Origin of the sequence: Corynebacterium sp. LK2537 (genome assembly GCF_040946485.1) — a bacterium.
Taxonomy (GTDB): Bacteria; Actinomycetota; Actinomycetes; order Mycobacteriales; family Mycobacteriaceae; genus Corynebacterium.
The window spans coordinates 338486-394767 of sequence record NZ_JAYWLQ010000001.1; the positions used below are offsets into that span (position 1 = coordinate 338486).

The 56282-nt window shown below is 67.0% G+C and carries 54 protein-coding genes (1 of these 54 cut by a window edge); 11 read left to right on the plus strand and 43 right to left on the minus strand.

Going from position 1 to position 56282, the window contains the following annotated elements; all coding sequences use genetic code 11:
* Together VVS03_RS01615 and dxr are read right to left on the minus strand one after the other, a co-directional pair.
* Positions 1-1168, minus strand: partial view of an RIP metalloprotease gene (locus VVS03_RS01615; protein ID WP_368533883.1) — the 5' portion only. The gene continues 41 nt to the left of window position 1, outside the view; the window shows 1168 of its 1209 coding nt (coding positions 1-1168); the start codon lies at positions 1166-1168; its stop codon lies off the left edge, out of view.
* A gap of 23 nt (positions 1169-1191) precedes the next feature.
* On the minus strand, positions 1192-2358 hold the full coding sequence (gene dxr, locus VVS03_RS01620; protein ID WP_368519122.1) for a 1-deoxy-D-xylulose-5-phosphate reductoisomerase: 1167 nt from the start codon (positions 2356-2358) through the stop codon (positions 1192-1194).
* Positions 2359-2521: 163 nt separating this feature from the next.
* Between dxr and VVS03_RS01625 the strand changes: the two genes are divergently transcribed.
* Positions 2522-2986 (plus strand): DUF2631 domain-containing protein, encoded by a 465-nt coding sequence (locus VVS03_RS01625; protein ID WP_368519121.1) that lies wholly within the window; start codon positions 2522-2524, stop codon positions 2984-2986.
* 91 nt (positions 2987-3077) lie between these two features.
* On the opposite strand, the gene VVS03_RS01630 is transcribed toward VVS03_RS01625, so the two are convergent.
* The 3 genes from VVS03_RS01630 to rlmN are packed head-to-tail and all read right to left on the minus strand — an operon-like array spanning position 3078 to position 6676.
* The gene (locus VVS03_RS01630) at positions 3078-4697 is read right to left on the minus strand and encodes a hypothetical protein (protein ID WP_368519120.1); all 1620 of its coding nucleotides are present in this window, start codon (positions 4695-4697) and stop codon (positions 3078-3080) included.
* Positions 4690-5496, minus strand: coding sequence for an ABC transporter ATP-binding protein (locus VVS03_RS01635; protein ID WP_368533882.1), 807 nt, complete (start codon positions 5494-5496; stop codon positions 4690-4692). The genes VVS03_RS01630 and VVS03_RS01635 overlap by 8 nt, the downstream gene beginning before the upstream one ends.
* 43 nt (positions 5497-5539) lie before the next feature.
* Positions 5540-6676 (minus strand): 23S rRNA (adenine(2503)-C(2))-methyltransferase RlmN, encoded by a 1137-nt coding sequence (rlmN, locus tag VVS03_RS01640; protein WP_368519118.1) that lies wholly within the window; start codon positions 6674-6676, stop codon positions 5540-5542.
* A 104-nt stretch (positions 6677-6780) separates the two neighbouring features.
* On the opposite strand from rlmN, the gene VVS03_RS01645 reads away from it, so the two are divergent.
* Positions 6781-7188 carry a lipopolysaccharide assembly LapA domain-containing protein gene (locus VVS03_RS01645; protein ID WP_368533881.1) on the plus strand — a complete coding sequence of 136 codons (408 nt, stop codon included), beginning with the start codon at positions 6781-6783 and terminating at the stop codon, positions 7186-7188.
* Here VVS03_RS01645 and VVS03_RS01650 read toward each other — a convergent pair.
* From VVS03_RS01650 to rpsB, 5 genes are all read right to left on the minus strand, one after another.
* On the minus strand, positions 7185-8096 hold the full coding sequence (locus tag VVS03_RS01650) for a phosphatidate cytidylyltransferase (protein WP_409338161.1): 912 nt from the start codon (positions 8094-8096) through the stop codon (positions 7185-7187). The genes VVS03_RS01645 and VVS03_RS01650 overlap by 4 nt on opposite strands.
* 104 nt (positions 8097-8200) lie before the next feature.
* Positions 8201-8758, minus strand: coding sequence for a ribosome recycling factor (gene frr, locus VVS03_RS01655; RefSeq protein WP_368519115.1), 558 nt, complete (start codon positions 8756-8758; stop codon positions 8201-8203).
* Between the two features lie 74 nt (positions 8759-8832).
* A complete protein-coding gene (gene pyrH, locus VVS03_RS01660; RefSeq protein ID WP_290222259.1) occupies positions 8833-9570 on the minus strand; it encodes a UMP kinase in 738 nt (245 codons plus the stop codon).
* Between the two features lie 231 nt (positions 9571-9801).
* Positions 9802-10614: a translation elongation factor Ts gene (tsf, locus tag VVS03_RS01665; RefSeq protein ID WP_368533880.1), complete on the minus strand. Its 813-nt coding sequence runs from the start codon at positions 10612-10614 to the stop codon at positions 9802-9804.
* A gap of 287 nt (positions 10615-10901) precedes the next feature.
* Positions 10902-11780: a 30S ribosomal protein S2 gene (gene rpsB / locus VVS03_RS01670; protein ID WP_368519113.1), complete on the minus strand. Its 879-nt coding sequence runs from the start codon at positions 11778-11780 to the stop codon at positions 10902-10904.
* A gap of 399 nt (positions 11781-12179) precedes the next feature.
* Here rpsB and VVS03_RS01675 point away from each other — a divergent pair, with 399 nt between their 5' ends.
* The gene (locus VVS03_RS01675) at positions 12180-12692 is read left to right on the plus strand and encodes a M23 family metallopeptidase (protein WP_368533879.1); all 513 of its coding nucleotides are present in this window, start codon (positions 12180-12182) and stop codon (positions 12690-12692) included.
* Between the two features lie 9 nt (positions 12693-12701).
* Here VVS03_RS01675 and VVS03_RS01680 read toward each other — a convergent pair whose 3' ends face one another.
* The 9 genes from VVS03_RS01680 to rplS form a co-directional block, all read right to left on the minus strand.
* The gene (locus VVS03_RS01680; RefSeq protein WP_368521234.1) at positions 12702-13598 is read right to left on the minus strand and encodes a tyrosine recombinase XerC; all 897 of its coding nucleotides are present in this window, start codon (positions 13596-13598) and stop codon (positions 12702-12704) included.
* A 44-nt stretch (positions 13599-13642) separates the two neighbouring features.
* A complete protein-coding gene (gene dprA / locus VVS03_RS01685) occupies positions 13643-14839 on the minus strand; it encodes a DNA-processing protein DprA (RefSeq protein ID WP_368533878.1) in 1197 nt (398 codons plus the stop codon).
* Positions 14840-14877: 38 nt separating this feature from the next.
* A complete protein-coding gene (locus VVS03_RS01690; protein WP_368534056.1) occupies positions 14878-16431 on the minus strand; it encodes a YifB family Mg chelatase-like AAA ATPase in 1554 nt (517 codons plus the stop codon).
* A complete protein-coding gene (locus VVS03_RS01695; RefSeq protein ID WP_368519109.1) occupies positions 16418-16786 on the minus strand; it encodes a YraN family protein in 369 nt (122 codons plus the stop codon). The genes VVS03_RS01690 and VVS03_RS01695 overlap by 14 nt, the downstream gene beginning before the upstream one ends.
* Positions 16787-16991: 205 nt before the next feature.
* Positions 16992-17297 carry a DUF2469 domain-containing protein gene (locus tag VVS03_RS01700; RefSeq protein WP_070768865.1) on the minus strand — a complete coding sequence of 102 codons (306 nt, stop codon included), beginning with the start codon at positions 17295-17297 and terminating at the stop codon, positions 16992-16994.
* 69 nt (positions 17298-17366) lie between these two features.
* Complete coding sequence (locus VVS03_RS01705; RefSeq protein WP_368533877.1) at positions 17367-18008, minus strand: ribonuclease HII; 642 nt, start codon at positions 18006-18008, stop codon at positions 17367-17369.
* A gap of 6 nt (positions 18009-18014) precedes the next feature.
* Positions 18015-18842, minus strand: coding sequence for a signal peptidase I (gene lepB / locus VVS03_RS01710; RefSeq protein WP_409338344.1), 828 nt, complete (start codon positions 18840-18842; stop codon positions 18015-18017).
* Positions 18820-19536 carry a signal peptidase I gene (gene lepB / locus VVS03_RS01715; protein WP_368519414.1) on the minus strand — a complete coding sequence of 239 codons (717 nt, stop codon included), beginning with the start codon at positions 19534-19536 and terminating at the stop codon, positions 18820-18822. Before lepB (VVS03_RS01715) ends, lepB (VVS03_RS01710) begins: the two co-directional genes overlap by 23 nt.
* A gap of 226 nt (positions 19537-19762) precedes the next feature.
* Positions 19763-20107: a 50S ribosomal protein L19 gene (gene rplS / locus VVS03_RS01720; protein WP_290222280.1), complete on the minus strand. Its 345-nt coding sequence runs from the start codon at positions 20105-20107 to the stop codon at positions 19763-19765.
* 137 nt (positions 20108-20244) lie between these two features.
* On the opposite strand from rplS, the gene VVS03_RS01725 reads away from it, so the two are divergent.
* On the plus strand, positions 20245-20916 hold the full coding sequence (locus VVS03_RS01725; protein ID WP_368533876.1) for an LppP/LprE family lipoprotein: 672 nt from the start codon (positions 20245-20247) through the stop codon (positions 20914-20916).
* On the opposite strand, the gene VVS03_RS01730 is transcribed toward VVS03_RS01725, so the two are convergent.
* Genes VVS03_RS01730 through rimM form a run of 4 tightly spaced genes read right to left on the minus strand, consistent with a single transcriptional unit; the run spans position 20913 to position 24988 of the window.
* Positions 20913-23216 (minus strand): Tex family protein, encoded by a 2304-nt coding sequence (locus VVS03_RS01730; protein WP_368533875.1) that lies wholly within the window; start codon positions 23214-23216, stop codon positions 20913-20915. The genes VVS03_RS01725 and VVS03_RS01730 overlap by 4 nt on opposite strands.
* 28 nt (positions 23217-23244) lie before the next feature.
* The gene (locus VVS03_RS01735; protein WP_368519105.1) at positions 23245-23613 is read right to left on the minus strand and encodes a hypothetical protein; all 369 of its coding nucleotides are present in this window, start codon (positions 23611-23613) and stop codon (positions 23245-23247) included.
* A 2-nt stretch (positions 23614-23615) separates the two neighbouring features.
* Positions 23616-24491, minus strand: coding sequence for a tRNA (guanosine(37)-N1)-methyltransferase TrmD (gene trmD / locus VVS03_RS01740; protein ID WP_368533874.1), 876 nt, complete (start codon positions 24489-24491; stop codon positions 23616-23618).
* A complete protein-coding gene (rimM, locus tag VVS03_RS01745) occupies positions 24488-24988 on the minus strand; it encodes a ribosome maturation factor RimM (protein WP_368533873.1) in 501 nt (166 codons plus the stop codon). Before rimM ends, trmD begins: the two co-directional genes overlap by 4 nt.
* A gap of 41 nt (positions 24989-25029) precedes the next feature.
* On the opposite strand from rimM, the gene VVS03_RS01750 reads away from it, so the two are divergent.
* The 3 genes from VVS03_RS01750 to VVS03_RS01760 all read left to right on the plus strand — a co-directional run bounded on the left by VVS03_RS01750 (position 25030) and on the right by VVS03_RS01760 (position 27494).
* Entirely contained in the window at positions 25030-25443 is a 414-nt protein-coding gene (locus VVS03_RS01750) for a cupin domain-containing protein (RefSeq protein WP_368519102.1), read from the plus strand.
* A gap of 83 nt (positions 25444-25526) precedes the next feature.
* Positions 25527-26207 carry a TetR/AcrR family transcriptional regulator gene (locus VVS03_RS01755; RefSeq protein WP_368533872.1) on the plus strand — a complete coding sequence of 227 codons (681 nt, stop codon included), beginning with the start codon at positions 25527-25529 and terminating at the stop codon, positions 26205-26207.
* 282 nt (positions 26208-26489) lie between these two features.
* Positions 26490-27494, plus strand: coding sequence for an HNH endonuclease signature motif containing protein (locus VVS03_RS01760; protein WP_368533871.1), 1005 nt, complete (start codon positions 26490-26492; stop codon positions 27492-27494).
* A gap of 202 nt (positions 27495-27696) precedes the next feature.
* On the opposite strand, the gene rpsP is transcribed toward VVS03_RS01760, so the two are convergent.
* Entirely contained in the window at positions 27697-28221 is a 525-nt protein-coding gene (gene rpsP / locus VVS03_RS01765) for a 30S ribosomal protein S16 (protein ID WP_368519099.1), read from the minus strand.
* Positions 28222-28516: 295 nt separating this feature from the next.
* Between rpsP and VVS03_RS01770 the strand changes: the two genes are divergently transcribed.
* The gene (locus VVS03_RS01770; protein ID WP_368533870.1) at positions 28517-30688 is read left to right on the plus strand and encodes an acyltransferase family protein; all 2172 of its coding nucleotides are present in this window, start codon (positions 28517-28519) and stop codon (positions 30686-30688) included.
* On the opposite strand, the gene ffh is transcribed toward VVS03_RS01770, so the two are convergent.
* The 11 genes from ffh to smc form a co-directional block, all read right to left on the minus strand.
* Complete coding sequence (ffh, locus tag VVS03_RS01775) at positions 30689-32311, minus strand: signal recognition particle protein (RefSeq protein ID WP_368533869.1); 1623 nt, start codon at positions 32309-32311, stop codon at positions 30689-30691. It abuts the gene before it with no gap.
* Between the two features lie 48 nt (positions 32312-32359).
* Complete coding sequence (locus VVS03_RS01780) at positions 32360-34462, minus strand: [protein-PII] uridylyltransferase (RefSeq protein ID WP_409338169.1); 2103 nt, start codon at positions 34460-34462, stop codon at positions 32360-32362.
* Positions 34450-34788: a P-II family nitrogen regulator gene (locus VVS03_RS01785; protein WP_368521680.1), complete on the minus strand. Its 339-nt coding sequence runs from the start codon at positions 34786-34788 to the stop codon at positions 34450-34452. The genes VVS03_RS01780 and VVS03_RS01785 overlap by 13 nt, the downstream gene beginning before the upstream one ends.
* Before the next feature lie 21 nt (positions 34789-34809).
* Positions 34810-35157: a Na+/H+ antiporter subunit G gene (locus tag VVS03_RS01790; protein ID WP_368519095.1), complete on the minus strand. Its 348-nt coding sequence runs from the start codon at positions 35155-35157 to the stop codon at positions 34810-34812.
* 4 nt (positions 35158-35161) lie between these two features.
* The gene (locus VVS03_RS01795; RefSeq protein WP_409338163.1) at positions 35162-35452 is read right to left on the minus strand and encodes a cation:proton antiporter; all 291 of its coding nucleotides are present in this window, start codon (positions 35450-35452) and stop codon (positions 35162-35164) included.
* Positions 35453-35971 carry a monovalent cation/H+ antiporter subunit E gene (locus tag VVS03_RS01800; RefSeq protein WP_368519094.1) on the minus strand — a complete coding sequence of 173 codons (519 nt, stop codon included), beginning with the start codon at positions 35969-35971 and terminating at the stop codon, positions 35453-35455.
* Entirely contained in the window at positions 35972-37513 is a 1542-nt protein-coding gene (locus VVS03_RS01805; protein WP_368533868.1) for a monovalent cation/H+ antiporter subunit D family protein, read from the minus strand.
* A gap of 6 nt (positions 37514-37519) precedes the next feature.
* Positions 37520-38005 (minus strand): sodium:proton antiporter, encoded by a 486-nt coding sequence (locus VVS03_RS01810; RefSeq protein ID WP_368519092.1) that lies wholly within the window; start codon positions 38003-38005, stop codon positions 37520-37522.
* Complete coding sequence (locus VVS03_RS01815; RefSeq protein WP_368533867.1) at positions 38006-40951, minus strand: DUF4040 family protein; 2946 nt, start codon at positions 40949-40951, stop codon at positions 38006-38008. It lies immediately after the preceding gene.
* A gap of 194 nt (positions 40952-41145) precedes the next feature.
* Positions 41146-42984 carry a signal recognition particle-docking protein FtsY gene (gene ftsY / locus VVS03_RS01820; RefSeq protein WP_368533866.1) on the minus strand — a complete coding sequence of 613 codons (1839 nt, stop codon included), beginning with the start codon at positions 42982-42984 and terminating at the stop codon, positions 41146-41148.
* A 50-nt stretch (positions 42985-43034) separates the two neighbouring features.
* A complete protein-coding gene (smc, locus tag VVS03_RS01825) occupies positions 43035-46541 on the minus strand; it encodes a chromosome segregation protein SMC (protein ID WP_368533865.1) in 3507 nt (1168 codons plus the stop codon).
* Positions 46542-46774: 233 nt separating this feature from the next.
* On the opposite strand from smc, the gene VVS03_RS01830 reads away from it, so the two are divergent.
* The gene (locus VVS03_RS01830; RefSeq protein WP_368533864.1) at positions 46775-47338 is read left to right on the plus strand and encodes a TetR/AcrR family transcriptional regulator; all 564 of its coding nucleotides are present in this window, start codon (positions 46775-46777) and stop codon (positions 47336-47338) included.
* Positions 47339-47369: 31 nt separating this feature from the next.
* Here VVS03_RS01830 and VVS03_RS01835 read toward each other — a convergent pair whose 3' ends face one another.
* Genes VVS03_RS01835 through VVS03_RS01855 form a run of 5 tightly spaced genes read right to left on the minus strand, consistent with a single transcriptional unit; the run spans position 47370 to position 51401 of the window.
* The gene (locus VVS03_RS01835; protein WP_368519087.1) at positions 47370-47651 is read right to left on the minus strand and encodes an acylphosphatase; all 282 of its coding nucleotides are present in this window, start codon (positions 47649-47651) and stop codon (positions 47370-47372) included.
* Between the two features lie 52 nt (positions 47652-47703).
* Positions 47704-49203: an alanine/glycine:cation symporter family protein gene (locus tag VVS03_RS01840; protein WP_368533863.1), complete on the minus strand. Its 1500-nt coding sequence runs from the start codon at positions 49201-49203 to the stop codon at positions 47704-47706.
* A 34-nt stretch (positions 49204-49237) separates the two neighbouring features.
* The gene (mutM, locus tag VVS03_RS01845; protein WP_368533862.1) at positions 49238-50062 is read right to left on the minus strand and encodes a bifunctional DNA-formamidopyrimidine glycosylase/DNA-(apurinic or apyrimidinic site) lyase; all 825 of its coding nucleotides are present in this window, start codon (positions 50060-50062) and stop codon (positions 49238-49240) included.
* A gap of 14 nt (positions 50063-50076) precedes the next feature.
* Positions 50077-50856: a ribonuclease III gene (gene rnc / locus VVS03_RS01850; RefSeq protein ID WP_368519084.1), complete on the minus strand. Its 780-nt coding sequence runs from the start codon at positions 50854-50856 to the stop codon at positions 50077-50079.
* Complete coding sequence (locus VVS03_RS01855) at positions 50853-51401, minus strand: DUF177 domain-containing protein (RefSeq protein ID WP_368533861.1); 549 nt, start codon at positions 51399-51401, stop codon at positions 50853-50855. The genes rnc and VVS03_RS01855 overlap by 4 nt, the downstream gene beginning before the upstream one ends.
* A gap of 173 nt (positions 51402-51574) precedes the next feature.
* Between VVS03_RS01855 and VVS03_RS01860 the strand changes: the two genes are divergently transcribed.
* Complete coding sequence (locus VVS03_RS01860) at positions 51575-52135, plus strand: hypothetical protein (RefSeq protein WP_368533860.1); 561 nt, start codon at positions 51575-51577, stop codon at positions 52133-52135.
* Between the two features lie 63 nt (positions 52136-52198).
* On the opposite strand, the gene VVS03_RS01865 is transcribed toward VVS03_RS01860, so the two are convergent.
* Positions 52199-52951 (minus strand): DivIVA domain-containing protein, encoded by a 753-nt coding sequence (locus VVS03_RS01865; RefSeq protein ID WP_368533859.1) that lies wholly within the window; start codon positions 52949-52951, stop codon positions 52199-52201.
* Between the two features lie 179 nt (positions 52952-53130).
* A complete protein-coding gene (gene gdhA / locus VVS03_RS01870; protein ID WP_368519080.1) occupies positions 53131-54477 on the minus strand; it encodes an NADP-specific glutamate dehydrogenase in 1347 nt (448 codons plus the stop codon).
* Positions 54478-54731: 254 nt separating this feature from the next.
* On the opposite strand from gdhA, the gene VVS03_RS01875 reads away from it, so the two are divergent.
* Positions 54732-55856, plus strand: coding sequence for a glycerate kinase (locus VVS03_RS01875; RefSeq protein ID WP_368533858.1), 1125 nt, complete (start codon positions 54732-54734; stop codon positions 55854-55856).
* Here VVS03_RS01875 and VVS03_RS01880 read toward each other — a convergent pair.
* Positions 55853-56251 (minus strand): hypothetical protein, encoded by a 399-nt coding sequence (locus tag VVS03_RS01880; protein ID WP_368519078.1) that lies wholly within the window; start codon positions 56249-56251, stop codon positions 55853-55855. The genes VVS03_RS01875 and VVS03_RS01880 overlap by 4 nt on opposite strands.
* Between the last annotated feature and the right edge of the window lie 31 nt (positions 56252-56282).

The window sequence follows — 56282 nt, forward strand, 5'->3', positions numbered from 1 at the left end:
TAATGACCAGACCCACGGCGAGCAGCGCCGCCGCGATCGCATAAGTCACGGGCATGAGCTTGGTGTAGTCCGCCGGGCCAGCGGGTTGCTTGCCGGCCAAACGCCGGAAGAAGTCGCGGATCTTTTCGTAGATGACGACCGCGATGTGGCCGCCGTCAAACGGCGGGAGCGGTATGAGATTGAACAAGGCCAGGAAGAAGTTCAGCGTCGCCAGCATCATGAAAAACGCCGCCCACAGGTCGTTTTCCACCAGCTCACCGCCCACGCGGGAGGCGCCCACGACCGACATCGGGCCCTGCTCGTCGCGCTCGGCGCCGAAGATGGAGGCCACCACTCCCGGGATTTTCGCCGGGAATTGCTTGATGCCCTCGACGGTCGCCTCCAGCATGTTCCAGGAGTAGTGCCAGGTGGCCGGCCACGCCTCCCAGAAGCCGTACTGCCGGACCGTGTCCAGCGGCTGGTTGACCAGCCCGATAGACCCGGCCTCGACCAGCTCGCCCTGCGGGTTCGGGCGCAGGACGGTGTCGAGTGCCACCTCGACGGTGCGGGCCTGGCCGTCGCGCTCGATGCCCAGCTCGACGGTCTCGCCCGGCAGCTGGAGGACCTCGTCGCGCAGGGCCGTGAAATCCGGTACCTCTTCCCCGTTCAGGGTCAGGATGACGTCGCCCGGGCGCACCCCGGCCGCGGCCGCGGGGCCATCCCCCTGGCACGGCTGGATATTCCCGGCGGCATCCGCGTCCGCACTACAGACGGTCTCGCCCACGCGCGGGCGGTAGTCCGCCTTCGGATCCGGCAGGCCCGCGGTCTGGGCGACGATGAAGAGGATCAAAAAGCCCAGGACCAGGTTCACGGCCACGCCGCCGCTGAGCACCGCGATGCGCTGCCACCACGGCTTGGTGTACATTGCATGGGGCTTTTCCTCCTCGGTGAGGAATTCGTCCTGCGGGGTCATGCCCGCAATATCGCAGAAACCGCCGACCGGCAGGACGGCCAGCCCGTATTCGGTATGCCCGCGGGTAAAGCCCACAATCTTGGGCCCGAAGCCGATGAAATAGCGCCGCACCCGCATCCCGAAGGCGCGGGCGGTGAGCATATGCCCCGCCTCGTGCAGGGCGATGGTAATCCCGATGCCCAAGGCGAACAGGACTATCCCCAAGATGTTGGCCATTAACAGTACTGCTTTCTAGCTGGCTAGCGGGCGTAGTAATCCACGCGCTCGTTCGCGCGGGCGCGGGCCTCACGCTCGACCGCGAGGACGTCGTCGACGCTTGAGGGTACACCAGCATAACCCGCGCAGTCACCTACCACTTCGCCCACGATGTCCACGATGCGCGGGAAGTGAATCCGCCCGGCCAAGAAGGCCGCGGCCGCTTCCTCGTTCGCCGCGTTATATACCGCCGGGTGGCTGCCGCCGGTGGTCGCCACTTGGCGGGCCAGCTGCACCGCGGGGAAGGACTCGTCGTCGAGCGGCTCGAATTCCCACGTGTAGGCGTTGCTAAAGTCCAGCGCCGGGGCCGCATCCGGCACGCGGTTCGGCCAGTCGAGGGCGAGGGAGATCGGCAGCTTCATCGACGGCGGGGAGGCCTGCGCCATGGTGCAGCCGTCGACGAAGGTGGCCATCGAGTGCACGATGGACTGCGGGTGCACGGTCACCTCGATGTCGGCGGCGGGCACGTCGAAGAGCAACGTCGCCTCGATAAGCTCCAGCCCCTTGTTGATGAGCGTGGCCGAGTTCAGGGTGTTCATCTGCCCCATCGACCACGTCGGGTGCTGGGCGGCCTGCTGCGGGGTCACCTCCCACATCTGCTCGCGGGTCCAGCCCCGGAACGGCCCGCCCGAGGCGGTCAGCACCAGCGAGCGCAGCTCGCCGCGCCGACCCGCCAGCAGCGCCTGGGCCATGGCGGAGTGCTCCGAATCCACCGGCACGATTTGCCCCTCGCGGGCGGCGTTGGTGACCAGGGCGCCGCCGGCGACCAGGGACTCCTTGTTGGCCAGCGCGAGGTAAGCGCCGGTCTCAATGGCAGCCAGGGTGGCCTTGAGCCCGAGCGAACCGACCAAGGCGTTGAGCACCGTATCCGCGGCGACTGCCCGGGTGAGCTCCTCCGCGGAGTCCGGGCCGGCGATGACCTGCCCGCCCAGCGCCGCCGAGACCTCCGCGGCCGCTTCGGTGTTGGCCACCGCGACGTGGTTAGCCGAAAGGTTGAGTTGCCGGGCCTGTTCGATGATGGCTTGCGGGTCACGGCCTCCGGCGGCGATGCCCACGACCGCGAATTTCTCGGGGTTGGCCCGGATGACTTCCACTGCTTGGGTACCGATAGAGCCGGTAGATCCCAGGATCAGAACGCGCTTAATACTCACCCGTCCTAGAGTAGTAGCTTCCCCGCCCCCGCGCGGCGGGGGTGTTCGATCGCACGGGCCCGCGTCAATGTTCTAAAATAGGGCCCAGATAGTTGGCCTATAGCGCCGTGCCGCGCCCCGGCCTGGGGCGTGGGCTTAAGGCGCACACGCAAAAGGAGTGCACGTGTCTTCCCACAAGTTGGTTCCTGAGGTCCACGGCGGAGTTTCCACCGATGACGTCCCCTCGGCAGAGTTCGGCTGGTCCCGGACCCCGCATACCGGTGTTCAGGTCGCCGGCTGGATCACCGTCCTGATCCTGCTGGGCTACAACTTCGGTAACCACCACGGCCACGTGGAGACCATCTACCTCTTCCTCTTCGCCGCGCTGATCGCCATCGGCCTCATCATCGACCTCTTCCAGCCGAAGATGAAGCAGGTGCGCACCATCACCGCCCGCAACCAGCCGGAGGGCTACCAGGAGCTGGACTGGACCTACGAGCAAAAGACCCTCGGCGGCCCCTACGCCGAGCTGACCGACTCCCAGCTGCGCGCCCTGAACATCGAGCCCTCTCGCGTGTCCCACCTGCGCGTCGGCGAGGCCGTCGAGGCCACCGGCAAGGCCGTTCCGACCGCCCAGGTTGAGCGCTAAAAAGCACTTAACCGCGCAAGACTAAAGCCGCCAGTCCCCTTCCCGGGGCCGGCGGCTTTTTCGTATCCACGGCAGGTGGCCCTTCGCCGCGCTACTTCACGTAGGTGCCAACCTTGGCGTAGATCTCCGGCATCTGCTTATCCACGCGCTTGCCGCAGAGTACCCAGGCCGTCGCGTAAATCGCCGCGGGCAGGGCCACGGTAACCAGCACGCCCAGGCCGGTGAGCAGGGCCGAGGACTGGCTCACCCCGATGGTCATCAGGACGGCGCCGGGGGCGATCGGCAGCCAGCCGGCCAGCAGTACGACGAAGGCGCTAATAAACGCCGCGGCCTGCATGCCGGACTTGTCCGTCCAGGGGTTCGCCCCGGGCGCGGACATGGGATACGGGTTGAAGGTGGTCATCACCATGGACAGCCCGCAGGCCGACAGCAGCAGGCCGAGGGTGGCCACGCCCACGAGCGCGGTCAGCGAAGGATCGGGCTGAATGATAAGCAAGATGACGAAGAGGACGACCGCCGCGATAACGCCCGGGGTGATCATGGCCAGGTGGCGGGCGTAGAGGAAGACCCGCGGGCGCAGCGGCGTCATCATGGTCACCCAGTTGCTGGGCCCGGCGTAGCCGAAATCGTTGGAGGCGCTGATCCCGCCCAAGACCCCCGTAAAGGCCAGGAAGAACAACCCTTCCACCCCGCGGCCGCCGAGGCTCATCACGACGGCGAAGATGATCATTACCGGCAGGAGCAGAAGCGTGGACGACAGCCGCGTATCGCGGATAAAGTACCGGAGCACGCGCTTGTATTCCATCGCCGCCGGGCTGGCATAGGGCAGGCCCGGAAGCCGCAGGGCGCCCACGCCCTGGGCCCGCGTGCCTTCCGAGGCCTGGGGTGCCGACTCGTAGGCCTGGCGGACGCCGCGGGCGGTCTGCCGGCGCCACAGCCACAGCCCCAAGGCCAAAAAGGCCACGGCGGCCAGCAGCTGGCCTAAAGCCTGCGCCCACTGCCCGTTGGCTATCGATGCCGCCCAGCCCATGCCGGCGCCCAACGGCGTCCAGGCGGCGACCTCGCCGAAGCCGACGATGGGCAGGCCGTCGACGCTCAGGTTTTGGACGGCGACGAAGCCGAAAATAACCAGCACGAAGCCGAGTCCGGAAATCATCGACGTCCGCGACTTGCTGGCCCCCATCTCCTTGACCACCAGCTGCGCTGCGCCCGCGATGACCTCGGTCCACACCACCGCCAGCGCGAGCGAGAAGACCTGGCCCAGGACGAAGACCACGATCATCGAGGCGGCGCCGTTTGCCGCCAGGATGAGGGATCCGGCCGCCGCGAAGATGAGCGTGACCGCAGCGGCGATGAAGACGCGGCTGGACCACAGCGCCACCCGCGCGAGCCCGCGCTCGGCCGTGGCGGCGTCGATGGGCAGGCCGCGCAGATCCAGCGGACCGACCTGCCGCTCCCCGGCGGGCATGAAGATGCTGATGACGATCAGCGCCGCCGTGCCCAGGGCGACGGCACCGGTCAGGGCGTGGAAACGCCCCGGCCCTTCGGAGACCTCCAGGCCGACGTTCAGGGTCACGCTGGCCAGGCCAATGAGCGCGTAGAGGGCGAAAAGCGCCACCAGCCAGGTCTGGGACGGGTTGGACTTAAAGCTGCGCGTCCACAGCGTGCGGTGCAGGGAAAACAGCGTGGCGGGCACCGATTTCTTAGTCATCGCGGCCACCCCGCAGCCAGCCCAGGGAGCCCTCGGCCAGGGAGCCGCCGCCGGTCAGCTCGATGAACAGGTCGGTCAGGCTGCGGCCCTGGCGCACGTTATCGACGTGGCCGCAGGTGGCCACCCGCCCGCGGTGGATCACCGCGACGTGATCGCAGAGCCCCTCGACCAGCTCCATCACGTGGGAGGACAAAATCACGGTCTTGCCGCCGGCGACGAACTCCCCCAGGATCGACTGGATAAGCCGGCCGGAGACCGGATCCACCGCCTCCAGGGGCTCGTCTAGCACCAGCACGTCCGGGGCGTGCAGCAGGGCGCCGGCCAGCAGGATCTTCTTGGTCATGCCGGCCGAATAGTCCGCGATGTACTTGGAGCCGGCATCGGCAAGCTGCAGCGCCGCTAGCAGCTCCTCGGAGCGGCTGGCCACCACGGATTCGTCCATCCCCCGCAGCGCGCCCAGGTAGTAGAGGTACTCCGGACCGCTCAGGCGATCAAAAACCGGGGCGCCGTCCATGAGCAGCCCGACGCGGGCGACCGCTTGGTTGTGCTCGGTCCACACGTCGTGGCCGGCCAGGTAGGCCTGCCCGGCGTCGGGCCGCACGAGCCCGCAGGCCATGGTCAGCATGGTGGTCTTGCCGGCGCCGTTGGGGCCCACGATGCCGTAAAGCGAACCGCGCGGGATGTCCAGGCTGAGGTTGTCCACGGCCGGGGTGCCGGAAAAAGCTTTACTCAGGCCCCGCACCGCGAAGGCCTGAGTGGTCGGATCAGCGGCGAGCTGGGGAAAGTTGGGCTGCGTCATGCCCGCCAGATTATCAGCTGGCTATCCCGCCCGCCGGCTAAAACTAAACGCCGGCGGGCTCCTTGGCGTCGGCGGAATCCTCGTCCCGCTCCTCGGCGGCCAGCTGGCCGCAGGCCGCGGCGATTTCCTGGCCCTTGGTGTCGCGCACCGTGCACGGCACGCCCTGGGCCTGGACGCGGCGGACGAACTCGTCCTGGCGCGCCTTCGGGGCCGCGTCCCACTCCGAGCCCGGCGTCGGATTCAGCGGGATGACGTTGACGTGGACCTTGGAGCCCAACGCCTGGTGCAGCTTGCGCCCCAGCATGTCGGCGCGGAAGTCCTGGTCGTTCTTGTCGCGGATGAGCGCGTACTCGATGGACACGCGCCGCGAGGTCTTTTCCACGTAGTAGCGCGCGGCGTCCAAGACTTCCTCGACCGACCAGCGGTTGTTGATCGGCACCAGGGTGTCGCGCAGCTCGTCGTCCGGGGTGTGCAGGGAGACGGCCAGGGTGCAGGAGAGGTCCTCGTCCGCCAGCTTGCGGATGGCCGGGGCCACGCCGACGGTGGAGACGGTCACGTTGCGCATGGACATGCCGAAGCCGAAGGGCGCGGGCGCGGTGATCTGGCGCACCGCCTGCACGACGCGCTTGTAGTTGGCCAGCGGCTCCCCCATGCCCATAAAGACGATGTTGGACAGGCGGCCACCCTCCGCGGCCATCTCCTTCGCCGCGTTACGGACCTGCTCGACGATCTCCGCGGTGGACAGGTTGCGGTCCAGCCCGCCCTGGCCGGTCGCGCAGAACGGGCAGGCCATGCCGCAGCCGGCTTGGGAGGAGATGCACAGGGTCGCGCGCCCCGGGTAGCGCATCAGTACCGACTCCAGCAGGGTCCCGTCGTGCAGGCGCCACAGGGACTTGGTGGTCTCCCCGTCGTCCGTGCCCGAGTGCTTGATCGGGGTCATCAGCTCCGGGAAGAGCGCGTCCTGGATGTCCTGGCGGGCGCTAGCCGGGACGTCGGTCATGTCCTCGACGTTGTTGGTGTAGTGGACGTAGTAGTGCTGGGCCAGCTGCTTCGCGCGGAACTTCGGCAGGCCGAGTTCCGCGAGCTTGGCTACGCGTTCTTCGTGGGAAAGGTCGGCGAAGTGCTTCGGCGGCAGACCACGCCGCGGGGCCGAGAAGTTAAGTTTCACAGACTGTGCCATAATGCCTCCCATTTTGGCACGTCTGCGGGCCAAGTGCCCAATCTAACGGCGCCCACGCGGCCCAGAAGTGGCGCAACCAACCCGCGACACGTTTAAATATTTATATGACACATTCCCGAAACGCAGAACCGGATTACACCGACGCCTACGATGGCGCCGGCTCGACGCACCCCCAGTCCCCCGCCACCACCGGAGGAGGTGCCGACTCCGGCGCCCTGGAGACCACCCCGGCCACCGACGAGAAGCCGCAGGGCAAGGGCAAGGTCTCCGGTTCCTTCGCCGCCTCCACCTGGGTGGCTCTCATCATCGGCTTCCTGTTGCTTATCCTGCTCATCGTCTTCATCATGCAGAACCAGCAGTCCGTGCCGGTCAACTTCCTGGGCTGGAGCGGTGACTTCCCCGCCGGCATCGCCTTCTTGTTGTTTGCTATCGCCGGCGCGCTGATTATGGCGTGCGTCGGCGGCTGGCGCATGTTCGAGCTGCGCCGCCAGGTCAAGCGCGCCGGCCGCTAGGTCGCCAGGTAGGACATCGCGACCCAGGTGACCATGGCGGACGGCAGCATGCCGTCGAGCCGGTCCATCAGGCCGCCGTGGCCGGGCAGGATGGCGGACATGTCCTTGATGCCCAGCTCGCGCTTGAACTGGGACTCCACCAGGTCGCCCAGGGTCGCGCAGAAGACCAGCCCCACGCCCATGATCGCGCCGATCCAGGCGTCGGTGTGGAGCAAGAATTTCACGCTCAGGGCACCGGCGACGGTGCCGAACAGGATGGAACCGGCGAATCCTTCCCAGGACTTTTTGGGGCTTACGGCCGGGGCCATCGGGTGCGAACCGAACATCACGCCCGCGATATAGCCGCCGGTATCCGAGGCCACCACGCACAACATGAAGGTCAAAATGGAGGCCGAGCCGCTGGCCAGCGGGGTTTCCACCCGCGAGAGCATGGCGGCAAAGGTGCCGAAGAGGGGGATCCAGGTCAGCACGAAGATGCCGACCGACATGTCCCGCATGTAGTGGATCGGCGGTCGGTGCCGACCGTTGTGAAACAGACGGCCGAACATCAGCGCCAGCACCGCGGTCACGTAGACCGCCACCAAACCGCCGGCCTCCGCGAGCCAGGAAATCCAGACCATGGCCTGCCCGCCGATGATCATCAGCGTGCGCGGCAGGTGGTAGGAATGCTCCCGCAGGCGGGTAAGCACCTCCCACATGGCCACGCCGACGGCGACGGAGACCACCGGGTACCACGCGAGCGGGCCAACCCACACCGCGAAGATAACCAACGCCCCGAGGGCGACCCCCACGCCGATGGCGGCCGAGAGGTTGCGTCCCGCGCCGTTCTTCGGCTTCGGCAGGTGGCGCCGAGCAGGCGCCGCCTGGGCGGGCGCGGGATCGGACGAAGCGGGATTGGTCACTGGCATTCCTTCAATCGGCAAAGAAGTATCGAAAGGGCAATAAAACTTGGCCCCCGCGGCAGGCTATTGCGTGACGCGGCGGCACCCTACTCATCTCGTTCGAGCGGAGGCTAGACCTCCATCAACTCGTTTTCCTTGTTGTCGACGAGCTGATCGACCTGCTCGATGTAGCCGGAGGTGATCTTTTCCATCTCCTTCTCGGCGGCCACGACCTCGTCCTCGCCGGCGTCGCCGTCCTTCTGCAGCTTCTTCAGCGACTCCATGGCCTTCCGGCGGATGTTACGGATGGCGATCTTGCCGTCCTCACCCTTGGACTTGGCCAGCTTGACCATTTCCTTACGACGCTCCTCGGTCAGCTGCGGCACGGTAACGCGCAGCACGTGGCCGTCGTTAGTGGGGTTAACGCCCAGGTCGGAGTTGCGGATGGCGTTTTCGATCTCGCCAATCATGGACTGCTCGTAGGGCTTGATGAGCAGCATGCGCGGCTCCGGGACCGACACGGTAGCCATCTGGGTGATGGGCGTCGGGGCGCCGTAGTACTCCGCGACCAGACCGTTAAACATGGCCGGGTTAGCGCGGCCGGTTCGGATGGTCACCAGCTGCTCGCGGGTGTGCTCCACCGAGGCGGCCATGTGCTCTTCCGCACTGAGTTGAATATCGTCGATCATGAGTTAACGTTTCTCCCTTGAAATATCGAAACTAGCTGGGAAAAACCCTAGCAGGTTTAGCGCTTCTTTTGCTATTAGGACTGGACCAGAGTGCCGATCTGTTCGCCCGCCACGGCGCGGGCGATGTTGCCCTCCTCTAGCAGGTTGAAGACCAGGATCGGCATGTTGTTGTCCATGCACAGGCTGAAGGCGGTCGCGTCCGCGACCTTGAGGCCCTTTTCGATGACTTCCTTCGGGGTGATCTCGCTGTAGAGCTCCGCGTCGGGGTTGGTGCGCGGGTCGTCGGAGTAGACGCCGTCGACAGCCTTAGCGAGGAAGAGGACCTCCGCGCCAATCTCCAGCGCGCGCTGCGCCGCCGTGGTGTCCGTGGAGAAGTATGGCATGCCCATGCCGGCGCCGAAGATGACCACGCGGCCCTTTTCCAGGTGGCGCTCGGCGCGCAGCGGCAGGTAGGGCTCCGCGATCTGCGCCATGTTGATGGAGGTCTGCACGCGGCAGTCGACACCCAGCTGCTTCAGGAAGTCCTGCAGCGCCAGCGAGTTCATCACGGTGCCCAGCATGCCCATGTAGTCGGAGCGGGCGCGGTCCATACCGCGCTGGGACAGCTCGGCGCCGCGGAAGAAGTTGCCGCCGCCGATGACGACGGCGATCTCCGTGCCGTTGTTCGCCACCTCAGCGATCTGCCGGGCCACGTTTTCGACCACGTCCGGGTCGATGCCCACTTTGCCGCCGCCGAACATCTCGCCGCCGAGCTTGAGCATTACGCGCTTGTAGCCGGTCCTGTTTGTGCCTTCTGGGGTGGTTTCAGGCATGTCGTCTCCTTTGCCATGGAACGTAAAACAAGGTTTCTTTCGTTTCGACTTATCGTCTAAACGCGAGTCGAATTCATTCTACCCACTCCAGTGGCCTGCTTCCCCATGCCCCGCCCCGCCGCGCACGGGCCTGCCCGAAGATACGACAAACCCCAGGCAAGCTCTCCCGGGTGGGAGGAGCTTGCCTGGGGCAAAAGCGCGCGCACCTAGTGCGCTAGGGCTGGGGCCTTATTAGGCGCCGACCTCGTAGCGGACGAAGCCGGTGATGGTGGTGCCGGCTTCCTCAGCGACCTGCTTGACGGTCTTCTTGTTGTCGGAGACCGAAGCCTGCTCCAGCAGGACAACGGACTTGAAGAAGCCGTTCAGGCGGCCTTCCACGATCTTCGGCAGGGCAGCCTCCGGCTTGCCCTCCTCACGGGTGGTGGCCTCCGCGATGGAGCGCTCCTTCTCCACGATCTCGGAAGGAACTTCCTCGCGGGTCAGGTACTCAGCGTTCATAGCGGCGATCTGCAGAGCGACGGCGTGTGCGCCCTCGGCGTTGCCCTCGTAGGCAACCAGCACGCCCACTGCCGGCGGCAGGTCGGCGGAGCGCTGGTGCAGGTAGGTAGCGACGTTGTCGCCCTCGATGGTCACGGCGCGACGAGCCTGCAGCTTCTCACCGATCTTGGCGGACTCTTCGTCGATCAGGGTGGAGACAGCCTTGCCGTCGATCTCGACAGCGTTGAGCTCCTCGGTGGAGTTAGCCTTTGCGGCAGCGGCAGCCTCGGCGATCTTGGCGGCGAAAGCCTTGAAGTCCTCGTTCTTCGCCACGAAGTCGGTCTCGCAGTTAATCTCGACCATGGTGTTGCCGGACACGGCCACGAGGCCCTCAGTAGCTTCGCGGTCTGCGCGCTTGGAGACGGACTTAGCGCCCTTGATGCGCAGCAGCTCGACGGCCTTGTCGTAGTCGCCGCCAGCTTCCTCGAGTGCCTTCTTGCAGTCGAGCATGCCGGAACCGGTTGCCTCGCGCAGTGCCTTAACGTCTGCAGCAGTGTAGTTCGCCATAATTCGGGCGATCCTCCTTGTGTAAAAAACGATGTTCGATGCACAAGCGTAGCCGATTAGCTCAGGTGCCGCCGGCGTAGGGTGGCCTTTTACACTCCCCAAGCCGGACTAGGGCCCGCTTGTCCTAAAGCTTCAGTGCTCATGCCGCTTGCCTCGACGCTCACCGCGCGCACGGCGGGTGGTGTTTTAGCCAAGGCAAGCGTCCACCAGCATACGCTACAGCAAACCCCCGAGCCCACCGTTTCCGCGGGGCGCGGGGGTAACTGTTGGATTAGCCTTTTAGGGGCTTAGTTGCCGGCCGGCTGCTGGCCTTCCGGCTTCTGGACCTCGCCCTCAACCTTGAGTGCGTCGTCCGGGGACTGCTCAGCCTCGGTAGCCGAAGCCGGGTCGGAAGCGGCGGCGGCCTCAGCGGCGTCGCGCTGCTCCTTGGAGGCGGAGTCACCGGCGGCTTCCTTAGCGGCGGCCAGCTGGCGCTCTTCGCGAGCCTTGCGGCCCTCCTCAACTGCGGTGGCAACGATGCCGGTCAGCAGCTTGGTGGAGCGGATGGCGTCGTCGTTGCCCGGGATCGGGTAGTCGACGTCGTCCGGGTCGCAGTTGGTATCCAGGATGGCAACCACCGGGATGTTGAGCTTGTGAGCTTCCTTGACTGCGATGTGCTCCTTGTTGGTGTCCACGATCCACAGTGCGGACGGAGCCTTGGTCATGTCGGAGATGCCGCCCAGGACGCGCTCCAGCTTGGTGCGCTCGCGGTTGAGCATCAGGACTTCCTTCTTGGTGCGGCCCTTGTAGCCGTCCTCAGCCGCGTCCATGGCCTGAAGCTCCTTCATGCGCTTCAGACGCTTGGCAACGGTCTGGAAGTTGGTGAGCATGCCGCCCAGCCAGCGGTGGTTGACGTACGGCATACCAACGCGCTCGGCCTCTTCGGCGACAGCTTCCTGAGCCTGCTTCTTGGTGCCCACGAAAAGAATGGTGCCGCCGTGTGCGACGGTCTCCTTGACGAACTCGAAGGCCTCATCGATGTAGGTCAGGGTCTGCTGCAGGTCAATGATGTAGATGCCGTTACGGTCGGTGAAGATGTGACGGCGCATTTTCGGATTCCAGCGACGGGTCTGGTGGCCGAAGTGCACACCAGCGTCGAGGAGCTCGCGCATGGTTACGACTGCCATGTTTCGCTCGCTTTCCTAGTTCGGTTTTGGTTTTGGACAAAATATTCGTGCGGGTTTTTATCCCGCACCCTGGCTACGAAGGCCGTGGCCAACACCTCGCTTTAACCGCGGGGACCGCGTTGGCCGCGACTGCTGCGCACCTTCTAGCAGGAGGCAGCGGCTTCGCCGCGCGTAGTCAGCACGCCGCGCGCGTGGAAAAGATGAAAAAGCTCAGGCACGCACACAAGACATACTGCTGCGCTCAATAATAGCCGCAAAACCTGGTCGCGCCAAAACATAAGCGTGCCTGTGGATAACCCCGTGTTGACGAGTCAACCACTTCGGCCGATTTCGGCGAGTTATCCACAGGCGGCGCTGCGGCCCCTTTCCCCACGGCGACCACCCGGTCACAGTGAAGGCATGACTTTAAAACGAATTGTTCCCCGTATCCTGTCCGCCTGCTGTTCGACCACCCTGTTCCTGTTCTTGCTCGCTCCCCCGGCCGCCGTGGCCTACGTCGATCCCGTCTCCGGTTCCCCCACCCCGGGCCAAGTTCTGCGCGGCTTCGATCCGCCGGCGCAGCGCTGGCTCGCCGGCCACCGCGGCGTGGACTTGGCGCTCACGGTTGGCTCCCCGGTCCGCGCGGCCGACGACGGCCACGTCGCCTTCGCCGGGGTGGTTGCCGGAAAACCGGTGGTCTCCATCGATCACGCGAATGGCATCCGCACCACCTACGAGCCCGTCCACGCCCGGGTCAGCCGCGGCGAGGCCGTCGCCGCCGGCCAGGTCATCGGCACGCTGGGCCACCCGCACGACGACAAGCCCGGCCTGCACTGGGGTGCCCGGCGCGGCGCGGAAGACTACCTCGACCCACTCAGCCTGTTGGGCAGCCCGGTCATCCGCCTCAAGCCGCTGGCATCCGCGACCTCCTAGGCCGGTTTTCTACGCCCGCGGGTGCGCCTGGCGGTAGACCTCCTGCAGGCGCTGCGCGGAGACGTGCGTGTAGACCTGCGTGGTCTGCAGCGAGGAGTGCCCTAAAAGTTCCTGGACCACGCGCAGATCCGCCCCGCCCTCGAGCAAGTGCGTCGCCGCCGAGTGCCGCAGCCCGTGCGGGGAGAGATCCGGCGTGCCGGTCACGGCCCCGGCGCGCTCGACGATGCGCCGGACCTGCCGCACATCAATCCGCTTGCCCCGCACACCGACGAACAGGGCGTCTTCGACGGCGGCCATGCGGGGGCGGGCATCGTCGAGCCAGTGCGCCAGGGCATCGGCGGCCGCGTGCCCGAAGGGCACCACCCGCTGCTTGTTGCCCTTACCCGTGACCCGGGCGGTGCCCCGGGCGAGATCGACGTCGTCGCAGTCGAGCCCGGCCAGCTCCGCCACGCGCATGCCGGTCGCGTACAAAAGCTCCAGGATGGCGCTGTCGCGGGCGAATTCCTCCTCGTTGTGGGAGACCGCGTTGCCGACCAGCTCGCCGGCCTGGGTCGTGCCCAGCACGGTCGGCAGGTGCTTGTCCACCTTGGGGCTGACCAGCCGGGCGGCCACGTCGGCGTCCAGGTAGCCCTGGCGCTGCGCCCACGTGGAAAAGGCGCGCACCGCCGCGGTGCGCCGCGCCAGGGTGGAGCGGGCCTTGCCCTGGCTGACCGCCTCCGCCAGCCACGCGCGCAGCGCGTTGAGGCGAAACTCCGCGAAGGTGCCCACCGTCCGGGACAGGTCAAGCAAGTCGGAACGGTAGCCGCGCACGGTCGCCGCCGACTTGCCCTCGACCAGCCGCTGGTGCTCGGCGAAGTCCTCGATCGCCTCGGCCAGCTGGCCGGCGGGGCGGGGCGTGGTAGTCATGCCCCACAGTCTAGTCCGCGGGTGGTCAGGCCTGCGGGAAGCTCCTAATACCCGTCTGCCAGACCGTCGCGGACCCACAGGTTGCCCTGGCGGCGCACCAGCTGCTGCTTTTCCAGCGCGACCAGCAGGTGGATGGCCAGCGGCAGCCGCATCCCAGCCTCGCGGGCGATGTCCTGGGCGCGGGCTCCCTCGGCCCGGTCGCTGGGCGGGACGGCGTCATAGACGCGCAGCTCGTTGCGCGACAGGCGCTGGGTGGGGCTGGCCGCGAAGTCCAGCTCGAACTGCTCGCCCGCGTCCACCTGGCCCACCGGGCTGATAAGCTCCCGGATCTGCTCCGCGTTCGCCACCAGCTGGGCGCGTTGTTCCTGGATGCGCAGGTGGCAGCCCACGGATCCGCGCCCGGTAATCGGCCCCGGTACGGCCATGACGACCTTGCCAAGCGCCTCCGCCCAGTTGGCGGTGTTGAGCGCCCCGGAGCGAAACGATGCCTCCACCACCACGGTCCCCGCGGTCAGCGCGGCCACCAGGCGGTTACGCGTGAGGAAGCGGTGGCGCTGCGGCGTGGTGCCCGGCGGGTATTCGCTGACCATGACGCCGCGCGCGGCGATGGCGTTAAACAGCGGCTCGTTGCGCGCCGGGTACGGGTAATCGATGCCGCACGCGGCCACCGCCACCGTCAATCCGCCGCTGTCGAGGGCCTGCTGGTGGGCGGTGGTATCGATGCCGAGCGCCCCGCCGGAGACCACCGTGACGTGGTGCTGGCACAGGTCGCGGGCCAAAAGCTGCGTCGCCTCGTAGCCATACCGGCTCATCGCCCGGGTGCCAACTAAGGCCACGGATTCTTGCACGGCCTGCCGCAGGCTGCCGCCGCGTACCCACAGCGAGTGCGGAGCCACAGCCTCCGCGTCGAAGCTGGCCGGGGCCTCCCCCGCCGCTTGGCCGAAAAAGCCGAAGGCTCTCGCGAACTCATCGCGGGGCCATTCCGGGTCCCCGGGTGTTATCAGCCGGGCGCCGACGCTACGGGCGGCCGCTAGGTCCTCGTCCTGGCGCAGCCAATCGCGCCGGCTGGCGGTCTGGCGCAGCAGCGGGCCTACCCAGTCCCGGGCGTGGTAGACGCCGTGGGCGACCTCGTCGACCGGGTACTCGGCCAGCAGCGCGGCCAGGTGCCACGACGGGCCCTCTACCACCCGGTTCAGGTAAACCCAGGCGTCGAGCTCGGTGCGCAAGTGAAATTCGGACATAAAAGTTTTCCTCCCCCTGTAGTTGTTCCGTTTCTGGATTAGAGCGTCGAGTCCTGCCGCAGTTCCAGCGCCTGCGAGACCAAGTCCAGGTCCGGCTGCTTGAGGCCTGCCAGGTCCGCGAGCGTCCAGGCCACCTTCAGCGCCCTATCGATGCCGCGCTGCGTGATATCCCCCATCAGCAGCAGGGCCTTGAGCGTTTCCATCGCGTCTTCGGTCGCCGGGTATTCCCGCCGCATCCAAAACGTCGGCACCGCGGCGTTGGTGCGGGCATCCAGGCCGGCGCTTCGCCACCGGGCCGCGGAACGCTCCCGGGCCGCGGCCACCCGCTCAGCAATGACGGCCGAGGGCTCCTCGTCCGCGCTGCCGATGACCGCCCCCTGGGCGCTCAGGCTCAGGATGATATCCAGTCGGTCGCGCAGCGGGCCGGAGATGTTGCGCAGGTAGTTCTGCCGGTCGGCGGAGCGGCACCGGCAGCGGGAGGCCTGGTCGGCCCCGCAGCGGCACGGGTTGGCGGCCATGACCAGCTGGAAGCGCGCGGGGAAGCTGACCTCCCGGCGCGCCCGGGCCACGCGCACGATGCCCTCCTCCAGCGGCGCGCGCAGCCCGTCCAGGAAGGCGGCGGGGATTTCGGAGACCTCGTCGAGGAAGAGCACCCCGTTGTGGGCCAGGCTGACCGCGCCCGGCCGCACGCGTGCTCCCCCGCCGCCGAGCAGGCCCGCCCGCGTAATCGACGAGTGCGGGGCGATAAACGGCGCGTGCCCGATGACCGTGCCCGCCGAGCCCGCCAGCGAGTGGACGGCGGTGGTCTCGACGGATTCGTCGGTGCTGAGCGCCGGCAGGATGCTGGGCAGGCGCGCCGCAATCATGGACTTTCCGGAGCCGGGCGGGCCGACCATCATCAGGTGGTGGCCGCCGGCCGCCGCGATCTCCGCGGCCTTCTTCGCCGGCGCCTGGCCGGCCACGTCCCGGAAATCCAGCGGCGTGCGCGGCGCCTGTGCGTGCGCGCCCGGCCCGGCCGCCGCGGCGGCCGACTGCAGCGGCGTCGCCCCGCAGACCCACGCCAGCGCCCGCTCGAGCGTCGGCGCTACCAGCACGTTCATGTCGGAAATCAGCGCGGCCTCCGCGGCGTTGTCCGGCGGGATGAGCACCGTGCGGTAGCCGTGCTTGCGCGCCGACAGCAGCGCCGGGATGACCCCGGGCACCCCGCGCACGGTCCCGTCCAGGCCCAGCTCGCCCAGCACCAGGCAGCTGGCCAGGCGCCCCGCGGGGCTGGCGCCGTCGATGCCCGTTTCCAGGTCCGCCTCCGGGCCCATCGCCGCGACCAGGATGGCCAGCGCCATGGGCAGGTCGAAGTGGGAGCCGGACTTCGGCATGGACGCCGGCGACATGGAGATGATGATCTTCGTTTTGGGCCAGCGCAGCTGCGAGTTGGTCACCGCGGTGCGCATGCGCTCGCGCGATTCCGTGATGGCGGCATCCGCCAGGCCCACCACGTGGGTGCCCGGCAGCCCGGCCCCGATATTGGCCTCGACGGTGACCACGTTGGCCAAGACCCCGTCCAGGGCGGTGGTATAGCATTTACCGAGCGCCATCATCGACCCCCGGGTAGTGCTCGAGCTCGAAGCCTGCGCCGCAGGTCACCAGCGCCACGACGTCGAAGCGCACCTGCGTGAAAGGCTTGTCCTTCAGCCAGAGCCGCGCCGCCTTGCGCAGGCGCGCCAGCTTGCGCGGGCTCACGGCCTCGGCGACGCCGAAGTCGCGCCGGCTGCGGGTTTTGACCTCAACGAAGATGACGGTATCGCCCGCCAGCACGACAAGGTCGATCTCCCCGACCGCGTAGTGGACGTTGTGGGCCAGGACTTGGCCGCCGCGGCGGCGGTAAAACTGCGCCGCGTAAGCTTCCCCGCGGCGGGCTAAGGCATGGTTGCGTGTATAGGCGGTGTGCATGTAGAAATTCCCCCAAAAATCTGTGGCTTAAAACGCGTGCCGACCGGCACACCCACATCACACCGCCACAGTCAACCCCCGCACAAGGGCAGTTGGGCCCGCGCGGGCCGAAATTGTGGATAACTGCTTTCCACCCCGAGTTATCCACAGGCGCCGCGCGCTCCAAGTTGCGCGCCGCCCCGCCAGTGCCTATAATGCCGCAGCCCTAGTCGGGCAGGACGAAATCGGGCTTATCGAGCTCCTCGATGTTGACGTCCTTGTAGGTGATCACCCGGACGTAGCGCACGAAGCGGGCCGCGCGGTACATGTCCCAGACCCAGGCGTCCGACATGCGCACCTCGTAGTAGACGTCCGCACCGGAGGTGTGCGGGATGAGCTCTACCGCGTTCGCCAGGTAGAAGCGTCGCTCCGTCTCGACCACGTAGGAAAACTGGCTGACCACGTCGCGGTACTCGCGGTAGAGCGACAGCTCGACTTCAGCCTCGTAGTTGTCCAGGTCCTCGGCACTCACGTTGGTCTTCCTCCTTAGCGCGTGGGCAGGTAATAACGCCCAGCATATTCTGCCCACGGCCCGCACACGTCAAGGCGCGCCCAGGTATTTTCGCTGCGCGGCGGCGACGTTCGCATAGCTCAGGCGGTGCTGCGGGTTCACCCCCAGCTCTTCGATGGCGCGCGTGTGCGCCGCCGTCCCGTAGCCCTTGTGCCCGGCCAGGCCGTAGCCCGGGTAGCGCTCGTCGAGTTCGGCCATCAGCCGGTCCCTAGAGACCTTGGCCAGCACGCTCGCCGCCGCGATGCACCGAGCCGCCGCGTCGCCGCCGGTCATCGGCAGCTGCGGGCAGGGCATGCCGGGCACCTTCAGGGCATCGGTAAGCACATAGCCCGGCCGCAGGTCCAGGCGCGCGACCGCCCGCCGCATCCCGGAGACATTGGCGTGCTGGATGCCGCGGCGGTCGATGTCGGCGGGCCCGATGTGCACGACGGCGAAGGCCCGGGCGCAGTCTTGGATGATGGGATAGAGCCGCTCACGCGCCCGCGGCGTGAGCTTCTTGGAATCAGTCAGGGTGGCAAGCTCCGGGATGATTTTGTCGGGCAGCACGCAGGCGGCGATGGAAATCGGCCCGCAGCACGCCCCGCGGCCGGCCTCGTCCACGCCCGCGACCGGCCCCAGGCCCGCCTTGGAAAGCGCGACCTCGTAGGTCCGCAACTGTTTCAGCGCCCGCACGTCCGGCTACCCCAGGATGTCCGGGTGCTCGACGATGCCGCCGCGCCCCAGCGGCAGGACCACCGCGCGCACCTTGCCGCGGACGTTGTCGACCGGGATGGTCCCCTGCCGGTTATCGCCCAGGTGGGCGCGGGAGTCGAGCGAATTCGTCCGCGAATCCCCCATCACCCACAGGCTGTCCTCCGGCACGGTCACCGGCCCGAAGTGGTCCCCGCCGCAGGCCTCCGAGCCGGTCAGCGGGTTGATCTCGTTGACCGGCGGGCTCAGCACGAAGGACTGATCCGTCGGCCGACCGTCGACCATCACGGCCGGGTCACCGGCCTGGCAGGACACGGTCTGCCCGCCGGTGGCGATGACGCGCTTGGTCAGGATGTTGTCCGCGTTGGGCACCAGCCCGACCAGGGAGAACAGGTTCTGGAGGCCGCGCGCCAGCACGTTGTTCGAGCGCTCCACGGTGAACTCGCCGTCCCAGGAGGGCGTGGAGGCGAAGACGATGACGTCGCCGGGCTGCGGGTCCTGGAAATAATACGAGACCCGCTCCACCGCGATGCGGTCGTTCTCGCAGCCGGCGCAGCCGTGGAAGGTCGGCTCCATCGAACCGGACGGGACCACGTAGAGCCGGCCGATGAAGGTCTGGATGAGGCTCAGCAGCACGACGGTCGCCACGACGGCCAGGGCCATGCCGCGCCACCAGCTGGCGCCGTCGTCCTCGTAGCGGGGCGCCTGGGCCGGCCGCTGCCCCGCCCGGCGGGTATCCGGGCGGGGATCCCCCGCGCGCCGGAAATCACGCCGGGGTGAACGCGCAGGCTGGCTACTGCTGGATGTCCGGGTCATCGACACCGCCGAGCCGGTCGAACGGGAAGAAGACGAAGGCTACCTTGCCGCGCACGTTTTCGTCCGGGATGGTGCCGTGGTAGGGGTCGTCGAGGTGGTAGCGCGAATCCGCCGAGTTGGTGCGGTTATCGCCCATCATGAAGTAGTTGCCCTCCGGCACGGTCACCGGGCCGAAGTACGGACCGCCGCAGGCCTCGGAGCCGGAGTTCTCGTCAACTGGGTAGGTCGGCGGATCCATCACGTAATCCTGGTTGACGGGCTTGCCGTCCACCATGACGGACGGGTCGCCAGCCTGGCAGGACACGGTCTGCCCACCGGTCGCGATGACGCGCTTGACCAGCGTGTTCTCGTCCGGCGGGGCGAGGGAGACGAAGCTCAGCGCCTCCTGGATGGCCGCGATGACCGAGTTATCCGAGCGCGGCGACTGGTAGTTGGTATTCCAAGAGTCGGTTCCCTCGAAGACGATGACGTCGCCCGGCTCGGGGTGGTTGTCGCCGTAGTAGCTGATCTTCTCGGTGAAAATCCGGTCGTTGGTGCAGCCCTCGCAGCCGTGCAGGGTCGGTTCCATGGACGCCGACGGGATGACGTACTGGCGGCCGATGAAGGTCTGCACGACGCCAACAACCAGCAGCACGCCCACGACGATCAGAGCCGTTTCCACCAGCCACGGCAGCTGCTTCTTTTCCTGCTCCACCGGTTGCGCCGGGGACTGCTCGGGCTCATCCGGGGTCGGGGTTGATGCTGTGTTGTCGTAATTCACGCAGTAGATCCTATCAACAATGCCGACCGCGGCGGCGAGCACCTCGCGGGCAGCCGCCGAAACGGCCCCGACATGACAAAACGCCGCCGGCCCGGACTTAGTGGTCCGAGGAACCGGCGGCGTGGAGCGCACCCACGAGCTTTGGGTGCGCGGGGAGCGACTAGCGGCGCTCCTTGATGCGGGCCTTCTTACCGCGCAGGTCGCGCAGGTAGTACAGCTTGGCGCGGCGGACGCGGCCACGGCGGGAGACCTTGATGGAGGCCAGGTTCGGGGAGTGCACCGGGAAGGTACGCTCGACACCAATACCGAAGGAGACCTTGCGGACGGTGAAGGTCTCGCGGATGCCGGAGCCCTGGCGGCGGATGCAGACGCCCTTGAACAGCTGGGTACGCTCGGTGCTGCCCTCGATGACCTTGACGTCAACCTCGAGGGTGTCGCCCGGGCGGAAGGCCGGGATGTCGTCGCGCATCTGCGCGGCATCGATCTTGTCGATGATGTTGCTCATTGTTTGAATCCTTTTCAGTTTAAGACAGAGGACCCTAGCGCCAAGGCGCCGGTTCGTGCCTGTTACATACAGCAGTTGTCTATTTTGACACAACCATAAAGGCCACGCCAAATCCCGGCGTGCGGTACTTTGGCCCTATGAAGAACCGTGTCACCGCCACCGTAACCGCTGCGATTGCCACCGCGTGCGTGGGCCTGCTGGCCGCGTGCAGCAATCCCGACTCCGTCGACACTGCCAGCGAGCCTGCTAGCGATACTGCCAGCGCTCCGGCCAGCTCTACCAGTTCCGCGACCGCCCCGACCTCGACCGCGGAGGAGACAGCTCAAGAGACTTCGACGACGTCGGCTCCGGCGTCAACGGCGGCACCGGATTCCTCGGCCGTGGAGGCTGCGCCTCACGACGCCGATTGCGCCGTCGATACTCAGGCCGCCGAGATTTACGACAACCTCGACAAGCTTCCCGCCAACAGCTACGGGTGGGAATACCTGGGCGAGACCAACTACAACCCCTGCCAGACGCTGACCTGGGCTACGGTCCTCCAGGCCGAGCGCGGCAACGCGCAGTACGGGACCCAGCTCATGCTCTTCCACAACGGCGAGTTCTTGGGTGTCGGCAGCGACCCGCCCCAGCAGCACACCGTCATCGACAGCACCGAGGACTCCGTGACGGTCCGCTTCAAGGACTACGAGGCCCTCGATGCCGCCGGCGGCGGCTTCGCCGACTCCCCGAACTACACCGAGGACGTCACCTTCCAGTGGGATGGCACCCGGGTCGTTCCCATCGGGCGCATCCCGGGCAGCGCTTCTTAGCGCCCGAAGCCGGCCTTGCGCAGCGCGTCGGCCATGGAGCCGCCCTGCGGGGCTGCCGCCTGGCCGCGTTTGCCGCCGCGCGGCTTGTTCGGCTTCTTGCCGCCGCCCTTCGGGCCCCGACCGCCCTTGGCTTCCTTAGCAGGCTTGCCGTCCTGGCCGGGCTCGTCGTCCAGGCGCAGGCTCAAGCTGATGCGCTGGCGCTGCACGTCGACGTCCATGACCTTGACCTTGACGGCCTCGCCGGAGCGGACCACCTCGTGCGGGTCGGAGACGAATTTGTGGCTCATCGCGGACACGTGAACCAGCCCGTCCTGGTGGACCCCCACGTCCACGAAGGCGCCGAAGGCGGCAACGTTGGTGACCGTGCCCTCCAGGATCATGCCAGGGGTCAAGTCGGAGACCTTGTTTACTCCCTCGCGGAAGGTGGCGGTCTTGAACTCCGGGCGGGGGTCGCGGCCCGGCTTGTCCAGCTCCGCGATGATGTCGGTCACCGTCGGCACACCGAAGGTCTCGTCGGCGAAGTCCTGCGGGTTCAGCGCGCTCAACACCCGGCTGTTGCCAATCAGCTCGCCGATGCCCAGCCCCGTCGACTTCGCAATCGCCGCCACGATTGGGTAGGCCTCCGGGTGCACCGCGGAAGCATCCAGCGGGTCGGTGCCGCCGGTGATGCGCAGGAAGCCGGCGGACTGCTCGAAGGCCTTAGGCCCTAGCCGCGGAACCTTCTTGAGCTCCTTGCGGCTGGCGAAGCTGCCGTGCTCGTTGCGGTAGGCCACGATGTTACCGGCGATGGTGGAGTTCACCCCGGCGACGCGCTCCAGCAGCGGGACCGAGGCGGTATTCAGGTCCACCCCTACCCCGTTGACGGCGTCCTCGACGACCGCGTCCAGGGTGCGCGCCAGCTGGGTCTGGTTGACGTCGTGCTGGTACTGGCCCACGCCGATGGCCTTCGGGTCGATCTTGACCAGCTCGGCCAGCGGATCCTGGAGGCGGCGGGCAATCGAGACCGCCCCGCGCAGGGAGACGTCCATGTCCGGGAATTCCTCCGCCGCCAGCGGGGAGGCCGAGTAGACCGAGGCCCCCGACTCGGAGACCACCACGGGTGTGGGCCGCGCCCCGCCGGCCTGGGCGACCAGGTCAGCGACCTCGCCGGCCAGCTTCTCGGTCTCGCGGGAGGCGGTACCGTTGCCGATGGCCATCAGGTCCACCGAGTGCTGCGCGCACCAGGTGGCCAGCGCCTTAACCGCCTGCGACCACTGATTCTGCGGCTGGTGCGGGTAGATGATGGTGGTATCTAACACCTTGCCGGTCGCGTCCACGACCGCGCATTTCACACCATTGCGGTAGCCCGGGTCTAGGCCCAGGGTGGCGCGCTGGCCGGCCGGGGCGGCCAGCAGCACGTCGCGCAGGTTCGTGGCGAATACCTGCAACGCGCCCTCCTCGGCCCGCTCCTTCAGCCGCATGCGCACGTCCAGGCTGGAGGAGACGTAAAGCTTGGTCCGCCAGCCCCAGTGCACCGCGTTGGCCAGCCAGGCCGAGGAGGTATCCAGGTCGAAGCGATCCGCGATGATCCCCTCGTAAGCCGCGTCCTCGCCGGCGTCCAGGTTCAGGTGCAGCACGCCCTCGGACTCGCCGCGCAGCAGCGCCAGGATGCGGTGCGACGGCAGCGAGTCGAAAGGCTCCGAGAAGTCGAAGTAGTCCGTAAACTTCGCTCCCTCGGCCTCCTTACCCTCGACGACCTGGGCGCCCAGCGCGCCGTCGTCGAAGAACTTCTCGCGCACCTGGCCGACCAGGTCGGCATCGAGGGCGAAGCGGTCCACCAGGATGGCCCGAGCGCCCTCCAGCGCCTTCTTCGGCTCGGCAAAGCCCTCGGTCACGAACTGCTCAGCCAGCTTGTCCGGGTCCGTCGCCGGGTTCTCGATGAGCTTATCGGTCAGCGGCTCCAGGCCGGCCTCGCGGGCGATGTCCGCCTTCGTCTTGCGCCGCTTCTTGTAGGGCAGGTACAGGTCCTCCAGGCGGGCCTTCGACTCGCAGGCCACAATCTGGGCGCGCAGATTGTCGGTCAGCTTGCCCTGCTCCTCGATGGCCGCCAGCACCGTTTCCTTGCGCTCTTCCAGCTCGCGCAGGTAGGTGGCGCGCTCCTCGATGGTGCGCAGCTGGGCATCGTCGAGCCCGCCGGTCGCCTCCTTGCGGTAGCGGGCGATGAAGGGCACGGTGTTGCCCTCCGCCATGAGCTTGAGCGCGACCTCGACTTGGTCGACGCGCACGTTCAATTCCGCAGCAATCGTGGCTGCAATATTCACAAAACACCTCTTCTACTAAGAATCTAAATTACCGGGACGACGAGTACGCCAGGGTCGTGCCCAGGCCAAACTCGGTGTGTCCGATTTCGCTTGTGCCGTAGCTTAGCGCCGCGGCGGGCAGCGTCTCCGCGACCGCCTGGGTCACCTTCGGCAGCGCCAGCGTGGTCTCCGCGTTGACGATGACCCGCCACACCACCAGCCCGACCGGCTCCTGGCCGTGCTTCCAGACGTACTCGCGGACCAGGACGTTGTCCGCCGCGCACTCGGCGTCGACGACCTCGACCGCGATGTCGCTGACGGTGACGCGGCGCTCGGCCAGGGCGGCGGGCATCGCGGGCACGCATGCGCGCAGCTCCTCCTCGCCCACCAGGACGGACAGATCGGTAGATACCTCCATGCCTACTGGGCCTCCCCATCCGCGTCGAGGCCTGCCAGGAAGGCGCGGTCGGCTTCGCTGAGTTCGGCACCTTCCAAAAGCTCCGGGCGGCGGGCCCGGGTGCGGCGCAGCGACTCCTCCCGGCGCCAGCGGTCCACCTTCGCGTGATCGCCCGAGGCCAGCACCTCCGGCACCGGAAGCTCCCGCCACACGCGCGGCTTGGTGTAGCTGGGGCCTTCCAGCAACCCGTCGGAGAAGGAATCCTCCTCGTGCGAGCGCTGGTTGCCCAGCACGCCCGGCACCAGCCGGACCACGGCCTCCGCGATCACCAGCACCGCGACCTCGCCGCCGATAAGCACGTAGTCGCCGATGGAGACCTCGCGTACCCGGTAGCGGCGCTGGGCGTCGTCGATGACGCGCTGGTCGATGCCCTCGTAGCGCCCGCAGGCAAAAACAATGTGGTCCTCGCGGGAAAACTCCCGCGCGTGCGCCTGCGTGAACGGCTCGCCCGCCGGCGTCGGCACGATAAGCAGCGGGCGGTCGTCCTCCTCGCCGGGGGCGCCGTCGCCCGCATACGGGCGCGCCTCGATGCCCTCCAGCTCGTCGTGGCGGGCCCGGTTCAGGTGCGGCAGCGAGGACTCCAAGCGCGCGGCGGTGGCGGCCGGACCGGTGCCGGCGGCAACATCGTCCAGCGCCGGGCCCCAGACCGTAGGCTTCATGACCATGCCCGGACCGCCGCCGAACGGGGAATCATCCACCGACTTGTGCCGGTCCGTGGCCCACTGGCGCAGGTCGTGGACGCCGACCTGCAGCAGGTCCTGCTCGATGGCCTTACCCAGCAGCGCGTGGCGCAGCGGCTCCAGATACTCCGGGAAGATCGTGACTACGTCGAGCCTCATAGATCCAGCAGCCCCTCCGGCGGGGTGACCGTCACGGTCCCCGCCTCCAGGTCAACCTCCGGGACCATTTCCTCCACGAACGGGATAAGTCCCGTGCGCCCCTCGGCGCCGCTAAACTCCAGCAGCGAGTGCGCGACCCCGGGCTGCAGGGCGGTGACCTCGCCGATGTCCGCGCCGTCGTGGATGACGCGCAGGCCCAACAGTTCGTGTTCGTAGAAGCCGTCGTCGTCGGCATCGTCAAGCGGGGGCGCGAAGAACTTGGTGCCCCGCAGGGAATCTGCGGCGGTGCGGTCCGGGATCTCCTCGAAGCGCACCAACAGGCGCGCCTGGTGCGGGCGCACCGACGCGATAGTCAGCGTGTGCTCCTTGTTTCCCTGCTTGCCCTGCAGCACCTCACCCACCGCAAAGCGGGCGTCTGGGTCGTCCGTGGTCACGTCCACCGCGACCTCACCTTTCACCCCGTGCGACTTCACGACGCGGCCAATCATCAAATCCATACGCACCATACTAATTGGCGCGCTCGCTAGACTGGACACCGATGGACCACCTACCGATTAACCGCCCCGAGACCTTCGGCGAAGCCACCCCGGCCGAGGGCACACTGACCCACCTCAACCTGCTCGAGCTCGCCCCGCCCAGCGATGCCTCCCGGCCCCGCCCCGGAGTCCGCCGCGTACTGACCGCCGACGGCGTCAACCTCATCCTATTCAGCTTCCTGCCCGGCCAGTCCCTGCCCGATCACAAGGCCGCCCACCCCATTACGGTGCAGTGCTTGGCCGGAGAAGTCACTTTTGGATTCGAGGGTCAGTCCGCTGCCGTCACCCCCGGCACTGTGATCCACCTCCCTGCCTACGCGCCGCACCGGGTCGATTGCCCCGCGGAGAAAAACAAAGGTGACGCCCCTGCCGTCATGCTACTCATGATGCACACGGGAGAAAATCCGCGCCAATAAATAAAGACTTTTCACCCCCATGCGCCGCCTTCTCACTACGCGAGACAGTTCTTGGATAAAAATTCAGTGATACCGTGGCGAGGGTGGAACAGCGATCGAAGCCTTACCATCACGGTGACCTGTACAACGAGTTGCTACGCATTGCAACCAAGTACGGCAAGCGCGGAGGCCCCTCTGCCGTGACCATCCGGGCGGTCACCCGCGAGGCCGACGTTTCCCCGACGTCCGCCTACCGCCACTTCAAGAACCAGGGCGAGCTCCAGCACGCCGTCGCCAAGGCCGCCATCAGCGAGCTAGTCCGCCGCATCCAAGGCGCGCTCGACAGCTTTGGCGCCGGCACCACCACCGCCAGCCAAGCGCTTCACGATGCCGCCTGGGCCTACTTCAATTTCTCCCGCGAGGAGCCCAATTTCTTTCGCTGCATGCTCAACATCGCGGACACGACCTTCGCCACCGCCTTCAGCGCCACGCTCAGCAACGCCGAGGCGCTGTCCCCCGCGGAGCTAGCCAACCGCCACCAGCTGCCGCACTCGCACGTCGAGGCCTTCCTCGCCTACCGCAGCGCCATGACCGCCTACGCCTCCGAGGCCGGCACCGCGCTGTCCGAGGAGCGGCTCCTCCACAACACCATCAGCGCCTGGTCCACTCTGCACGGCTTCACGCATCTGTGCCTCGAAAGCCACCTGTCCACGCTCGAGGAGTCGACACAACTGCAGCTAGCCGATCACGTCTTCGCAACAGTACACAAAGCCTTGCTGGACTAGTAGATACTACTAGCGCTTCCTCCTGTTCGCGTGCCCGCGCCTCGGTGGGCATTATCCACAGCCCCCGCCCGGTGCGGGGGCCATTTTTGTGCCTAACGATGCCTCCCTGCGGCTACCTGGTTACGTTGCTCTATTTTGCGGCCCTTAGGCAGGTGGCGCCGTAAAAACGGGCGTTTTCGGCTGTTTCGGGGTCCGTGCAGGATGGTTACTTTGGCCTGAGTTATCCACAGATCGGGTTTCCGGGCCTTGTAGGGGTTGACGTGTGCTTCTAGCGTGTGGGGCATGACGACGACAGCCATGGACACTTTGAAAGCAGCGCACGCAATCTTCGCGGACGGGATCCAGTATCTGGGCCTGTGCCGCGAGCTGAGCCTGCCTGCCCTGAAGGCTGTCATGTCGGATGTTGCCGCCGCAGCGCACCATCGCGCGTGCCAGACGTTCTTCGGGCACACGACGTATACGCGCAAGCAAGCCGCCGCGAGAAAGGCGGCCGCCGCCCAGGGACACCATCTAGATACTTTGCTGGTGTTGGACAACGCCTTCCGCCGGGTGCGCAACCAGGGCGAGGCCTGGGCAATGCTCATAGAACTGTGCAACACCCCCGGCACCACCAAGCAGCTGCGCCGGTTGGCCAACCAGAAAGTCCTGGAGCTTAACCGCCCGGCACCGCCGACCGAAGGCGTGCGCGTGACCCGCCGCAAAGACGGCCCCAGCACTTTTTCTGTTACCGGTGATCCGGAGTTGGTGGAAAACCTCTGGGCGTCGATTAAGACCATCCCCGACGTGGAAGCCTTGTTCAGCGGCGGGCTGAACAAGCAGCCGAAGGCCACGCACGTGGTCATCTCCCTGCCGGACTGGGTTCGTATCCTGTCCGGCGATGGGGACGAAATCACCCTGCAGCTGACCAACGGGACCACCATGACGGGTGCCGAGTACGTCCGCCAATGCCTGTGGGACGCGGGCCTGGCCACCCTGGTGGACCCTAGGCGGGGTCCGGTCAACCAATACCGCTACCAACGCCACGCCTCACCCAAACAAAAAGACATGGCGAAGGCGGAGACCACCACCTGTGCCTGGCCGAACTGTAGGAAACCGGCGGATGAGTGCCAGGTCCACCACATCCACCCGTGGGTCGATGGTGGTGAAACCAACCAAGAGAACCTCACCTTGTTGTGCGAGTTCCATAATTCCTGGAACGATGACGACCCCACCTACCCCAGACACGGCAGGGTCAACCGAAGAAACGGCAAGGTGACATGGGACCCGCCCTGGGGCGGCGGCACCTAACGGCTGACGGTTGACGGCTGGCACGGGGTCAGCCGAAGGAGCAGAGCCGCGAGACCAAGCTGCGAGGAGACATCACCGGGAGCACGCCCAGCCGAAACACGCGAAAAGGCGCCACGGACCACGTCCGTAGCGCCTACTCGGCGTGCCAAAACGAAAAATCCCGCCAACCTCGCGGGGTTGGCGGGATGAAAGCTACTGAGGATTACTCAGCGGACTCCTCGGAGGAAGCCTCGCCCTCGGCCTCAGACTCGGAGGCAGCCTCGGCGGCTTCGGCAGCCTCAGCGGCGGCCTTCTCTTCTGCTTCCTTCTCGGCAGCAGCCTTAGCCTCGGCCTCTTCCTTGGCCTTCTTCTTCTTTTCGGTGATGGCCTCGATGGTCGGGCCGTTGTTGGCCTCAGCCAGAGCAGCGTTGAACAGGTCCAGCTTGGACGGCTTCTCCTCGGCCACCTTCAGGGTGCCCTCGGCGCCCGGCAGGCCCTTGTGCTTCTGCCAGTCGCCGGTAACCTTCAGCAGTGCCAGAACCGGCTCGGTCGGCTGGGCGCCGACGGACAGCCAGTACTGAACGCGCTCGGAATCGATGTCGATCAGGGACGGCTCCTGCTTCGGCTGGTAGATACCGATGTTCTCGATAACCTTGCCGTTGCGGCGGGTGCGGGAATCCGCGATGACAACGCGGTAGTGAGCGGTGCGGATCTTGCCCAACCGCTGCAGCTTAATCTTGACAGCCATGTGAGGCTCCTTTACTTAAGTCACTGGGCAGTTCAGACACCCGCCGCTTGCCGGCGGGCCGGTTCAACCCTTGGGTTTTTAGCTGCGCGTGACTACCGGCCGACCGTAGACGGGAACGGGTTTACGCAGCAACCCTAGACACATTACTGGATAAACCCCCGAAAAACGAAATCCCAACGCGCCGTAGGGCACGTTGATGTGGACTCTAGGCTGGGACAGAGTAACCTACTAAGCGTCCGTGCCCGCAGACTCGGGCCAAAGTCGCACGTCAAAGAATGAAACGCGAATAGAGTTTATGTCACAGGATTCCCCACGCAGTTTTCAGTACCGGTACGACCTCGACGGTCTCCGCGGTATTGCCATCGGTCTGGTGGTTATCTACCACGTGTTCGTCGGTCGTGTCTCCGGCGGCGTGGACGTCTTCTTGCTGCTCTCCGGCTATTTCTTCCTCGGCTCCCAGTTGCGCTATGTGACAAAGCCGAACGCCACCTTTAACCCCTGGTGGCCCATCTGGCGTACCTTGCGCCGCCTCGTGCCGGCCCTCGCACTGGTCATTGCGGTGACCTACCTGCTGGTGTATTTCTGGACGCCGCAGCTGATGCGCATCGAGCTGACCCAGCAGATCACAGCCACGATGCTCTACTACCAGAACTGGGAGCTAGCCTCCCAGAACGCCGACTACGCGGCCGCCGCGGCGGACACCTCCCCGCTGCAGCACATGTGGTCGATGTCGGTGCAGGGCCAGTTTTACCTGCTGGGTATCGCTTTCGCCCTGATTCTGGGCGCCGTTATGCGCTGGCGGGGCCGGTCCAGCAAGGTCAACGCGGTGGCGGGCCCGATCCTCATCGTGGTCACCATCGCCTCCTTCGCCTACGCCAGCCGCTTCGGCTTCTTTGGCACCCCGGAAAACTACTACTCGACCTTCTCCCGCGCCTGGGAGCTGACCTTGGGCGCGGTGCTCGCCATCTACGGCCATCGCATCCGCATCCCGCAGCGCCTGTCCGACGTCGTCACCGGCTTGGGCCTGCTGCTGCTGATGTTCACCGGCGCGGCCATCGCGGATTCCACCGCCTACCCGGGCCCGCTGTCCCTGATTCCGCTGGGCGGCGCCGTCCTCATCATCATCGGCGGGGGCGGCCGCATCTCCCGCGCGATGGCGTCCAAGCCGGCCCGCTGGCTCGGCGATGTCGCCTATTCCCTCTACCTGTGGCACTGGCCGCTGCTCATCCTGTCCACCTCGGCGCTCGGCATGGATCGCCCGGCCTGGTGGCTGGGCGCCATCATCATCGCCCTGTCCCTCGTGCTTGCCGATGCCACCCACCGCTTCATCGAGGCCCCCTTGCGGCAGCATCGCAAGCGCCCGCTGGCCGACGACATGCCCGTCAACAAGGCCCTGGCGACCATGCGGGAAAAGGTCGGCGCCCTGCGCGCGGCCGGCGGCGTGGCGGCGACCGCCCTGGTCATCGCCCTGCTGTCCGTGCACCCGTGGTTCAAGTCGACCCTCGACAGCGAGGAGGCCGAGTACTTGGACCCGGCCCTCTACCCCGGCGTGATGGCCCTGATGGGCCAGGACGTGCCGGATAACCAGCCGGTCAAGCCCGACCCGGTGCGCGTGGGCAGCATGGTCCCGCCGGTGGCCTACCAGCACTGCTTCGTCCCAGACACCGAGCCCGGCGACTCCTTCTTCGAGATCGACAAGGACGGCAACCCGTGTATTTTCGGCGACCCGGATTCCGACGTCGAGGTCTACCTGGTGGGCGGCTCCCACGCGGAGCAATACGCCTCCGCCATCGACTCACTGGGCAAGGAGATGAACTTCAAAGTCGTGCCGCTGCTGCGCCAGGACTGCCCCATTGAGCTGGGCGACGAGCTCACCGTCACCCCGGACTGCGCCCAGTGGTCCGAGCTGGCCACCGAGCGCATCCTCGATGCCGACCCCGACCTGGTCATCTCGAATACCACGCGCCCGATGGGCGAGCACGGCACCGGCCCGGACGTCGTGCCGGCCGGCTACGAGCGCTTCTGGGAAGTCCTGGCCGACAACGAGATCCCGTTCCTGGGCCTGCGCGAGAACCCGTGGGGCTTTGACGAGAACTTCAACCCCATCGAGTTCGATGAGTGCTACGTGGCCAACGAAGACGCCATCGGCTGCGGTACGACCCGCGAGCAGAACTACCAGCCGGTCGACCCTTCGGCGGGCATCCTGGCGCAGTGGCCGAACATGATCGCGGTGGATACCTCCGACTGGTACTGCGACGAAGAAAAGTGCCCGGTCGTTATCGGCAACGTCATGGTCTACCGCGACATGCACCACATCTCCAACGCCTACGCGATGTCCATGAAGCCGCTGCTGGAGGACCTCATCGCGCCCTTCCTGGCGGGCGAGCCGCAGCAGCAAGAAGCTCCGGCCCCGCTCGTCCCAGAGGTCGAAGCGGAGCCGGAGCCGGCGGAGGAAATCTACTACTAGTTACTTCTTCTTGCCTTGGCCGAAGTCAAGGTTGTTGAGGTCGATGTTTTCCATGCCCTTGGGCATGCCCGGCATCCCGGACATACCCGGCATGCCACCGCCGCCCATCTGGTTCTGCATCTTCTGCAGCTCCTCCATGGAGGGCATACCGCCCGGCATGCCCGGCATCCCACCGGGCATCCCGGAGCGCTGGCGGCCGCCGCCCTTGCCCTTCTTGCGCTTGTCGTTTTTGCCCTTGCGGCCCTTGGGCTTCTTCTTCGTCGCGGAGCGCGAGCCGCCGCCCATGCCGAACTGGCCGGCCATCTTCGTCATCATCTTCTTGGCCTGCTCGAAGCGTTCGATGAGCTGGTTGATGTCGGAGACCTTCACGCCGGAGCCGTTGGCGATACGCTTGCGACGCGACGCGTTGAGGATCTTTGGATCCTCGCGCTCGGCCGGGGTCATGCCGCGGATGATGGCCTGGATGCGGTCGAGCTGCTTCTCGTCGACCATGTCGGCCATCTCGTTCATCTGCTTGCCGCCGGGCATCATCTTCAGCAGGTTGCCGATGGGCCCCATCTTGCGGATCATCAGCAGCTGATCCAAGAAGTCGTTCAGGGTCAGCTCGCCGCTGCCCATCTTGGCCGCGGCCTCCTCGGCCTTCTGCTGGTCGAGGGTGGACTCCGCCTGCTCGATGAGCGAGAGCATGTCGCCCATGCCCAGGATGCGGCTGGCCATGCGCTCTGGGTGGAAGACGTCGAAATCGGCGAGCTTCTCGCCCGTGGAGGCGTACAGGATGGGCTTGCCGGTGACCTCGCGGATGGACAGGGCGGCGCCACCGCGGGCGTCGCCGTCCAGCTTGGTCAGCACGACGCCGGTGAAGTCGACGCCGTCGCGGAAGGCCTCGGCGGTCTGGACGGCGTCCTGACCAATCATCGAGTCGATGACAAACAGGACCTCGTCCGGGTTGACGGCGTCGCGGATGTTGCGCGCCTGGGTCATCAGGGTCTCGTCGATGCCCAGTCGGCCGGCGGTATCGATAATCACCACGTCGTGCTGCGCGCGCTGCGCCTCCGCGATGCCGTCGCGCGCGACCTGCACCGGGTCCCCGTGGGAGGTGCCCATCTCGTGGTCGTGGGAGTCCAGGGACGTGCCCGGGTCCGGGGCGAAGGTCTTCACGCCGGCGCGCTCACCGACGATCTGCAGCTGCTGGACCGCGCCCGGGCGCTGGAGGTCACAGGCCACCAGCATGGGAGTGTGGCCGTCCTTTTCCAGGTGCTTGGCGAGCTTGCCGGCCAGGGTGGTCTTACCGGCACCCTGCAGGCCGGCGAGCATAATGACCGTCGGCGGGTTCTTCGCCAGGTTCAACCGGCGAGTCTCGCCGCCCAGGATCTCAACCAGCTCTTCGTTGACGATCTTGATGACCTGCTGGGCCGGGTTGAGTGCCTCGGAGACTTCCGCACCGGCCGCGCGCGCCTTGATTCGCTTGATGAACCCGCGGACTACCGTCAGGGAGACGTCCGCCTCCAGCAGCGCGAGGCGAATTTCGCGCGCGGTGGCGTTGATGTCTGCCTCGGTCAGCTTGCCTTTGCCACGCAGCCCTTTAAGGGCTGATTGCAAGCGATCGGACAATGACTCAAACACGTTTCTTGGCTCTCCATTATCTAGGGGTTATCTATTAACTCCCCCAGCTTAGTCGCTCGACAGGGCCGCGGTCACATTCGCGACCACCGCGGCCCGGCTCAGGCCCGAATAGGGATTGCCGCGCAGGCAGATGGTCACGATCATCGTCGCGCCCAACGCCGCGTGCTCCATCCATTCGATCTCGGGTAGCTGGGCAATCAGCGTGCCCAGCGCCGCCCGCCGCTCGACGGTGCGCACCTCCAGCAGGCCTTCCGCGTTGAACATCGCCGTCGTGTGCCCGCCGGCAACCTGGGGCAGGCGCGAGTGCACGCCGGACTTGTAAGCCTGCAAGAAGCGGTCGATATCGCTGGCGTCCTCCCAGGACTCCTGCACCGTGCGCGCGGAAAACTCCGCGGCCAGCGCCCCGCCCGTGTATTCCATGCGCGAGGTCACCACCGTCCACCCCAGGGCGGCCAGCAGGGCCAGGGCCTCGACGATGCCTGCCTGGTCCGCGTGCAACGACACCGTCAGCAGCTGGTTGTCGCTGTCCCGGGTGACCGTCAACTCGCTGGGAGCGGGCACCCGCGGGCGCACGTGCGGCTGCGGCACCAGGGCCTCGCGGGCGCGGCGGCTCAGCAGTCCGGCGGCGGACTCCAGGCGGGTGTTCCAGACGCCGGGGCCGGTGGACTCGGCATCGGCGCGCGTGAGCACCGCCAACAAGGAAACGGTGAGCTGATCGTAGTGGCAGGCGGCCAGGAGCGCGTCGCGGGCCGCGTCCGAGGTCGGGTCCATGGTGCGGGCCAGCCGCGACAAGGTGGTGTGCTCGGCGACCAGCGTCTGCGCCCGCGACCTATCGGCCAGGTTCAGCCGCAGGCGCGCAGCTATGCGCGTTACCATCTCCGCCCCGACCAGCGCGTGCGGGCGGTCATAACCCTTGCCGATGTCGTGGTAGAGCGCCGCCAGCAGCAAGATGTCCGGCCGCGCGACCGTCGTCCGGTCCTCGGCGCAGCGGGCCACCGTCGCCAGGCTGTGGTAGTCGATGCTGTGCGTATGGACCCGTTCGCGCGGCATCAGCCCCCGGATGTGCGACCACTCCGGCACGATCCTCTCCCACAGCCCGTGCGCGTCCATCTGGCGGATGACCCGCGGCGTGTTGGCCGGCGAGGACAACAAGGCGAAGAAGTCATCGGTGGCCGCGGCGGTGAAACGCTCCGGCAGGTCCGGCAGTTCGCGCAGCGTGTGCCAGACCCCCGCGGCGACCGGGCGCCCCGTGCGGGCCGCGGCCGCCCCGACCCGCAGGACCAGGGCCGGGTCTTCCAGGTTGGGGTGGCGCGACAGCGTGATATAGCCGCCGTTATCGATGACGTCGAGGTCCAGCGGCCGCCGCGGCGAGTGCGCTCCCCGCTTGCCCACCAGCCCCCGGGCCGTGGCGAGGCCGCGTTCCACCGCGCGGTCGACGCGCGTGGCGGTATCCACCAGGGTCGCGGACAGTTCGTAGCGGTCCGCATACCCCAGCTCCGCGGCTACCGATGCCGCGAACTCCGGATCCAGCACATCGCGGCGCCGGCGCGCATGCTCGTGCAGCAGGGTGCGCACGTCGAGCAGTAGGCGGGTCTCAGCGCTCAGGTCCGGCGCGTCGCAGAGGTTACCCAACGCGAGCGCACGCAAAAGCTGGATATCGCGCAGGCCGCCGCGCCCGTTCTTCACGTCGGGCTTGGTCATCGTCGCCACGGAGCCGGAGCGGTGCCAGCGGCGGATGGCTAGGTCGATAAAGGCGTCGAAGTTGCGCTGGAGCTGGCGCCGCCAGGAGGAATAGAGGCGGGCGCGGGCGGCATCGACAAGCATTTTGGAGCCGGAAACGTGGGTGAGTTCCAGCTGGGACAGGCCGGCGGCGGTGTCTTGGGCGGCGATCTCGCCGCACTCGCGCGGGGTGCGCACCGCAAAATCCAGGTGGTAGCCCGCGTCCCAGATGGGGTTCCAGATATCGGTGGCGTCCGGGATGGGCGCGTCATCCGGACACATCAGCATAAGATCCAGGTCGGAGCGCGGGGTCATCTCCCGGCGGGCGAAAGAACCCGTGGCGGCCAGCGCACAGCCCGGCGGGACGGGCAGGCTGCGCAGGAGCTCGACCGCGCGCTGATAGGCGTTGTCCCGCAGTTCTAGAGGGCGGATTCTCCCCGCTCCCCCGTGCGCACGCGGACGACCTCTTCGACCGGGCTGACCCAGATCTTTCCGTCGCCGATCTTGCCGGTGTAGGCGGCGTCGACGACGGCGTCGATGACCTCGGCGGCGGCATCGTCAGCCACGACCATCTCGAGCTTGACCTTCGGCACGAAGTCCGTGGCGTATTCCGCCCCGCGATAGACCTCGCTGTGGCCGCGCTGGCGGCCGAAACCCTGCACCTCGGTCACGGTCAGGCCGTGGACCTCCAGCTGGCCTAGGGCCTCGCGGATCTCCGGCAGGGTAAACGGCTTCACGATGGCGGTCACGAGTTTCATGGGTTCAAACCTTCCTGTGCTCTACTGCTGCTTCTGCTGCTGTTGGGTGCGGAGGGCGTGCTTGACGTCGGTGATGGTCACGCCGTAGATCGAGCGGCCCATGTAGTAGGAGCCGATGGCACCGATGATCCAGACGCCGAAGCAGGCGGCGAGCGCCTTGATGAGCGACATGAAGTCGAAGCCCTCCGTGGAAAAGTCCACCACCAGTTTAGCCACGAGCAGCAGCGGGATGGCCAGACAGATGGTCGGGCCGAGCAGGTTGACCCGCGTCAGCGCGTCCGGCGCGCGCCAGACCGCCACGGTGGTGGCCACAACCAGCACCGTGGCGACGACAACGAGTACGGACGCCACAATTTCGTAGATAGCCATGGGGTTAGCGCCTTCCCTTCGAGATGATGCGGGCCATCGACAGCGTCGGCAGCACGCCGCCGGCGATGGCGGCCAGCAGCGCGATGTCGTAGGCGATGGACGAGTAGACGATGGTCGAGCGGGCCAGGAAGATGGCGAGCATGCCGTAGAAGATGAGGTCGGCGACCACCGCGCGGGTGAGCTCGTCGCGCGTGCGCAGGGTCAGCACCAGCGCGGCGAAAACGCACAGGCCCATGATGAACACGCAGGCGGCAACCAACCAGTCGAAAGCGGTAAAAGCGGATACGTCAAACATTTACACGTCCTTGCCTTTCTGCTGGCGACGCCAGCTGCGGGTGGCCAGGGTCTCGTCTTCGGAGATGGGCTGGTCCTCCGTCTCCGCCAGCTCCGGCGCGCGCAGGTAGCGGCCCACGGACTCGAGCGGGTACTCGTAGAACGCCGGGTCGGCCTCGGTGGCGCTGCCCTGCCCGGGCACGCCGTAGTCGAGTTCCTTGACGTGCGGGGCCAGGCGCTCTTCCATCTCGGCGATGCCGGCCAGGACCTCCGCGGGGTCATCGCCGAGGACGGCCTGGACGATGACGATGCGCGGCAGGCCCTCCCGCGGGGGTTCGCGCAGGCCGAGCGACAGGGTGCCCGGCGTGGCGGTGATCGAGGAGGTCAGCCAGAACAGCTCCCAGCCGCTGGTTACGCGCAGCGGGTAGCGGACGATGACCGGGTGGTAGCCCGTGTCGGCCTTGAACGAGCAGGCCGCGAGCTGGAAACCGGAGACGAAGATCTCCTTAATGAACCAGAGGATATACGTTACGACGTGCATTTATGCTCCTCCCTCCAGAACGGACGGGTTAGGCAACGCGACGGCATCATCGCCCAGCACCGCGTGGATGTAGCTGCCGGTATCCAGCAGGTCGCCCGCGGCCGCCATGGTGAAGTCGATGACGGGGCCGGCCAGGATGAACATCGTCAGCGAGCCCAGGATGAGCGCCGCCGACGGCGCCATGAGCTTCTTGCGGATGACCAACTCGTCCGGGACCTCGTCCTGGGAGAGCTGGCGGCCCCAAAAGACCTTACGCCACACGCGCAGCATGGCCAGGAAGGCGGCGAAGGACGCCACCACGATGGCCGTGATCGCGGCCCACGCCCAGCCGTTGCCGTTGCGGGCGATCTCCACGACCAACATGACCTTGCCCCACATGCCGGAAAACGGCGGGAAGCCGACCACCGAGAAGGCACCGGCGGCAAAGATCCAGGCGATGATGGGGTCTCTGCGGGCCAGGCCGGAAAGCTTGGTGAGCCGGCCGGTGCCGTAGGTCTCCTCGATGGCGCCGGAGGCCAGAATGAGCGAGCCGACCGTGATCATGTGGTGGATGGTGTACAGGATGCCGGCGGCCAGCGCGCGCTGCCCATCGGCGGCGGTGAACGCCAGCATGATGAGGATGAACGGCATGCCGTTGAGCATCTGGTAGCCCAGCACGCGGCGGATGGTGGCCTCGGCCAGGCCGCCGAAGGAACCGACGGCCATCGACAGGATCATCACCACGACGATGAGGGCGCCCCAGCGCGCGTCCAAGTCAAAGAGGTGGACGTAGAGGCGGTAGAGCATGTAGACCGCCACCTTGGTGTGGAGGCTGGAGAACAAGCCCATGACCGCGGCGGAGGTGCCCGGGTAGGTGCGCGGCAACCAGGTGTGGACCGGGAAGATACCCGCCTTGGCCGAAATCGCGATGATGATCAGTCCGGCGGCCACCGTGGCGGGGCCGTTGCCGGCCGCCACGCCGTTGAGGGCGGCGATGTTGACGGAGCCGGTCACGGAGTACATGTAGCCCACGCCCACCACCAGCAGCGTGGAGGCGAACAGGTTCACCAGCACGAAGGCGCGGCCCGAGGCCAGGCGGGCCCAGGTGCCGGACATCGTGATGAGCCCGTAGGAGGGCAGCAACATAACCTCGATGAACACGAAGAAGTTGAACAGGTCGGCGGTGATCAGCGCGCCGGCCACGCCCGTCAGCAGGATGAGCGTCAGCGACGGGTAGTAGCGCGATTTGGTCTCCCCGCCGGCGATAGCGAACCAGTTCGCGCCGAAGGAGACGATCATCGCGGTGGTCAGCATGATCGCGGAGAAGGAATCCCCCACGAACGGGATGGCCACGTTGCCCGGGTACATGCCCACGTTGTGGGCCACCGGGCCGTTGTTAACTGTGTAGGCCAGCAGCCCCAGGCCGGCGAAGATACCGACGGCGGGCACCACCAGCATGATGGCGTCGCGGACCGGGCGCCAGGGCGCCAGCAGCGCGAAGGCCGCCGCGATGAGCGGTACCGCCGGAAACAGCGGCAGCATTTGGCTTACTAGGTTGTACATAGGTGCCTAGCCCTCCTTCGCGGTGCGGTCGGCGGCAGCTTGCTGAGTCTCGTAGACGTCCTCGTAGGCGTCGCGCGCGTGTTGGATACGGCGCACCGCCTCGTCGGAGCGCTGCCGGATGTCCTGGTTGTGCGCGTCGCGCCCCAGGGTCGAGAACGGGTGGTCGACGGTGTTGTCGTCGACGGGGTCGGCGGCATCGGTGTCGTCGTTGGGGCCCATGGCGGCCAGGGTGAGCAGGATGGTCGCGGTCGCCATGGAGATGACCACGGCGGTCAGGACGAAGGCCTGCGGCAGCGGGTCCGCCATCTGCTCCGGCGGGGTCTGCGACGGGAAGGCCTCCCCGCGGAAGGAGTAGACGCCGGTGGCCAGCAGCGTCAGGTTGGCGCCGTGGCCGAAGCACATCATGCCGAGCACGATCCGCACGAGGCCGCGCTGCTGGATGAGGTAGACGGCCCCACCGATCAAGATGGCGATGGTCAAAGCCAGAATCATTTACTTCTCCCCCTTCTTACGGGCGCCGCGCCGCGAGCGGGTAAGCACCGGCTTCGGCGATTGCGCCGGGTTGATTGGGTCGGGGTACGGGTCGTCGATGTCGTCCATCGTGGCCTGCGGGGTGTTGGTGAGCACGGAGTCGTCGTCGTGGACCCACGGCAGGTACTCGCGCTCGGTGCCCGGGCGCAGGTAGCCACCCAGGGCGTTGATGGCCATCGTGAGCATACCCAGCACGGCCAGGTAGATGCCCAGGTCGAAGATCAGCGAGGTGGTCCAGTGCTGGCCCAGGGCCTCGCCGTGGATGGCCACCAGGAAGCCGCTCGGATCGGCCAGGTAGCCGATGAAGCCGGCCAGCAGCGCAATGATGATGCCGATACCGGTCAGACGGATAGGCGCCATCTGGCCGAAGACGATCTCGTCGCGGCCGCGCGAGAGGTAGGTCAGGCCGATGGCCGCGCCCATGATCAGGGCGGCCGGGAAGCCGCCGCCGGAGGCATTGTGGCCGCGGAAGAAGACGATGACGGACATGATGACGAGGATCGGCACCACGATCTGCAGGGCCTTGCGCATCGGCACGGAGTTCAGCTGCGACTGCCCGAACGGGGCCGGGCGGGTACCCGGCGAGAACGGGAAGCGCGGCAGCGTGGAGGTCACCGCGGCAATAACCACGGCGGCCATGCCCAGCACGGACAGCTCGCCCAGCGTATCCAGGGCACGGAACTCGACGATGATGGTGGCCACGACGTTGTCGCCGCCGGTGATGTCCGGGGCGTTGTTCAGGTACCACTCGGCCAGGTCGGAGCGCTCGTGGCGGCCCATGAGCGTCCACACGCCGAGGAAGGCGGTGATACCAGCCAGCACGGCCACCACCACGGAGCCGTAGCGGCGGCGCGGGTTGCGCACGGGCTCGAACTTCTCCGGCAGGTAGCGCAGCACCATCATCATCACGATGACGGACAGGGCCTCCACCGTGAACTGGGTCAGGGCGACGTCCGGGGCACCCAGCAGGAACATCTGCAGGGTGACACCGACGCCGACCGCGCCGACCATGACCGCGCCGGTCAGGCGGTTCTGGGTGCGCACCAGGCCGAACATCGAGAGCACGATGATGCCCAGCGGCAGCAGGTCCCACGGGTTGTCCAGGCCGTCGACGCGCGGGGCCAGGGCTTCGCCGTCGATGCCCTCGCTGCCGAACAGCGTCGCCGCCGCCAGCAGGACCACCAGCAAAACGATGGGCAGCAGGTGGCGCGACGGGTTGTGGGTGGCGGCCAGGGAGGCAAAGACGCGGCCGATGCCCTCGCTGAGCTTGTGCACCCCGTGCAGGAGCTGGTTGCCGTTGGTCGGCAGCAGTTCCCGCGACTCCAGGGCGGACCACAGCGGGCGGCGCACGGCCAGGCCGGCGATGCCGAGCACCAGCACCACCACGGAAATAACCAGCGGCACGTTGATGCCGTGCCACAGCGCCAGGTGGCTGTGGTGTTCCATGCCGACGGCGGCGGCGATGTTGTCCAAGGGGGCATCGAAAAGCCCGAGGACGAAGACCAGCGGCACGGACATGAGTCCGGGCAGGGCGGCCGGCAGCCACAGGGATACCGGGGCCTCGTGGACGCCGGACATGTCCTTGTCGCCGTCGATGAAGGCGCCGAAGACGAGCTTCGCCGAGTAGGTAAACGTCAGCAGCGCGCCGATGCCGGCGGCAATCAGCAGGACCACTACCCCGGCATTGCCAATGGGCGCGTCCTGGAAGGCGGTGAGCATGCCCTCCTTGGACACGAAGCCCAGAAGCGGCGGGACCGCGGCCATGGAGGCCGCGCCGATGACCACGGAGACGAAGGTGAACGGCATCTTGTTCCACAGCTTGCCCAGGTCATTGATGTTGCGGGAGCCGGCCTCGTGGTCGATGACGCCGATGAGCATGAACAGCGAAGACTTAAACAGCGCGTGCGCCAGGGTGTGGACGACGGCGGCGGCGATGGCAAACGGGGTGCCCACGCCGATAGTCGCCACGATCCAGCCCAGGTGCGAGACCGTCGAATAAGCGGTCAGCTTCTTCAGGTCCGTCTTCTGGACGGCAAAGAGCGCGGACATAATGGCCGTGCCCATGCCGACGACGATCAGCAGCCAGTTCCAGACCGCGACGTCGTGGAAGATCGTCGAGAAACGGATCAGCAGGTAGATGCCCGCCTTGACCACGGCGGCGGCGTGCAGAAACGCGGAGACCGGCGTGGCGGCCGCCATGGCCTCGGGCAGCCAGAAGTGGAACGGGAACTGCGCGGCCTTGGTGAAGGCGGAGACAGCGATGAGCACCGCGACCCCGACAGTCAGCGCCTGGTTCTCGGCCCAGACAGGGGAGGTCAGGATGGCGTGCAGGTTGGTCGATCCCACGGCGGTGGCGGCGATGGCCACGGCCGTCAGCAGCGTCAGGCCGCCGATGAAGGTCAGCACGAGGGTGCGCTGCGAGCCCGGTTCACCGGTGGCGCCGGAGCGCGCAATCAGCATGAACGAGGCCAGCGAGACCAGCTCCCAGGCCATAAACAGGACGATCACGTCGTCGGCCAGCACGAGCAGGAGCACCGACATGGTAAAAGCAGTCATCAGCGTGTAGAAGCTGACGTTGCCTTGGTGCTTGGGAAGGTACGCGGCGGAATAGACGAAGACGACAGCCCCGATCACAAGCGCCAGCAGCGCGAAGAACGCGCCGAGGGCATCCGCGCGCAACGAGACCCCAGCGTCCACCCCGGGCGCGAGGAAGTCCGCGACCCAGGTCAGCTGGTACTCGATGCCATTCCCGCTGGAAATCGCGGGAATTTCTCGGAGGATCAGTCCCGCCGCCACGACGAAGATGGCCGCCAGCGGCCATCCTGCTTTTCGATCAAGTACCTTGACCGCGACGGGCGAGCACACCACTGCCAGCGCCGCGAGAAGGACAACATATAAAAGCGTCACAGGTTTAAAGCCTTAACACGATGGACGGTAATGGACATGTATGGAGTTTGCTGAAAATAGCATCAATACAGCCTCCCCAGATTAGCACTGTGGTTAATCCGGATCACGTCACTGCCCGAGCTAATCACCGATCACTTTGGCCCCCAGCTGTCGGTTGCAGCCGGGGGCCGAAGGTGAATAGAAAGGCGGGTCGCTTAGCTGCCCAATAGAGCGTCGACGAAGCTTTCGACCTCGAAGGGCGCCAGGTCGTCCGAGCCCTCGCCCAGCCCGACGAGCTTGACGGGCACGCCGAGTTCTTCCTGCACCTGGAAGACGATGCCGCCCTTGGCGGTACCATCCAGCTTGGTCAGCACCACGCCGGTGATGTCCACGACCTCGCGGAAGATGCGCGCCTGGACCAGGCCGTTCTGGCCGACGGTGGCGTCGATGACCAGCAGGACCTCGTCGACCTGCGACTTCTTTTCCACCACGCGCTTGACCTTGCCCAGCTGGTCCATCAGGTCGGTGGAGGTGTGCAGGCGGCCGGCGGTGTCGACCAGGACGACGTCGACTTGGTTTTCGACGCCGGCGGCGACGGCATCGAAAGCCACCGATGCCGGGTCCGCGCCCTCCTTGCCACGCACGGTCTCCGCGCCCACGCGCTTGCCCCAGGTTTCGAGCTGGTCCGCGGCCGCGGCACGGAAGGTATCCGCGGCGCCCAGCAGGACCTTCTTGCCCAGGGAGACCAGCACGCGCGCCAGCTTGCCGGTAGTGGTGGTCTTGCCGGTGCCGTTGACGCCGACGACCATGACGACGGCCGGCTTGCCGTCGTGCGGCATGGCCTTAATGGAGCGGTCCATCTCCACGTGGCCGGCCTCGATGAGCGCCTCGCGCAGCATGGCGCGGGCCTCGTCCTCGCTGCTGACGCCGCGCTCGGCGATCTTCTCGCGCAGCGATTCCGTCACCTTCAGCGTCGACTTCGTGCCCAGATCCGCCATGATCAGGGTGTCTTCGATTTCCTCCCAGGCGTCGTCGTCCAGGTCGCCGGCGGACAGAATGCCCATCAGCCCCTGGCCGATGGCGTTCTGGGAGCGCGACAGGCGCCCGCGCATCCGACCCAGGCGGCCGACGGCCGGAGCGATCTCCTCGCGCGGTTCCGCCGCTGCGGGCTCAGCCTCCGGCTCCGGCTGCGGCTGCTCAACTTCTTCTGCGGCCGGTGCCGGCGTAGGCACCGGGGTCTCCTCGAGGTCGCGCTCCGCGGAGCTGGTCTGCGCGTCGGCGGCAGCGGCGGCTTCCTCGGCCTCCGCGGTGGAGGTCTCATCCTGGGCGGACTGGTCCGCGGCTTCCGGCTGGGCCGGCTCAGCCGGCTCAGCCTGCTCAGCGGGTTCGACCGGCTCGACCGGCTCGACCGGCTCGGCCGAGACGGCATCCGCGGTCTGCGTGGCCGGGGCGGTCTTCTCCCCTGCCTCGGTCGGCTCGGCCTTCGGAGCCTTCTCAGCCTTCTCGGCCTTCGGAGCCTGCGGCGCCTTGTCAGTCGGAACGGCGGCCTCGGCGCGGTCGGCCTCGGAGGCGAGCGGGGCATCGGCGAGCTCGTCAGACTTCGCGCGGGCTACGGCCGCGGCGGCGATGTCCTCGACGCTCTCGGTCCGCTCGGTATCCTCGTTGGCAGCCTTCTCACTGCCAACCTTCTCGCTGTCGGCCTGCGCGGGCTCTGCCGGGGTGGCCGGAGCCGGCTGCTCGGCCTTGGCCGGCTCGTCGTGGGCAGAAGCGAAGACGCCGGCCATGCCCGCGGCGTTTGCGTTGCCGGCGGCGTTCGGGTTGCCGGCCGGCTGCTTTTCTGGCTCGCTGCCGGCGGCGAAATTAAAGCCGGACTTGGCCTGGTAGTTTCCGGATTTTTCCTGCTGGGTCAGTTCCTTCGGCTCGGCGTCTTCCTGGTTGAAGGACACCTTCTTGCTCTCGCCGCGGCGCTTGCCTACTAAGACCACCGCCACTAGGGCGATGACGATAAGGACGACGACGGCAATGCCAATCCATAGCGCTAAGTTAGATTCCATGCCTTCCATAGTGCCAGCAAACGGCCGCGCTAGTGAGGTGGGCCCGGGGTTTAACCCCGGGAGGAGGCATCGACGCCGAGGCGGGCGGCATCGTCAGCAGCCTGCTCGGTGCCCGGAGCCGTGCCGGCGGGATTCATGCGCTGCGAGATGACGCGGGTAATCCCGTCGCCGCGCATGGTCACGCCGTAGAGCACGTTGGCCACGTCCATCGTCGGCTTCTGGTGGGTAATCACGATGAGCTGCGAGTCGTTGCGCAACTCCTCGAACAGCGCGATGAGCCGGCGCAGGTTGACGTCGTCGAGGGCGGCCTCAACCTCATCCATGACGTAGAAGGGCGAGGGGCGGGCGCGGAAGATGGCGACCAGCATCGCCAGGGCGGTCAGGGACTTCTCCCCACCGGAAAGCAAGGACAGGCGCTTGACCTTCTTGCCCGGCGGGCGGGCCTCGACCTCGATGCCGGTGGTCAGCATGGAATCCGGCTCCGTGAGCACCAGGCGCCCCTCCCCGCCCGGGAAGAGCGTGGAAAAGACCTTCGGGAATTCCGCCTCCACGTCGCGCCAGGCGTCGGTGAACAGCTGCAGGATGCGCGCGTCGACGTCCTCGATGACCCCTTCCAGGTCGCGGCGGGCCTGGATGACGTCGTCGAGCTGCGTGGACAGGTAGCGGTAGCGCTCCTCCAGCGCGCGGTACTCCTCCAGCGCCAGCGGGTTGACCTTGCCCAGCGAGTTCAAGTCCTTCTCCGCCTGCTTGAGGCGTTTCTTCTCCGCGGCCTGATCGAACTCGGGGCCCGGGGTGTAGTCGCGCAGCAGATCAGCAATCGAGATGCCGAGCTGCTCGGTGACCTTCTCCTCGGCCTCGTCGACGCGGACCTGCGCCTGGGTCTGGGCGACCTCCGCGTCGTGGGCCTGCTGGGTGAACCTTTCGGCCTGCTGCCTGGCGGAGGAGACGGCCTGCTTGGCCGAGGCCAGCCGGGCGTTGAGCGCGTTGCGCTGGTTGACCAGCTCGTCGCGGCGCTCGGTGGCACGGTCGAGGGCATCGGCGGCGCGGGCCGCGAGGTCTTCGGCGTGGCGTTGCACGGCGGCGGCCAGGCGGGCCTGGGCGCGGCGGCGGGCCTGGGCGTTGTCGTGGCGCTGCTTGGCCAGGCGCTCGTTTTCGGCCTGCCGGCGCAGGTTATCCGCCTTGCCGGCGACCTGGGAGACCTTCTCCTGGGCCGAACGGGCCGCGTATTGGGCCTCCACCTGGCGGTTTTTGGCCTGCTCCAGGGCGGCCGATGCCGCATCGCGCGCCGCGGAGTCCGGCTCCTCGGTGGCCTCGTCGTCATCGACGCGGCTGAGCCGGTCGCGGGTCTGCTCCAGTTCCTCCCGGGCCTTATCGAGCTGGACATCCAGCTCGGTGGCGCGGGCGGCGGCCTTTTCGTGTTCCTTCGTATTGGCCTCAACCTGCTGGAGGAGGCGCTGGTGGTCGCGCTGCCAGGCCGCTATCTGGGCGTCGTGTTCCTGCAGGGCCGCGGTCGCCGAGGCCGCCGCGACGCGTGCTTCCTCGGCCGCTTGCTTGGCGCCTTCCAGGGTGCCGGACAGTTCCTCGGCGGCGGTCTGGGCGGCCTCCAGGCGCTGGCGCGCCTGGGCGATCTGGGCGCTGACCTCCACGGTCGAAGAGGCGCCCGTGCCGGCCTGCAGCCAGCCCTCGCCGCAGAGCACGCCGTCCGGGGTCACGGCCCGCAGACGCGGATCGGCGGCGACGAGCTCCCGGGCGGCATCCACCGTGGGGGCGAGCACGACGTCGGCCAGCAGGCGGTTCAGGCCGGCGCTGACGGCGGGGTCTACCTCGACCTCGTCGAGCAGCCAGCTGGTCCCGGCGGGCAGCTCGGCCTGCAGGCGCCAACCGGAACTGGCCGGGGCCTCGGTATCGACCACGGCGGTGCGGGCGGCGCCGCTGAGCTGTTCAAGCAGGTCGCCATCGACCTGCCCGGCCTGGGCCTCGGCAAAGGCGCCCAGCGCCGCGGCCAGGGCGGAGTCGTATTTAGTGGTGACGTGATCGGCCAGCGGCGAGAAGTCCGCGCCGAGCTCGATGGCCGGCGGGGCGGTCTGCGCGAGGGTATCGATCTGCGCTCGCAGCGTGTAGACCTCGCGGTCGCGGTCGCGCTGATCGTCGCGCAGCTGCTCGAGGCGCTTGTCGGCGGCGTCGGACTCGCTGGCGGCGCGCACGTGCGCCTCGTCCAAGGGATCGCGCTCGGCCTGCAGGGCGGTGAGTTTGTCGCCGACGTCGTCGGCCTCGCGGCGGGCCTGGCTCACGCGTTCCCGGGTGGACTCGCAGGTGGCCTCCTGGCGGGCGAGCTCGGCTTCGGCCTGTTCCACGCGGCTGGTCTGGGATTCTTCCTGCGCAACTAGGCGCACCACGCCTTCGCGGCGGTCCGCCAGGGCGCGGACCTGGGCGCGGTGCTCCTTTTCCTCCGCGGCGTATTCCTCCTGGCGGGCGGCGACTTCCTCCTTGGCCTCTTCGAAGGCCTCGGCGGCGGCCTCGGCGCTAGCCAGCAGCATCTCGTAGTCTTCGTCCGCCTGGCGGGCGCGCGCCTCCAGCTCTTCGGGTTCTTGGCCCTGGTAGGCGGTCGCCTCGCCGGAGGTGCGGGCGCGTTCGGCAGCAATGCGCAGGGTTGCGGCGATGCGCTCGCTCAGGTTGGACAGGTCGAACCAGAGTTGCTGGGCCGCCTCCGCTGCGGGGGCAACCTCTTCCAGCTCGGTCTCGAGGTCGAGCTGGGCGCCGGTGGTCTCCTCCAGCACGGCCTGGGATGTGGCCAGGGACTCGGCTGTGCGCTGGGTGGCCGCGCGGGCATCGTCGAGCTGGCCGCGCAAGGAAACGATCCGGGCGCCGGCCAGCCCCAGGCGAGCGTCGCGCAGGTCCGCCTGGACGGTGGCTGCGCGCTGGGCGGCCTCGGCCTGGCGGGCAAGCGGCTTGAGCTGTTTGCCCAGCTCCTCGGTCAGGTCGGTCAGCCGGTCGAGGTTGGCCTGCATGCCGTTGAGCTTGCGCTGGGCCTTCTCGCGTCGGCGGCGGTGTTTGAGGACGCCGGCCGCTTCCTCAATATAGGAGCGGCGCTCCTCCGGCCGGGACTCGAGGATTTCCGCGAGCTTGCCCTGTCCGACGATGATGTGCATTTCGCGGCCAATGCCGGAGTCTGAGAGCAGCTCCTGGATATCCATGAGGCGCGCCTTGGAGCCATTAATTTCATACTCGCTGGCGCCGTCGCGGAACATGCGGCGGGTCACGGAGACCTCGCGGTAGTCGATGGGCAGCGCCCCGTCGGAGTTGTCGATGGTCAGGGTGACCTCGGCGCGGCCGAGCGGCTTCTTGTCCCCGGCGCCGGCGAAGATGACGTCCTGCATCTTGCTGCCGCGCAGCGTCTTGGCGCTGCCTTCCCCCATTACCCACGCGAGGGCGTCTACCACGTTGGATTTGCCCGATCCGTTCGGGCCCACCACGGCGCAGATCCCCGGCTCGAATTTGAGCGTCGTCGCCGAGGCAAAGGACTTAAACCCTTTGAGCGTGAGTGATTTCAGGTGCATTGGATAAAGTCTAACAACTTAGCTTCGCTAGGCTTCACACCAATGGCCGCTAAGCGCCGCGAAGAACAAAGGTCAAATATAAATTTGGCCAACATCAAACGGTGTTAACATATGAGTAAAATTTTGCTGAACAAAGTTAAGATTCCTCATTAACATGCTCTAGGATTAGAACTTTAACATCAGTTCAACTTCCCCGGTTGAACCCTACCCCAGAAAGCTGAGTTGAAAACAAGGTGACCACTCCTCAGGCCCGGGTCTTGCGTGCTCACAACGAGCGCAGCAAGCAAGAAACCCGTCGGGCAGTTTTCCAGGCCGTCAAAGTCCTCGCCAAGGACAATCTGTTTGCCGATATCACGGCCTCCGAGATAATCCGGACCGCGAAGATTTCGCGCTCCTCGTTTTACCGGCACTTCCCCACCAAAGACTCAGTAGTGGAGCAGTTCATCCACCGCGTCTTCGACGAGATTGGCACCACCCCCTCGGCCCGCGATTCCCTGCGCAGCTACTGGGCCGCGGTCTTGGACAAGACCTGGCAGTACCGCGAGGAGCTGACCCTGGCCATCTCCGCCGGCGCTCACTACCGCATCCTCGAAGAGCTCAACAAGAACCTCGACGAATTCGAGGACACCATCGCCGGGGTGACCTGGAACGGGCTCCTGTTCAACATCATCATGTGCTGGGCGGAGACGAATTTCGCCATGGACAAAGAGGAGCTGCTGGAGCGTGCCGTGGAGGTCACCCATTCCCTCCCCGAGCCGCCGAACCTCGTGTCCACGACGATCCGGCCGCCGCGCTAGCCGCGGCCATCCACCGGCGCCCGGTTATTTCTTAACGCTCGATAAAGCCTTCCTCGCCCCGCGGGTCGGAATACTGTTCCACGACAGTATCCACCCGGCCGGGGCGAGACGTCGTTGACGGCTCTTCCCGCAGCAGCTCGAGCAGCCGCGCGCAGTCGGCGGCCGGCCCCTCCGCGACGACTTGGACGCGCCCGTCCCGCAGGTTCGTCGCGTGCCCCGACAGCCCGAGCTCCAGCGCCCGCGAACGGGTCCACCACCGAAACCCCACCCCTTGGACGTGGCCGTGGACGAAGGCGGTCATGCGCTTGGTCATTCGTGCTGTCACCTTTCTGGTGCTAGAGGGCTAACTGAATCCTTGCCGCGGGCTAGGACTTGTCCGGGGCGGCATCGTCGCGCAGGATCTGGCGATCCTCCACGCTGCGGCGGGTAACCGGGTCGCTGCCGTCCCAGCATTCGACGTTTTTAACCTCGGGCAGCATGTCCCGGTGGAAGACCGGGTCCACGCCCTTGCGGCGCTGCTCGTTGTAGTTCTTGAGCAGCTTGATGGCCACGCCGCTCAGCGGGACGATGGCGATGATGTTGAGCACGACCATGGTACCGGCGCCGGTATCGGCCAGCGAGAAGACCAGCGGGAGCGTGCCCACCGCGCCGAACCAGACGAAGAAGAGGACCACCAGGCGGAAGACCACCAACACGACCTTGGAGCGCGACAGGTACTCGACGTTGGCCTCGGCCAAGTAGTAGTTACCCAGGATGGAAGAGAACGCCAGGAAGAACAGGATGAAGGTCACAAAGTGGATGCCCCAGTCGCCCACCTCGGACGACAGCGCGGTCTGCGTCAGGGACACGCCCTCGGCTTCCTCGCCGTAATTGACCTCGGAGCCCAGCAGGATGATAAACGCGGTGATGGTACACACGACCAGGGTGTCGAAGTAGACGCCCAGGGTCTGGACCAGGCCCTGCTTGACCGGGTGGGAAACCGTCGCGGTCGCCGCCGCGTTCGGGGCCGAACCCTCGCCCGCCTCGTTGGAGAACAGGCCACGCTGGATGCCCTGCATCATCGCGGTACCCAGGGCCGCGCCGGCAATCTCCTTGAAGCCGAACGCGTGCCCGATGATGGCCTCGAACATGGCCGGGACGGCATCGAGGTTGGTGACCACGACGAACAGGCCCACGATGAGGTAGGCGCCGGCCATGAACGGCACGATGAGCTGGGTCATGTTGGCGATGCGCTGGACGCCGCCGAAGATGATAAGCCCGGAAATCGCCGCGATGATAACGCCCACGATGGCCTTGAAGGCGAAGCTGTCGTTGCCCATCGAGGTCGACAGGGAATCCGCGATGGCGTTGGTCTGGAAAGCGTTGTAGACAAAGCCGAAGGTAAAGGCGATGGCGACGGAGAAGATAACGCCCAGCGGGCCCCAGCCGAGGCCGCGCTTCATGTAGTAGGCCGGGCCGCCGCGGTAGGCGTCGCCGTCACGGACCTTCCACAGCTGCGCCAGCGTGGACTCGATGAAGGCCGTCGCGCCGCCCAGGATGGCGATAATCCACATCCAGAACACCGAGCCAGGACCGCCCAGGGAGATAGCCACGGCCACGCCGGCGATATTGCCGGTGCCCACGCGGGAAGCGGCCGAGATGGTAAAGGCCTTGAAAGCGGAGATGCCGCCGTAGTCCTCGTCCTCATCGCGCCCGGTGCCGTTGGGCCGCTCGACGACGGCCTTGAACATGTCGGGCACCATGCGGATCTGGACCAGAACCGTGCGAATGCCGAAGAAGATGCCCGCGCCGATCAGCAGCCACGGCACCACCCAGGTCCACAGAAAATCGTTGCCTGCGCCAACGATGTTTTCGAGAAAAGTCATGTAAATAACATAGCCTAGATCACGCTATGGGAGATCACTCGAAGGCCTGACACTGAGGGCAATAGTGCGTCGAGCGCCCACCCAGCACCCGCCGTTGCAGCAGGTTGCCGCACCGGCGGCAAGGCAGCCCCGCCCGCCCGTAGGCGTTCAAATCCCGGGCAAAATACCCGGACTCACCGTTGACGTTGACGTAGAGCGAGTCGAAACTCGTCCCGCCGGCGGCCAGCGCGGTGCGCATGACCGTCGCGGCAGCCTCGATGACCTCGCGGGCCCGGTACTGGCGCAGCGCACTCGCCCGCTTTCGGGGGTCGAGGCCGGCCAGCCACAGGGCCTCGTCGGCGTAGATATTGCCGATACCCGAGACCACCGTCTGATCCAGCAGGACGGTCTTTATCGGCACCTTCTTCGCGGTGATCCGGCGCGCGGCCGCCGCGATATCAAAGGCCGGATCGAGCGGGTCCCGGGCGATGTGCGCGATCGTCTCCAGGGGACCGTAGTGCCAGCGGCCGAAGGTGCGCTGATCGATGAAGTCTAGTTCCACCCCGCCGCTAAGCTGCGTGCGGATGCGCACGTGGGCGGAATCATTGTGTCCCACGCGCAGTTGCCCCGACATGCCCAGGTGGATAAAGACCACGTTGCGGGCGGGGTCGTCGGCGGGCTCGCCGGCTAGCTCCAACCACATGTATTTGCCGCGACGAGCCACCGCGCGCACGCGGGCGCCGACGAGCAGGTCGCCTAAGGGCACGTCCTGGCCGCGTGTGGCGCGCGGGTGCAGGACCTCGACGGCCTCGAAGGTGCGCCCGACCACGTAGGGCTCCAGCCCCCGGCGGACCACCTCAACTTCTGGTAATTCCGGCACGGTGTTGTTGGGTGCTAGTCGCTCGCCGCACCCGGGTTCGCGGTACCGGCGACCAGCCGCGGGGACTCGCGCAGCTTGTCGCAGGCCAGGTGCGCGGCCTGCTGCTCCGCCAGCTTCTTGTTATGCCCCTCGCCGCGGCCGAATTCCTGGCCGTTGACTAGGGCGACCGCGGTGAAGGTCTGATCGTGTTCCGGGCCGGTGGAGCTGGCCTCGTAGACGGGCATCGGCGCGTGCAGCTCGGCGCACAGCTCCTGCAGGGTGGTCTTCCAGTCCAGGTGCCGGCCGGCGACGGTGGCGGTGTCAATCTTATGCTGGAACAGCCGCAGCACCACCCGGCGGGCGGTCGCAAAGCCGAACTGGCGGTAGATGGCCCCCAGCAGCGCCTCGGTGGTATCGGCCAGGATCGACTCCTTGTTGGCCCCGCCGGAGGACTGCTCGCCCTTGCCCAGCAGGATATAGGAGCCCAGGCCGATCTCGCGGGCGATATCGGCCAGGCCGTAGCGCGAGACGATGGAGGCGCGCATCTTGGAGATGTCGGATTCGGGCCGGGACGGGTACTGCTCGTAGAGCTGCGCGGCCACGGACAGGCCCAGCACGGCGTCGCCCAGAAACTCTAGGCGCTCGTTGTTGGGCAGGTGGCCGTTCTCGTTGGCAAACGAGCGGTGGGTCAGCGCCAGGCGCAGGTGCTCGTCGTCGAGGTTGACCTGCAGCTTCTCGCGCAGCGGGGTGTGATCGACCGCGTCGTAGGCGACCGCCCAGGCGGCCAGCGGATCTAGCTTTGCTTTCTTGCTCACAGGAACTTCTCCAGCCCGGCCCACCGCGGGTCCACCTTCTCGTCGTCCGGGTCCTTCTCGCCGGACACCCCGGTGGTCACGCCCTTCGGCGTCTGGATATCGCAGCCGTTCTCACAGACCGGGGCGAAAGGCAGACTCAGGCCGACCTCGTCGATGACCGGCTGCAGCAGATCCACCTCGTCGCCTTCGACCTGGCCGATCTCGTCGCCGGAGCCCTGTTCCTCCTCGGATTCCGGATCGCCGGTGATGAAATCGTTGTCGGCGGCGAAGACCTGGCTGACGTGGATGTCCAGCGGCGGGTTCAGGGGGCTTAAGCACCGGGAGCACTCGCCGTGCAGGAGGCCGCGCACGTCGGCATCGACAAGCACGCCCCCGCCCAGCGGGGTCAGGGTCGCGTCCACGGTCAGCTCCTCGCCCTCTGGGACGGCAAGCATTTCGCCGCCGATGCGCGCTGGGGCGGGACCGGTCTGGCTGCGCTGGGTCGGCAGGCCCTCGGCGAACGCGCCCAGCAGCGAAGCAACGTTAAATTTCAGTGGTGAAGTCATATCACCGGATATCCTACCCCGCCGGTCAACACGGCACACGCGCTGCCCAGACGCACAGCTAGCTAAAGACTTTGCTGGGTAATCTGTCAGCCTCCTGAGCGAGCGGTCATAATGCGTTGGGGAGCCCGATTTTTCCTTTAACCCCGCGGGCGACCTGCCTAGACTGGTAGACCATGAACGAATCCATGTTGGCGGGCCTGCGCGAGGTGGCGTGGTCTTTTCCCCTCGCGGTCATCGCCCCGACAGTCTGCCTTGGCCTGGTGGGCTCCCTCGTCCGCCGGCTGCGCGGGCCACACCCGGCCGGGATCACCGGTTCCACCGGCTCCCGCCTGCGCCGCGTCTGCCTGATCGCGCTGTTGACCGGCATGGTCGTCGGCATCCTGCTGTTTGTACCGGTCCCCTTTGAAATCACCGTGCTGCTGGGCGCTGCCTGCATGGCGGTCTGCGCCGCCCAGCTGACCTGGAGCGCGAAGGAACCTCTCAGTGCCGCGTTCTGTTCGGTCGGCGCTCTGACCACCGGGATCGGGCTGGTCCACGCCTCCGTCTATTCCTACGGGCTCCTAACCGGCCACGTCACCAGCGGCGGGGAGGGTGATCTGCTGGCGTCCTTCATGCTGCTGTGGCCGTTGTGCGCGCTGCCGGGGCTTATCTTCGCCCTGATCGCGGCCTTCCTCAACATCAAGTCCGCGCCCGTCGAGCCCACCAGCACCCAGCGCACACCGGCGTATTTCTAGTAGCTTCCCGCCGGCAGCTACCCCCGCCCCGACCGGGCGGGGCCGGCCAGGCCGGGCCGGAGCCTATCCGCGGTTGTCGTAACCGCTGTCGTAGCCGGCTTCGTAGGAATCCTGGCTGTAGCTGTTGTAACCGCGGGAATAATCGCTGCCGCCCGCCCGGCCGGCGGCACCGGCGCCGCGGCGCAGGGCCGTGCGATCCGAGGAAATGGTCCGCAGCACGGAGTTGAGGGTCTCCTCGAACTCGCCGAGCTTGCTGTCCACGAACTCGTCGCACTCGGTGCGCAGGCGGTGGGACTCGGAGTGGGCGGTGTCCACGATCCGGTGGGCTTCTTCGTTGGCCCGGCGCGCCACCTCCGACTCGGAGACCAACCGGTCCTGCTCTTCCTGACCGGCGGCCACGGCGCGCTCGTAGGACTCCTGTCCCTGGGTGACGGCGCGCTCGGCGTCGGCGCGGGCCTTTTCCACGGTGGAATCGGCCTCGTTCTGTGCGCGCTCAACCAGGCCGGCGGCGTGCGCCTGGGCGTCGGCGACCATCGACTCGGAATCCGCCTGGGCGCGGGCGATGATGTCGTCGGCCTGCGCGTTGGCGTCCGCCACGGTGTGCTCGGCGCGCTCCTCGGCGCCGCGGATAATCTCGTCCTGCTTGTCGAGGACGTCCTGCGCGTCGTCGATTTCGACGGGCAGGGCGTTGCGCAGATCGTCGAGCAGGGCGAGCATCTCGTTGCGGGGAACCATGCAATTCGAGGTCATGGGAACGCCCCGGGCTTGCTCCAGGTTCTGTACTAGTTCATCAAGGCTTTCGAATACGCGGTACATGATGACCAGCCTAGCCAGCGCAACCAGTTCCAGCGGCTTCCCACACTGGAAAAGCCCGGAAAATCTCAAGTTTCACTTGAGACTATTCCCCTCCCCTGCGGGCACCCGCGCCGCGCACGGAAAAACCCGGGCGCCTCCCCGAAAAAATGCGGGAGACGTCCGGGTCGGCCGAGCCGGTTTTAGATAACGCCCTGGGCGAGCATGGCGTCGGCGACCTTCTTGAAGCCGGCGATGTTCGCGCCCGCGACGTAGTCGCCCTCGCGGTCGTATTCCGCGGCGGTCTTGTCGATGTTGGTGAAGATATTCGACATGATCTGGCGCAGACGGTCGTCGGTGTAGTCGAAGGACCAGGAGTCGCGGGAGGCGTTCTGCTGCATCTCCAGCGCGGAGGTGGCCACGCCGCCGGCGTTGGCGGCCTTGCCCGGCACGAAGTTGACGTGGGAGTCCTGGAAGGCGTGGACGGCCTCCGGCGTACACGGCATGTTCGCGCCCTCGGCCACGTACTTCACGCCGTTGTCGATGAGCTGGCGGGCAGCGTCGCCGTCCAACTCGTTCTGGGTGGCGCACGGCAGGGCCACGTCGGCGGCCACGGACCAGATGCCCGCACCCTCGTGGTATTCGACGTTGCCGCCGGCTTCCGCAGCGTAGGCGGAGATGCGCTCGCGACGGTTTTCCTTGACGTCCTTGAGCAGCTCGATGTCCACGCCGTCCGGGGTGGTGACGTAGCCGGCGGAGTCCGACATCGCGACCACGGTCGCGCCGAGCTCCTGGACCTTGGCGGCGGCGTAGATGGCCACGTTGCCGCTGCCGGAGACGATCACGCGGGCACCGGAGAGGTCCTCGCCGTGGGACTGGACCATCTGCTCGGTGATGTAGACGGTGCCGTAGCCGGTGGCCTCGGTGCGCACCAGGGAGCCGCCCCAGCTGAGCCCCTTGCCGGTCAGGACGCCGGACTCGTGCTGGTTGGACAGGCGGCGGTACTGGCCGAAGAGGTAGCCGATCTCGCGGCCGCCGACCCCGATGTCACCGGCCGGCACGTCGCGGTATTCGCCGATGTGGCGGTGCAGCTCCGTCATGAAGGACTGGCAAAAACGCATGATTTCCTGGTCGGACTTGCCCTTCGGGTCGAAGTCCGAGCCGCCCTTGCCGCCGCCGATGGGCAGGCCAGTCAGGGAGTTTTTGAAGATCTGCTCGAAGCCCAGGAACTTGATGATGCCCAGGTTGACCGACGGGTGGAAGCGCAGGCCGCCCTTGTACGGGCCCAGCGCCGAGTTGAACTGGACGCGGAAGCCGCGGTTGACGCGGATATTACCCTCGGCGTCGGTCCACGGCACGCGGAAGATGAGCTGGCGCTCCGGCTCGCAGAGCCGCTCGACCAGGCCGTAATCCGCGTAGTGGGGATCCTTTTCCAGGACGATCTTCAGCGAGTCCAGGACCTCGGAGAGCGCCTGGTGGAATTCCGGCTCGCCCGCGTTCCTCTTCAGCAGCTTGTTGTAGTAATCGGAAATCTGGAGGTCTACGGACATGTCTTCTCCTGCTCGGTAGTAACTAATTGGCTTCGACCAGTCCCCGGTTTTCGCGGGGCCTGTCTAGTGACAGTTTCCTTGGGCGAGGCCACTTTCGCAACCACTTTTTGGGCGCTAAAAATTACTCACCCCTTCCTAGCTGCGTTTTTGCGAGATATATTTTCTGTCATACTACCGAAATTAAGGGGTGAAGCGCCCCAGCTTTCACCGGCTGGCCGCGGGTGAGAGAAAAAGCGTGCCCTATAATTGCGCCCATGCATATCGTCGTCGCCCCAGACTCTTTCAAAGGCACCGCTAGCTCGAGCCTGGCCGCCGCCGGCCTGGCCTCCGGAATCCGGCAGGAACTCCCCGACGCCACGGTGGTGACCTGCCCGCTAGCCGACGGCGGCGAAGGCACCGCGCTGGCGCTGGCCACCGCGGCCAGCCTCGCCGGCCGGCAGCTCGACCGCGTGCACATCCCCTCGGTGGACGCTCTCGGCCGGCTCACGGAGGCGGAATACTACTTCGATCCGGAAAACGCCACGGCCTATATCGACGTCGCTGCCGCTACCGGCCTGCCGGCGGTCGCCGATAGCCCGGATCCCCTCCGCGCGGACTCCTTCGGCACCGGCGCCCTCATCGCCGACGCCGAGACCCGCGGTGCCAAATCCATCGTGCTGGGCCTGGGCGGCAGCGCGACCGTCGACGGCGGCATCGGCATCCTGTGCGCACTCGGCGCCGCGCCCCACGACGCCCGCGGCCTCGCCCTGGCTCAGGGCCCGGCCGAGCTGGTCCGCCTGGGCGACATCGACACCGCGCAGCTGAACTACAAGGCCGGGATGCTCGACTACACCCTGCTGGCGGATACGCGCTGCGTCCCCCAGCAGGCGCCGGCGATGTACGGCCCGCAGAAGGGCGCGAGCCGCGAGCAGGTCGCCCTACTGACCGGTGCGCTGCTGCGCCTGTGCGAGTTCACCGAGCAGGACCCCGCCGCCGAGCATTTCGGCGCGGCCGGGGCGATCCCGGTAGGGCTGAGCTGGATGTCGCGCATCCTGTGGGGCAACGACGAGCACGTGCGTGTGGTCAGCGGGGCCGACTACGTTGCCGACGCGCTGGATCTCGACCGGCACCTGGCCGCCGCCGACGTCGTCGTCACCGGCGAGGGGCGCTTCGACGCGCAGTCGCTGACCGGCAAGGTCGTGGGCACCGTCGCCGAGCGCGCGGCAGCCTCCCCCGCCGCGCCGCGCGTGGCCATCGCGGCCGGCCAGTTCGCCGACGATGCCGAGCCGCCCGCCGGCAGCCTCAGCGCCGCGCTGCCGGCGGGCGGCGAGATGCCCGAACGCCTGCGCGCGGCCGGCCAGGCCCTGGCCCGCCAGATCAAGGAACAGCTAGGGGGCTAGCGCTGGATATCCACGGTCCAGGGGAAGATGGCAGGGCGCTCGTGGGCGGTCTCGTCCTCGAGCAGGACGTGGTCCTTCGGCAGCGCGGCGTACGGGGTGAGCAGGCGGGACAGCACCATCGTTAGCTGGTTGATGGAACCGGTCGCCCCCTCGACCGACAGGGCGTAGCGGCGGACCTGGGCGTCGTCGAGGTCGCGGTCTTCGTGCTCGTCGCGGTAGGTCTGACGCAGCTGGTCTTCTACCCCCTCTGCCAGGCGCGGAGTATCATGACGCTTTACACTCGCCTGGGCCAACTGCCCGTTGTCGACGAGCCGGTCCAAGGCTTCGCGGAAGACGTCCTCCACGCGCTCGGCTTGGTGGTCGGGGACGAGAACATCGAACTGAATAAGTGGCATGCAGGTAACCCTACCCAAACTAACGGAGTGA

Excerpts from the sequence above, each read along its gene's own strand:
- VVS03_RS01630 (WP_368519120.1), bottom strand. The coding sequence starts at position 4,697 with ATGACTAAGAAATCGGTGCCCGCCACGCTGTTTTCCCTGCACCGCACG.
- VVS03_RS01635 (WP_368533882.1), bottom strand. The coding sequence starts at position 5,496 with ATGACGCAGCCCAACTTTCCCCAGCTCGCCGCTGATCCGACCACTCAG.
- rlmN (WP_368519118.1), bottom strand. The coding sequence starts at position 6,676 with ATGGCACAGTCTGTGAAACTTAACTTCTCGGCCCCGCGGCGTGGTCTG.
- VVS03_RS01645 (WP_368533881.1), top strand. The coding sequence starts at position 6,781 with ATGACACATTCCCGAAACGCAGAACCGGATTACACCGACGCCTACGAT.
- VVS03_RS01650 (WP_409338161.1), bottom strand. The coding sequence starts at position 8,096 with ATGCCAGTGACCAATCCCGCTTCGTCCGATCCCGCGCCCGCCCAGGCG.
- frr (WP_368519115.1), bottom strand. The coding sequence starts at position 8,758 with ATGATCGACGATATTCAACTCAGTGCGGAAGAGCACATGGCCGCCTCG.
- pyrH (WP_290222259.1), bottom strand. The coding sequence starts at position 9,570 with ATGCCTGAAACCACCCCAGAAGGCACAAACAGGACCGGCTACAAGCGC.
- tsf (WP_368533880.1), bottom strand. The coding sequence starts at position 10,614 with ATGGCGAACTACACTGCTGCAGACGTTAAGGCACTGCGCGAGGCAACC.
- rpsB (WP_368519113.1), bottom strand. The coding sequence starts at position 11,780 with ATGGCAGTCGTAACCATGCGCGAGCTCCTCGACGCTGGTGTGCACTTC.
- VVS03_RS01675 (WP_368533879.1), top strand. The coding sequence starts at position 12,180 with ATGACTTTAAAACGAATTGTTCCCCGTATCCTGTCCGCCTGCTGTTCG.
- VVS03_RS01680 (WP_368521234.1), bottom strand. The coding sequence starts at position 13,598 with ATGACTACCACGCCCCGCCCCGCCGGCCAGCTGGCCGAGGCGATCGAG.
- dprA (WP_368533878.1), bottom strand. The coding sequence starts at position 14,839 with ATGTCCGAATTTCACTTGCGCACCGAGCTCGACGCCTGGGTTTACCTG.
- VVS03_RS01690 (WP_368534056.1), bottom strand. The coding sequence starts at position 16,431 with ATGGCGCTCGGTAAATGCTATACCACCGCCCTGGACGGGGTCTTGGCC.
- VVS03_RS01695 (WP_368519109.1), bottom strand. The coding sequence starts at position 16,786 with ATGCACACCGCCTATACACGCAACCATGCCTTAGCCCGCCGCGGGGAA.
- lepB (WP_409338344.1), bottom strand. The coding sequence starts at position 18,842 with ATGACCCGGACATCCAGCAGTAGCCAGCCTGCGCGTTCACCCCGGCGT.
- rplS (WP_290222280.1), bottom strand. The coding sequence starts at position 20,107 with ATGAGCAACATCATCGACAAGATCGATGCCGCGCAGATGCGCGACGAC.
- VVS03_RS01725 (WP_368533876.1), top strand. The coding sequence starts at position 20,245 with ATGAAGAACCGTGTCACCGCCACCGTAACCGCTGCGATTGCCACCGCG.
- VVS03_RS01735 (WP_368519105.1), bottom strand. The coding sequence starts at position 23,613 with ATGGAGGTATCTACCGATCTGTCCGTCCTGGTGGGCGAGGAGGAGCTG.
- trmD (WP_368533874.1), bottom strand. The coding sequence starts at position 24,491 with ATGAGGCTCGACGTAGTCACGATCTTCCCGGAGTATCTGGAGCCGCTG.
- rimM (WP_368533873.1), bottom strand. The coding sequence starts at position 24,988 with ATGGATTTGATGATTGGCCGCGTCGTGAAGTCGCACGGGGTGAAAGGT.
- VVS03_RS01750 (WP_368519102.1), top strand. The coding sequence starts at position 25,030 with ATGGACCACCTACCGATTAACCGCCCCGAGACCTTCGGCGAAGCCACC.
- VVS03_RS01760 (WP_368533871.1), top strand. The coding sequence starts at position 26,490 with ATGACGACGACAGCCATGGACACTTTGAAAGCAGCGCACGCAATCTTC.
- rpsP (WP_368519099.1), bottom strand. The coding sequence starts at position 28,221 with ATGGCTGTCAAGATTAAGCTGCAGCGGTTGGGCAAGATCCGCACCGCT.
- VVS03_RS01770 (WP_368533870.1), top strand. The coding sequence starts at position 28,517 with ATGTCACAGGATTCCCCACGCAGTTTTCAGTACCGGTACGACCTCGAC.
- VVS03_RS01785 (WP_368521680.1), bottom strand. The coding sequence starts at position 34,788 with ATGAAACTCGTGACCGCCATCGTGAAGCCGTTTACCCTGCCGGAGATC.
- VVS03_RS01790 (WP_368519095.1), bottom strand. The coding sequence starts at position 35,157 with ATGGCTATCTACGAAATTGTGGCGTCCGTACTCGTTGTCGTCGCCACG.
- VVS03_RS01795 (WP_409338163.1), bottom strand. The coding sequence starts at position 35,452 with ATGTTTGACGTATCCGCTTTTACCGCTTTCGACTGGTTGGTTGCCGCC.
- VVS03_RS01800 (WP_368519094.1), bottom strand. The coding sequence starts at position 35,971 with ATGCACGTCGTAACGTATATCCTCTGGTTCATTAAGGAGATCTTCGTC.
- VVS03_RS01805 (WP_368533868.1), bottom strand. The coding sequence starts at position 37,513 with ATGTACAACCTAGTAAGCCAAATGCTGCCGCTGTTTCCGGCGGTACCG.
- VVS03_RS01810 (WP_368519092.1), bottom strand. The coding sequence starts at position 38,005 with ATGATTCTGGCTTTGACCATCGCCATCTTGATCGGTGGGGCCGTCTAC.
- ftsY (WP_368533866.1), bottom strand. The coding sequence starts at position 42,984 with ATGGAATCTAACTTAGCGCTATGGATTGGCATTGCCGTCGTCGTCCTT.
- smc (WP_368533865.1), bottom strand. The coding sequence starts at position 46,541 with ATGCACCTGAAATCACTCACGCTCAAAGGGTTTAAGTCCTTTGCCTCG.
- VVS03_RS01835 (WP_368519087.1), bottom strand. The coding sequence starts at position 47,651 with ATGACCAAGCGCATGACCGCCTTCGTCCACGGCCACGTCCAAGGGGTG.
- VVS03_RS01840 (WP_368533863.1), bottom strand. The coding sequence starts at position 49,203 with ATGACTTTTCTCGAAAACATCGTTGGCGCAGGCAACGATTTTCTGTGG.
- VVS03_RS01855 (WP_368533861.1), bottom strand. The coding sequence starts at position 51,401 with ATGACTTCACCACTGAAATTTAACGTTGCTTCGCTGCTGGGCGCGTTC.
- VVS03_RS01860 (WP_368533860.1), top strand. The coding sequence starts at position 51,575 with ATGAACGAATCCATGTTGGCGGGCCTGCGCGAGGTGGCGTGGTCTTTT.
- VVS03_RS01865 (WP_368533859.1), bottom strand. The coding sequence starts at position 52,951 with ATGTACCGCGTATTCGAAAGCCTTGATGAACTAGTACAGAACCTGGAG.
- gdhA (WP_368519080.1), bottom strand. The coding sequence starts at position 54,477 with ATGTCCGTAGACCTCCAGATTTCCGATTACTACAACAAGCTGCTGAAG.
- VVS03_RS01875 (WP_368533858.1), top strand. The coding sequence starts at position 54,732 with ATGCATATCGTCGTCGCCCCAGACTCTTTCAAAGGCACCGCTAGCTCG.
- VVS03_RS01880 (WP_368519078.1), bottom strand. The coding sequence starts at position 56,251 with ATGCCACTTATTCAGTTCGATGTTCTCGTCCCCGACCACCAAGCCGAG.